The following is a 56,640-nucleotide window of genomic DNA, read 5'->3' on the forward strand; positions in this document are numbered from 1 at the left end:
AGACCGCTGCGACGCTGCCGGCCGCTGCGCCCGATTCGGAAAGCGCCGCACCGATTTCGCCGAGTCCGCCACCGCCGAGTCCATCACCGAGATCGCCACCGCCGAACCCACCCAGATCGCCCACCGGCATGCCGGGGGCTTCACCGAGCCCAGTTCCCCAGTCCCCCGGCGGCACGGCGGCGACCGGCGGCGGTGGCGGACTCGGCGGCGGCGGTCTGCTCGGGCTGGCCGGCCGGATCGTCGACGCGGTAAGCGGGCTGATCGGATCGGCCGGTGACGGCCTGGACGGCGCGGATCCGTTGAACGAGGGCGAGGACCCTGTCGACGAAACACCCTTCCATGCAGACGATCGTGAGAACCTGGTCGCCGAGAAGACCCCCGATGATCCGGACGACCCCGTCGAAACCAACCGGCCCGTCGAAACCGACGAACCTCAGGCCGAGCCCGACGACACGATCCAACCGGACGAGGCCCCACCGCCGGCGACCACACCTGCACCGCCCGCGCCGACCGTAGGGCCCGCGCCGACCGCTGGTCCCGTCGCCGGACCGGCACCCGCGGCCGACCAGGGATCGACGCCGTGCGAGATTGCCGCCGACCAGCTTCCGCAGGCGGGGCAGTGACCGCTCAGGGCTGCAACTTCAGCGCTTCTTCGACAAAGCGCAGGGATTCGGCGCGGTCGGCGGCCAGCGGATTCACCAACAGCGTGGTCACTCCCGCCTCAGCGAAGGCGGCCATGCGTTCGGCGACATATCCGGGCGGGCCGATCAGCGACATGCCGCGCACCAGCTCGTCGGGCACCGCGTCGATGGCCTCCTGCTTTCGTCCGGACAGGTAAAGCTCCTGGATCCGGTCGGCGACCTCCCCAAACCCATACCGCGTCGCCAGATTGTGGTAGAAATTGCGGCCTTTGGCGCCCATCCCGCCGATGTAGAGGCCCAGCTGTGGCTTGACCCACGCCAGGCGATCGTCCACGTTATCCCCGATGGCCAACGACGCGTGCACCATCACATCGAGGGGCCCCAATGCGGGATCACGCTTGGCGGCACCGGCCGCCAGCGACTCGCCCCAGATCGACGCGGCCTTGTCCGGCAGGTAGAAGACCGGCTGCCAGCCCTCCGCGATCTCGGCGGTGAGCTCGACATTCTTTGGGCCCAGCGCGGCGATGCTGACCGGAATGCGTTCGCGCACTGGGTGATTGATGAGCTGCAGAGACTTGCCCAGACCCGTCCCGCGATCCGGGGGCAGCGGCAGCTGGTAATGCTTGCCGTCGTATCGCACGCGTTCGCGGCGCCACACCTTGCGGCAGATCTCCACGATCTCGCGGGTGCGGCCGATCGGGGCGTCGAACGCGACGCCGTGGAATCCCTCGATCACCTGCGGTCCGGAGGTGCCGATGCCGAGGCGGAATCGCCCGTCGGACACGTAGTCCAGCCCCGCGGCGGTCATCGCCAGCAGCGACGGCGTGCGGATGTAGATGGGCAGCACCCCGGAAGCCAGCTCGACGGTGTTGGTCTTGGCGGCCAGATAGCCCAGTTGGCTGATGGCGTCGAAGGCATACGCCTCGGCCACCACCACGACTTCGATACCCGATTTTTCGAGTTCGACCACGCGGTGCACGGCCTCGTGAAAGCCACCCGAATAATTCAGCGCGATCCCGATTCGCATGAATGACACTTACCACGCTGTCGCGCGGGCCGGGGCGCTCAGCCCGCCGAAGTGCCCGTCCAGTATTCGGCGAACCGTTGGCCGTCGGCGGCAAGGCGAAGGATGTCGTTGCCGGTGAACGAGACCGGTCCGTCCGGACCGAGACCGGTGCCCACCCAGCGCCCGGCAACCAGGTCGCCGTCGGACAGTGGACCAATCTCGACGGCAAAACTCAATTCCGAGAACATGTTTCGCGTTTGCTCAATGATCTGCGCAAGCTCCTGGGGTCCGCACACCTCGCGGCCGGGCCAGTGACCTACGAAGTCGTCGGTGACGATCTCTGCCGCGATGGGCTGGCCGTTCCACAGTTCGATGATCCAGCGGTCGTAGAGCGCTTGCACGGTCGACATAGAAGGCGATTACCCCCTCGGCCGTGCCGCCTCACTTCAGCAGCGCGACGATCTTGTCTTCCAGTGGAATCGCTTCGGCCTCGGGGTCGATCACATCGGTGCCGGGCAGGTGCATTTGCGGATCGGCGAAATCGCGATATTCTTCGTCGCCGCCCAGGGTGTAGAGCAGGTAGCCGGTCAACAACGCCCGGACCGACCGTTGGGTGCGCCGGTGCGCACCGGCCAGCCCCAGCACCTTGGTCAGCCGTCGGCCCTCGATCAGCCCACCGGGTTGGGCCTTGCTGACGATGCGCAGCGTCGCCCCGTCCCAGGCATTGGCCAGCGCAAACGCGTTGGAATACAACGTTTTCGGATCGCCGGGCGCGGTGAAGATCACCCCGGGAACATTCAGCGTCGCCGCCGGCTGCTGGGCCGGCGGGCTGGTGACGCTGGGGAAGATCGCCGCCGCTGCGGCGGGCTTGGTGGGCATCCCGGCCGCGGCGAACACCGCCGCCGAGCCGCCGAAGCCGTGACCGGCCACGCCGAGCTTGGCCGGGTGCACGCTGATCTTGCCGGGGCCCAGGCGCACGCCCGACACGATGTCCAGGGCGGTGCCGAGATCGGACGCGAAGTTCAGCACCGAGGGAGCCAGGCCGCGCTGGGTGTCGGGGGCGCCGGCCACGATGCCCCATGACGCCAGATGCTCGAGCAAGTTCGAATAGCGGGCCGCGCTGGTGAGCCAGTCGTGGCCGAACGCCACGCCGGGCAGATTCATCCCCTCCTCGGGGGTGTACACCACCCCCGGCAAACCCGCAAAGGCCAGGTCGCCACGCAAAACCCGATGGGGGCCACGGCGGCTGAGAGCTGCGACGAGCTTGCGGGTACGGGCCACGCGTCGACGTTAGCGCATCGCAATCAGGCGCCGGGGGAGAAGGAACGCCGCCCGGCTTGCGAACGCCGGTGCGCGGAGCCCCGGCTAACTCGTGACCTCGATGACGCCCATTCGCCACAGGGCCGCGTAAAGCTGGCGCAGCGGGACCGACAGCAGTTGGGCGGTCATATCCGTCAAGGGGTTGCCGGAGTTTGCCGACGCCCCAGGACGCGGCCTGGGTTTCTGCGGGGTTGCCGGCGCGATGGGGGCGGGCACCAGATCGTCGTAGCGAACTGCGGTCATTTCTGCCTCCTGATGGCGCCCGGTCGCGGTCGGAGAAAGTTACGCATCTCAATGCGACCCGGTGCACAACTCCCCGTCAACAATTACTGACAATTGAATTCATGGCTCAGCTAAAAGCGCGATCTCAGGTAGCTGATATGTCCGACCCGTAGCCGACAAAAGCCCTGATTGCAGACGGTCCTTCCGAGGTTTGAGGTTTTTACGGTATTTGCTGATATTTGGAAGATTAAAGTGATGCGCGCGGCAGATGTCGTGGCGAATAACAATGTTTCGAATACATCAGGTGAATTACTGTGACGAGGGAGTGAATGAACGTCAGCGTCCTGCTGCGGGATACGCCCCGCCAACCGGCCAGGAAGCTGTGGGTTTGGGCACCGCGATACGCGCGTTCGCATTGCTCGAGCGTTCCGGTGAAGGTGTAGGTGCGCTGCACAAACATGACCACGGCTCCGATGTGCTCGGCGAGCCGGAGGGAGAACTGGCGGTAGGGTCGGTCAAACAAGCCTTTCGTGCAGGTGGGCGGCCTAACCATGACCTCGGAGTGCGGGGCCGGTGCTGCACCTGCACTACCCTGTTCAGAATGTGCGGAATTGTCGGCTATGTCGGGCAGCGGCCCGCCTGTGAGGTCGTCATGTCCGCGCTGCGTCGGATGGAGTACCGGGGCTACGACTCGTCGGGCGTCGCCTTGGTCGATGGCAGTGGCCCCTCGGCAGGCACCCTGACGGTCAGCCGTCGTGCCGGCCGGCTGGCCAACCTGGAAGAGGCGATCGCCGAAATACCGGCGTCGTCGCTGACCGGAACCACCGGCCTGGGCCACACCCGATGGGCCACCCACGGACGCCCAACGGACCGCAACGCCCACCCGCATCGCGACGCCGCCGGCAGGATCGCGGTTGTCCACAACGGCATCATCGAGAACTACGCCAGCCTGCGTCATGAGCTGGAGACTCAGGGCGTGGAGTTCGCCAGCGACACCGACACCGAGGTGGCGGTGCATCTGGTGTCGCAGGCGTACCGGGATGGCCCCACCGCAGGCGATTTCGCCGCATCGGTGCTCGCCGTACTGCGCCGCCTGGACGGCCACTTCACGTTGGTGTTCGCCAACGCCGACGACCCCGGCACCATCGTCGCCGCCCGCCGCTCCACCCCGCTGGTGATCGGCATCGGCGACGGGGAGATGTTCGTCGGCTCCGACGTGGCGGCCTTCATCCCGCACACCCGCAACGCGATCGAACTCGGCCAGGACCAGGCCGTGGTGATCACCGCCGATGGCTACCGGATCACCGATTTCGACGGCAACGACGACCTGGGACCCGCGGCATACCGCGAGTTCCATATCGATTGGGATCTGGCCGCCGCCGAAAAGGGTGGCTACGAGTACTTCATGCTCAAGGAGATCGCCGAGCAGCCCGCGGCGGTGGCCGACACCCTGCTGGGACACTTCGTCGACGGCCGGATCGTCCTGGACGAACAGCGGCTGTCCGATCAGGAACTCCGCGAGATCGACAAGGTGTTCGTGGTGGCCTGCGGGACGGCGTATCACTCCGGCCTGCTGGCGAAGTACGCGATCGAGCACTGGACGAGGCTCCCGGTCGAGGTCGAGCTGGCGAGCGAATTCCGGTACCGGGACCCGGTTCTGGACCGCAGCACCCTGGTGGTCGCCATCTCGCAGTCCGGCGAGACCGCGGACACCCTCGAAGCGGTCCGGCACGCCAAGGAGCAGAAGGCCAAGGTCTTGGCGATCTGCAACACCAACGGCTCGCAGATCCCCCGTGAGTGTGACGCCGTGCTCTACACCCGTGCCGGCCCCGAGATCGGGGTGGCCTCGACCAAGACGTTCCTGGCTCAGATCGCCGCCAACTATCTGGTCGGGCTGGCCCTCGCGCAGGCCCGCGGGACCAAGTACCCCGACGAGGTACAGCGCGAATACCACGAGCTGGAGGCGATGCCGGATCTCGTCGCGCGGGTCATCGCGACGATCAAACCGGTGGCCGCCTTGGCCTATCAATTCGCCCAGTCCCCGACGGTGCTGTTCCTGGGCCGCCACGTCGGATACCCGGTGGCGCTGGAAGGCGCGCTGAAACTCAAGGAATTGGCGTACATGCACGCCGAGGGATTCGCCGCCGGAGAGCTCAAGCACGGCCCCATCGCGCTGATCGAAGACGATCTGCCGGTCATCGTCATCATGCCGTCCCCCAAAGGATCGGCCGTGCTGCACGCCAAGTTGTTGTCCAACATCCGCGAGATCCAGGCCCGCGGTGCGGTAACCATCGTCATCGCCGAAGAAGGCGATGACACCGTGCGCCCGTACGCCGACCACCTGATCGAGATTCCGTCCGTGTCAACGCTTCTGCAGCCGCTGCTGTCGACCATCCCGCTGCAGGTGTTCGCCGCGTCGGTGGCCCAGGCCCGCGGTTACGACGTCGACAAGCCGCGAAACCTGGCCAAGTCCGTCACCGTTGAATAGGCGCGCATAGCTCGCGCCCCTTCGCCCCTATCACCGGCGGACACCCAGCCGATCCATTACATTGCCCTGGGGCAGGATTCGCGGCAGGTGGGATGGCGGGAGCAACTATGCGAGCGGCCGGCACGAAATACGGCGCCGTAGGCCTTGTCGTCCTGATCCTCGCGGCATACGTGGTGGCCGTCGCGATGTACGCGCAAAGCGGTACTGGCCGGCGTCTGGATGTTGCCGCCCCAACGGTCGAAGGCGACAAGCCGTCGGCGACAGTCAACGTCGAAGACATTCAATCCAACAACAGCGTGCTCGCGGTCAATCTGGCGTTCAATCCCGGATCGGCGTTGTTGGACCCCAAAACCCGCCACCTCAAGGAAGATCTGAGTCTGCGCGTCAGGTCCGCCGCGATGCCCTCCCGGCACACCTGGACCAAGGGCATGCTTCCCGGCCTGATGGCCGTCCCGCTGACCATCGCCGGCCAGATCGAGCGCTGGCCCTTCGATCAATACCGGTCGGGGCCGATCGAGGTCGAAATCTTCCATGGGCCTGACACCGACCGGGCGCCCGAGCGTGTGCCGGTCACTTTCGTCGATCACCTTTCGGGATGGCGGCTATCCGCCACCAGATCCCAGGCGGACGGCCCCTACCGACTGAACGTGCGGCGCTCGCTGAGCACCGCGGCGTTCGCCGTCGTGATCCTCGGCGTGCTCATCACGATCGCCAGCCTGGCTCTGGTCGTGGCGATTCAGACGGCGCGGAATCGGCGGCCGTTTCAGCCACCGATGACGACGTGGTACGCGGCGATGTTGTTCGCGGTGGTGCCGCTGCGAAACGCGCTACCCGGCTCGCCGCCCTTCGGCAGCTGGGTCGATATCACCGTCGTCATCTGGGTCCTGCTCGCGCTGGCGATCTCGATGATCCTGTACATCGGCTGCTGGTGGCGGCATTTGCGCCCGGTGCCCGCCGCGGCGGGTCCGACCCCCGCACCGGCGGATCCGGTCGCCTCGCCGCCGGAGGAGTAGCCGATCGTCGGTGGCGTGTTTGCCGCCGAAGTCGTCCGGCGGACTGCCCAGCGTGCGAAGGTTGATGTCGTGGCGCATCCATCGGTTCGCAGTCGAGTGCGCAGCATGACGCTGGTGGTCTGGCATTTCGTCATCACCGCGCCGCTGACCTACGGCTGGCTGTTGGTGCTGATGATCACGACGTTCATCCAGAACCATCTCACCGGCCAGGAACTGCACTCGGTACTGCTGCACCGCTCCACCAACATTCACGAGCTCGGCAGTGACCCGCTCGCCGTCCTGTTCTCCAGCCTGCTGTGGATCGACGGCAAAAAATTCGAGCCCTACCTCCTGCTGTTCACCCTGTTCCTCGCGCCGGCCGAACACTGGCTCGGCCAGCTGCGCTGGCTCACTGTCGGATTGAGCTCGCACATCCTTGCCACCTACATCAGCGAAGGCATCCTCTACTTCGCGATCGAGGAACACGACGCCCCGCAACGGCTGGTGCATGCCCGCGACATCGGGGTCAGCTATTTCCTCGTCGGCGTGATGGCCGTGCTGAGCTACCACATCGCCCGGCCGTGGCGCTGGGGATATCTCGGGGTCCTGTGCATCATCTTCGGTTTCCCGCTGATCACGATGGGCAGCGAATTGAACTTCACCGCCATCGGGCACTTCACCTCGATCCTCATCGGCTTGTGCTTCTACCCGATGACGCGCACGCGCTCCAGGCGCAACAGCCCGTTGAGCCCCGCGCGCCTGCAGGCCATGGCGCGCCGCAACGTGCCGCCAAAGCCCTCGACCTGATGCCGGCACCGGAGGGCACCGAAACACCGTGGGCGCCAAGCCACTCCGCAGCGGTGCCGGTCGCCGTGGACGCAGGCCTGCCGAGCGCGGCTGTCCACCGCCACGTGGACACGTAATCTGACTCTGATGCGCCATTACTACTCCGTAGACGCGATCCGCCAGGCCGAGGCGCCTCTGCTGGCCAGCCTGCCCGACGGTGCGCTGATGCGCCGGGCGGCTTACGGGCTTGCCACCGAAATCCTCGGCGAGTTAGCCGCCCGTACCGGTGGGGTAGCGGGTCGACGCGTGTGCGCGGTCGTCGGCTCTGGAGACAACGGCGGTGACGCGCTGTGGGCGGCCACCTTCCTGCGCCGCCGCGGCGCGGCCGCGGACGCGATCTTGCTCAACCCCGAGCGCACCCATCGCAAAGGCATGGCGGCGTTTTTGCGGGCCGGCGGCCGCATCGTCGAAGGTGTCTCCCCGACAACAGATCTCGTCATCGACGGTGTGGTGGGGATCTCAGGCTCCGGAGCGCTGCGACCCGCCGCGTCCGAGGTGTTCGCCGCCGTCGACAACGCGAGAATCCCGGTGGTCGCCGTCGACATCCCCAGCGGCATCGACGCGGCGACCGGGGCGATCACCGGCCCCGCGGTGCACGCCGTGCTGACCGTCACCTTCGGCGGGCTCAAACCCGTGCACGCACTCGCCGACTGCGGGCGGGTCCGGCTGATCGACATCGGGCTCGCTCTTGCGAACACCGACGTGCGGGGCTTCGAGACCGCCGACGTGGCCGCCCGCTGGCCGGTGCCCGGGCCCCACGACGACAAGTACACCCAGGGCGTCACCGGCGTGATGGCCGGCTCGTCGACGTATCCGGGTGCCGCCGTGCTGTGCACCGGCGCCGCCGTCGCGGCCACCTCCGGCATGGTCCGCTACGCCGGCAGCGCGCACCGCGAGGTGCTCGCGCACTGGCCCGAGGTGATCGCCTCGCCCACCCCCGCATCGGCCGGACGGGTGCAGTCCTGGGTCGTCGGGCCCGGATTGGGCACCGACGACGTCGGGGCCGCGGCGCTGTGGTTCGCGCTGGAGACCGACCTGCCGGTGATCGTGGACGCCGACGGGCTGACGATCCTGGCGGCCCATCCCGAGCTGGTGGTCAACCGCACCGCCCCGACGGTGCTGACTCCCCACGCGGGTGAATTCGCCCGGCTGGCGGGTAACCCGCCCGGTGAGGACCGGGTGGGTGCGTGCCGCAAGCTGGCCGACATGTTCGGCGCCACGGTTCTCCTCAAGGGCAACGTCACCGTCATCGCCGATCCCGGCGGCCCGGTCTACCTCAATCCGGCCGGGCAGTCGTGGGCGTCCACGGCCGGCTCCGGTGACGTGTTGTCCGGCATGATCGGCGCGCTACTGGCGTCGGGTTTGCCGCCGGTCGAGGCGGCGGCCGCCGCCGCCTTCGTGCACGCGCGCGCGGCGGCGCTGTCGGCCGCCGACCCGGGTCCCGGAGAAGCGCCCACCTCGGCATCGCGCATGGTGCCGCACATCCGAGCCGCCCTGGCCGCCCTGTAGGAGTCGTTGAAAGGATTTCGTTGTGCCCCAACACCCGTCTATGCGCGCACACTCAATCGCCCCGGCTTACACCGGCCGCCTGTTCACCGCGCCGGTACCGGCGCTGCGGATGCCCGACGAGTCGATGGACCCGGAGGCCGCGTACCGCTTCATCCACGACGAGCTGATGCTCGACGGCAGCTCACGGCTCAACCTGGCCACTTTCGTCACCACCTGGATGGATCCCGAGGCGGGCCGGCTGATGGCCGAGACGTTCGACAAGAACATGATCGACAAGGACGAATATCCGGCGACGGCGGCCATCGAACAGCGCTGTGTGTCCATGGTGGCCGACCTGTTCCACGCCGAGGGCTTGCGTGACGACGACCCGTCCAGCGCGTGCGGGGTATCCACCATCGGGTCCAGCGAGGCGGTGATGTTGGGCGGTCTGGCGATGAAGTGGCGGTGGCGGGCAAAGGTCGGCTCCGGAAAAGACGGCTGGAAGACGCGCACCCCCAACCTGGTGATGGGGTCCAACGTCCAGGTGGTCTGGGAGAAGTTCTGTCGCTACTTCGACGTCGAACCGCGCTACCTGCCGATGGAGGAGGGGCGTTACGTCATCACGCCCGAGCAGGTCATCGACGCCGTCGACGAGGACACCATCGGGGTGGTGGCGATCCTGGGCACCACCTACACCGGCGAACTGGAGCCCATCGCCGAGATCTGCGCGGCGTTGGACAAGCTGGCCGCCGGTGGTGGGGTGGACGTTCCGGTCCACGTCGACGCCGCCAGCGGGGGATTCGTGGTGCCTTTCCTGCACCCCGAGCTGAAGTGGGACTTTAGGCTGCCCCGGGTGGTCTCGATCAACGTCAGTGGCCACAAGTACGGGCTGACTTATCCGGGCGTCGGGTTCGTGGTGTGGCGCGGCAAGGAGTACCTGCCCGACGATCTGGTGTTCCACGTGAATTATCTGGGCGGCGACATGCCGACGTTCACGCTGAACTTCTCCCGGCCCGGCAACCAGGTGGTGGGCCAGTACTACAACTTCCTGCGGCTGGGCCGCGAGGGCTACACGCAGGTCATGCAGACGCTGTCGTCGACGGCGCGCTGGCTGGGTGAGCAGCTGCGCAGCGGAGAACACGCCGAGTTGATTTCCGACGGTTCGGAGATCCCGGTGGTCAGCTTCCGGCTTTCGAGGGACTGCGGGTACACCGAGTTCGACGTCTCCCACGAATTGCGCGGCTACGGCTGGCAGGTGCCTGCCTACACCATGCCGGACAACGCCACCAACATTTCGGTGTTGCGCATCGTGGTGCGCGAGGGACTGTCCGCCGACTTGGCCCGGGCCCTGCACGACGATGCCCGTGCCGCGCTGGCGTCGTTGGACAAGCTCAAGCCGGGCGGCCACTACAGGGCCGAGCACTTCGCGCACTGAGCCCGTCCTACGGGGTTGTCACACCGGCTGTGTCACATCGGTGGCGCCGCACGGGATGTGTCACACGGATGCGTCCCGCCGAATGAGTCACGGCGGCCACAGCGGTGGCGGCGGAAGTCATGTGCGCGATTGCCCGCCTCACAGCGACAACGAGCCCATGGGCCATTGACGTCGCGATTTGTCGCTGAAAGGCGGGCAATCGTCGGTCAGATTCCCGGCGGGGCGCGTGTGACGCCTGTGATTACTGCGACGAAGCCATCCTGGCCCGTTGCGGTCCGCCCGCCGTCGGCGAACGATGTGTCCGACCCGTTCTGGGACAATGGCTGCTGCGAACTGGCAGACAGCCAACCAACAGACAGACGAGAGCGGGAGCGCGACTTTTTTGGCCGTTACGCCGATATCCCTGACACCGGGCGTCCTCGCCGAGGCCCTGGTCGACCTGGGCGCGATTGAGCACAACGTGCGCCTGCTGGGCGAGCAGGCCGGCGGCGCGCAGGTGATGGCCGTGGTCAAGGCCGACGGCTACGGCCACGGAGCCGTCCAGACGGCGCGCGCCGCGCTGGCCGCGGGGGCCACCGAGTTGGGTGTCGCCACCGTCGCCGAGGGTCTGGCTCTGCGCGCGGCCGGAATCGGAGCGCCGGTGTTGGCCTGGCTGCACCCGCCCGGCATCGACTTCGGGCCCGCGCTGCTGGCCGACATTCAGATCGCCGTGTCGTCGGAGCGCCAGCTCGAGGAGGTGCTGGACGCGGCGCGCCGCACCGGCCGGACCGCGGTGGTGACCGTCAAGGTCGACACCGGGCTGAACCGCAATGGGGTATCGCCGGGGCAATACCCGTCGATGCTGACCGCGCTGCGCCGAGCCGTCGCCGAGGAGGCCATCACGCTGCGGGGGCTGATGTCGCACATGGTCTACGCCGACCAGCCCGCCAACCCAGTGAATGACCTTCAGGCCCAACGATTCGGCGACATGCTGGCGCAGGCGCGTGACCAGGGTGTGCGGTTCGACGTCGCACACCTGTCGAATTCGTCGGCCACGATGTCTCGTCCCGACTTGGCCTTCGACATGGTGCGCCCCGGCATCGCGATATACGGGTTGAGTCCGGTGCCCGAGCGCGGCGATATGGGTCTGGTGCCCGCGATGACGGTGAAATGCACTGTTGCCCTGGTGAAGTCGATTGGCGCAGGGGAGAGCGTATCCTACGGCCACACCTGGACCGCCCAGCGCGACACCAACCTCGCGCTGATCCCGGTCGGCTACGCCGACGGCGTCTTCCGGTCGTTGGGCGGTCGGCTGGAGGTCATGATCAACGGCAGGCGGCGACCGGGCGTCGGGCGGATATGCATGGACCAGTTCGTCGTCGACCTCGGCCCGGGACGCACCGACGTGGCCGAAGGCGACGAGGCGATCCTGTTCGGGCCGGGCGTCAGTGGTGAACCCACGGCACAGGACTGGGCCGATCTGCTCGGCACCATCCACTACGAAGTGGTGACCAGCCCCCGCGGCCGGATCACCAGGACCTACCGCGAGGCGCGAACCGTTGAGTCCTGAGAAATCCCGCAGGCGCCGCAAGGGCAGGGCCTGGCTTGCGGGAGGTGCGGGGGTGACGGCCGTCGCCACCATTATCGGGGCGTCGGCGCGCCGGTCGATCACCCAGCGCTCCGCGGTCGAAGACCTGTATGCCCATGAGGATTTCAACAGGCTCGAAGACGACACCAGCGTGGTGGTGACCACTCCCGACGGGATTCCGCTGGCGGTCCGCGAAGCCGGTCCGGCCGACGCACCGCTGACCATCGTGTTCGTTCACGGATTCTGTTTGCAGATGGGCGCCTTTCATTTTCAGCGCACGCGGCTGCCCGATCAGTTGGGACCCGACGTGCGGATGGTCTTTTACGACCAGCGCGGACACGGCAGATCCGGCGAGGCGGACCCCGAAACCTACACGCTGACCCAACTCGGCAGGGACCTGCAGACCGTGCTGAACGTGGTGGCGCCGCGTGGAATGATCGTGTTGGTGGGCCACTCGATGGGCGGCATGACGGTGTTGTCGCATGCCCGCCAATTCCCCGAGCAGTACGGGCGCCGAATAGTGGGCGGCGCGCTGATTTCCTCCGCGGCCGAGGGTGTTGCGAGGTCACCACTTGGTGAGATACTCAAAAACCCTGCGCTGGAAGCAGTCCGGGTTGCGGCGCGGTCCGCGCCCAAGCTGATGCACCGCGGCCGCAACGTGTCCCGGTCGTTGATCGGCCCGGTGCTGCGGGCCGCCTCCTTCAGCGACCTGCAGGTCAGTCGGAGCCTGGACGCGTTCTCCCAGCGCATGATGAACAGCACCCCCATCCCCACCATGGTGGGTTTCCTGGACGCGTTGGAAAAGCATGACGAGACCGCCGGGCTGTGGACGCTGCTGCGCGTCCCGACCCTCATCGCATGCGGCGACCACGACTTGCTCACCCCGGACGAGTATTCGCGAAAGATGGCCGCCAGCCTGCCGCAGTCCGAGCTGGTCATCGTCGCGGGGGCCAGCCATCTGGCGCTGCTGGACAAGCCCGACGCCATCAACGGCGGGCTGGTCCGATTGGTCAGGCGAGCCACCCCGGGCAAGGTGGCGCTGCGGATGCGACGGCTGCGAGAATGGTTGCGGCGCCGTGGCTAAGTCCGGTGGCGGCGACCCGCCGCGCCCGGCGGTGCCGCGCTCGCGATCGCCGCAGGGCGAGGGCACCGCGACGCTGGAGCACGTCGAAGACACCATGGCGCTGGGGTCGCGACTGGGGCAACAGCTGCGGGCGGGCGACGTGGTGGTGCTCTCCGGTCCGCTCGGCGCGGGAAAGACCGTGCTGGCCAAGGGAATTGCCGTGGCAATGGATGTCGACGGGCCAGTCACCTCACCGTCCTACGTGCTGGCGCGGGTGCATCCGGCGCGGTGCCCGGGCGCCCCGACGCTGATTCACGTCGACATGTACCGGTTGCTCGACCAGACCGGCCACCAGGGAGCAGACCTGCTCGGCGAGCTCGATTCGCTGGACTTGGACAGCGATCTCGACGACGCTGTCGTCGTGGTGGAATGGGGCGAGGGTCTGGTCGAGCGGCTGGCCGAGCATCATTTGGATATCCGGCTGGAGCGCGTCACCGGATCCGATGTGCGGATCGCCACCTGGAGGTGGGCATGAGCATCGTCCTCGCGCTCGACACCTCCACCCCTGCCGTGACGGCCGGACTCGTGCGCCGTGAAGACCTGTGCGTGCTCGCCGAACGGGTCACCGTCGACGCCCGCGCTCACGCCGAACGGCTCACCCCGAATGTCGGTGCGGCCCTGGCTCATGCGGAGTTGACGATGGCCGACCTCGATGCCGTCGTGGTGGGCTGTGGCCCGGGGCCGTTCACCGGCCTGCGAGCCGGGATGGCCACCGCCGCCGCCTACGGGCACGCGCTGGACATTCCGGTGTATGGCGTGTGCAGCCTCGACGCCATCGGCGTGCGAACCCCCGGGGACACGTTGGTGGTCACCGACGCCCGTCGGCGCGAGGTCTACTGGGCCCGCTACCGCGACGGCGTGCGCACCTACGGGCCCGCGGTCAACGCCGCGACCGACGTCGACCCGGATACCGCTGCGGCCGTTGCAGGATCACCCGAGCACGCCAGCCTGTTCGGTTTGCCGGTGTGCGGGCCGCGCTGCCCCACCCCGGCCGGATTGGTTGCAGCGGTAGCTGATTGGTCCGCCAATCCGCCGCCACTGGTGGCCCTGTATCTGCGTCGGCCCGACGCCAAACCGTTGGCGGCACGGCAATGACCGCCCACAGCGAGGCCGTGACGGTCGGCCCACTGACCCGCGCAGACGCGCGCCGCTGCGGCGAGCTCGAGGCGGAGCTCTTCGACGGAGACGATCCCTGGCCCGCCGCAGCTTTCCACCGCGAATTGGCCAGTGTGCACAACCATTACGTGGGCGCGCGGGTCGGCGAGACGCTGGTCGGCTACGCTGGGATCTCGCGGCTCGGCCGCACCCCGCCCTACGAGTACGAGGTGCACACCATCGGCGTGGATCCCGCATACCAGGGGCGGGGGATCGGCCGCCGGCTGCTCGACGAGCTCCTGACCTTCGCTGACGGCGGCGCGGTTTACCTGGAAGTCCGCACCGACAACGAGGCGGCCATCGGGCTGTACACCAGCGTCGGGTTCGCGCGGATCGGCCTGCGCCGCCGCTACTACCGCGTCAGCGGCGCCGACGCGTACACGATGCGCAGGGAGGCCTTGTGACACGCGTGGACGACGATGCCAAGCGAAGCGTGGAGCGCTCATGACAACTGTCCTCGCGATCGAAACCTCTTGCGACGAAACGGGAGTCGGCATCGCGCGGCTGGACGCCGATGGCACCGTGACGCTGCTGGCCGACGAGGTGGCTTCCAGTGTTGACGAACACGTGCGGTTCGGCGGCGTGGTCCCCGAGATCGCCTCACGCGCACACCTGGAGGCGCTGGGGCCCGCCATGCGCCGCGCGCTGTCGACCGCCGGCCTAAAGAGGCCCGACGTCGTCGCGGCCACCATCGGGCCCGGGTTGGCCGGCGCCCTGCTGGTGGGAGTCGCTGCGGCCAAAGCGTATTCGGCCGCCTGGGGGGTGCCCTTCTACGCGGTGAACCATCTGGGCGGACACCTGGCCGCCGATGTCTACGAGCATGGGCCGCTGCCCGAGTGTGTGGCGCTGCTGGTCTCCGGCGGCCACACTCACCTGTTGCATGTCCGTTCACTCGGCGAGCCGATCGTCGAGCTCGGCAGTACGGTCGACGACGCCGCCGGCGAGGCTTACGACAAGGTGGCGCGGCTGCTGGGCCTGGGTTACCCGGGCGGCAGGGTCCTCGATGAGCTTGCCCGTACCGGTGATCGCGACGCCATCGCGTTCCCGCGCGGTATGTCCGGGCCGCGCGACGACCCGTACGCGTTCAGCTTCTCCGGGCTCAAGACGGCCGTCGCGAGATACCTGGAAAGCCACCCGGACGCGGTGAACGCCGATATCGCCGCGGGGTTCCAGGAGGCCGTCGCCGACGTGCTGACCCGAAAGGCGGTGCGCGCGGCGACCGACCTCGGGGTCTCGACGCTGCTGATCGCGGGTGGAGTGGCCGCGAATTCACGGTTGCGCGAGCTGGCGGAGAAGCGCAGCGCGTCGGCCGGGCTGACCCTGCGGATCCCCAAGCCCAGGCTGTGCACCGACAACGGGGCAATGATCGCGTCCTTCGCCGCTCACCTGGTGGCCGCCGGGGCGCCAGAGTCACCGTTGGACGTGCCCAGCGACCCCGGGCTGCCGGTGGTCCGCGGCCAGGTGGTGGCCTAGGCGACGATGAGCAGGTTGTCGCTCGTAGCCCAGGCCTGGGTGAAGGTGGCCAAGGGGATCTGCTCGTTGCGGCCGCTGGGGGTGCCGCTGTCGTTGAGATGAACGATGTTGTTGCGGGTGTCGACGCCGGTGACGACGACGGCGTGGTCGGCGTTGGTCCGCTGTCCTTTGCCTGGCGGGTAGTTCCAGATGGTCTCGGCGTTGATCGCCGCGATCACCTTGCGGCCGCTGGCCAGGTCCCGCTCCATTCCTTGCAACGTGTTGCCCGTCGTCAGCTGGGATTGCACGCCGTACCTGCTCAGGAGCAGCACCATGTCTTGCGGCGAGGTCCCGTCAAAAAGGTAGACGCCGCCGTGGTGCACTTCGCTTTTGGTGAACACGCCGCGTAGCTCGATGCCGACCTGGCTGGGTTCTTTACCGGAAACCTGTCCGACCACGTCGGCGACTGCCATCAGGCCGCAGTCTTCGCCGATCTGATAGCGCCAATAGGGCGCCGCGGCCTGAGGGTTCCCGTACATCTGGCCGTTCGGGTCGGCGTGAGCTGCCCCGGTCAACCCGGTGCAGCCCGCTAAGAGCGCCATGGAGGTTGCCAGAGCCGCGGCCGCGCCATTGGCCCGCCAGATGCCCAAGTGCACAGATTTATTATTCACTTCGGCCGATTTACGCAAAGTGACTCGCCGCGACGACCGCGGCTCACATAGGAAGCAGCAGGGCGCCCTTGAGTGCTAGCACTCTCATGTATAGAGTGCTAGGTGGCAATCGGCCAAGCCCTGTGCCGGCACCCGCGACGACGGCGCTCGGGCAAGGACGGATGCCGAACACCTGATAACTCGACCGGTTCGGGGCCAACCCGTATCGGCCGTCAACTCCGGTCCGGGCGCGTCCCGGACCCGACCCAAACAGTGGAGGGCTCCAATCGTGGCGAAGGTGAATATCAAGCCACTCGAGGACAAGATTCTCGTGCAGGCCAACGAGGCCGAGACCACGACCGCGTCCGGTCTGGTCATTCCTGACACCGCCAAGGAGAAGCCGCAGGAAGGTACCGTCGTCGCAGTCGGCCCCGGCCGGTGGGACGACGATGGCGAGAAGCGCATCCCGCTGGACGTCTCGGAAGGCGACACCGTCATCTACAGCAAGTACGGCGGCACCGAGATCAAGTACGGCGGCGAGGAGTACCTGATCCTGTCGGCACGCGACGTGCTGGCTGTCGTCTCCAAGTAAGAACCGTGTTCCGCCCCGGCGATCCCCGCGTCCTGCGCGGGCGATTTCCGGGGCGGCATGCGTTTGGGTGAAGGAGCCTGATGAGCAAGATCATTGAATATGACGAGACAGCGCGCCGTGCCATCGAGGCGGGCGTGAACACGCTCGCCGACGCGGTGCGGGTGACGCTCGGGCCGCGCGGCCGGCATGTGGTGCTGGCCAAGGCATTCGGCGGCCCGGCTGTCACCAACGATGGTGTGACCGTCGCGCGTGAGATCGAGCTGGAAGACCCGTTCGAGAATCTGGGCGCCCAGCTGGTGAAGTCGGTGGCGACCAAGACCAACGACGTCGCGGGCGACGGCACCACGACCGCGACCGTGCTGGCACAGGCGCTGGTCAAGGGCGGCCTGCGGCTGGTTGCCGCGGGCGCCAATCCCATCGAACTGGGCGCGGGGATCAGCAAGGCCGCCGACGCCGTGTCCGAGGCGCTGCTGGCGTCGGCCACCCCGGTCTCGGGCAAGGACGCGATCGCGCAGGTGGCGACCGTGTCCTCGCGCGACCAGCTGTTGGGTGAGCTGGTCGGCGAGGCGATGACCAAGGTCGGCACCGACGGTGTGGTGACCGTCGAAGAATCCTCGACGCTGAGCACCGAGCTCGAGTTCACCGAGGGCGTCGGTTTCGACAAGGGTTTCTTGTCGGCCTATTTCGTCACCGACTTCGACTCCCAGCAGGCCGTACTGGACGACCCGGTGATCCTGCTGCACCAGGAGAAGATCAGCTCACTGCCCGACCTGCTGCCCATGCTGGAGAAGGTCGCCGAATCGGGCAAGCCGCTGCTGATCATCGCCGAAGACATCGAGGGCGAGCCGCTGGCGACCCTGGTGGTGAACTCCATCCGCAAGACGCTCAAGGCCGTCGCGGTCAAGGCGCCGTTCTTCGGTGACCGCCGCAAGGCGTTCCTGGAGGATCTGGCGGTGGTGACCGGTGGCCAGGTGATCAACCCCGACGCGGGCCTACTGCTGCGGGAGGTCGGCACGGACGTGCTGGGCTCGGCCCGCCGTGTGGTGGTCAGCAAGGACGACACCGTCATCGTCGACGGCGGCGGCTCCAAGGAGGCGGTGGCCAACCGCGTCAAGCAGCTGCGCGCCGAGATCGAGGCAAGCGACTCTGACTGGGACCGCGAGAAGCTGCAGGAGCGCCTGGCCAAGCTGGCCGGCGGCGTGGCCGTGATCCAGGTGGGAGCGGCCACCGAGACCGCGCTCAAGGAACGCAAGGAAAGCGTCGAGGATGCCGTCGCAGCCGCGAAAGCGGCTGTTGAGGAAGGCATCGTCGCGGGCGGCGGCTCGGCACTGCTGCAGACGCGCAAGGCGCTGGACGAGCTCCGCAAGTCCCTGACTGCCGATCAGGCATTGGGCGTCGACGTCTTCTCCGAGGCGTTGGCGGCGCCGCTGTACTGGATCGCCACCAACGCCGGGCTCGACGGCGCGGTCGCGGTGCACAAGGTGACCGAGCTGCCCAACGGGCACGGGCTGAACGCGGACAAGCTGACATATGGCGACCTGATCGCCGACGGCGTCATCGACCCGGTCAAGGTCACCCGCTCGGCGGTGCTCAACGCGGCGTCGGTGGCCCGGATGGTTCTCACCACCGAAACCGCGGTGGTCGAGAAGCCGGCCGAGGCCGACGATGACCACGGCCATGGCCACGGGCACCACCACCACTGAGTAGTTCCAGCGAGATGCCCCCGGATCATGATTGGTCCGGGGGTGTTTCAACTCTGCTGCAAGGCAGCGTGGCGTGACCGACGCCTTAAGATTTTGCGGCAGCTGCGATCTGGTCGGTCGCCGATTTCAGATCGTAAGCTTCCCGCCACTGCTGAATTCGCCCGCTTTCACCCAACTCGAAGACTGCCATGACAACGCTGCTAATGAGGCTGCCGCGAACAATCGAGTTCGAGACCTGTTCGACCATGACGGTCCGCCCACGGCCGACGAGCGTCTTGATATCAACCTTCACGCCTCCCACTGCAGTGAGCTGGGCCGCCAATTCGACCTTGATGGCCTCCGCGCCGTCGCGGATTCCTTGCGGACCGTCGACCCATTGGGCATCTTCGTTGAAGAAGCTGCCCAATTCATCTGCTTTCGGGTCAGACCAGGCGGCAAAAAACCTTCGGACAACCGATTCTGGTGAGTCGCTCATTGGATCATCCCGGTGCACGTCGGAAACTCCGACGATGATTGGCAAGTGGTTTCAGCGAATTTATCAAGATGCTGCCGTTTGCGAAGCTGAAGTGAAACGGAAGCACCCCTGAGGAGGGCTGGGATGTTTCGTGCAGCGTGCTCCCAGTGGTCGTGATGGTGACCGTGGTTGTCGGGGCCTGTGGTATTTCCTGCACCACCGAGACGGCGGTCGTGGACAAGCCCGCCGAGCCGGGCGAACGACGGCCACGGCCACGGCCACGGTCATCACCACTATCACTAGCGGTAGGTAACGAGACACCCCCGGCTTATCGGCCGGGGGTTTTCGTTTTACCTCACTGCCATCAATGGCACCATTTAGGTCGTGGGTCGTGATCGTCCGCACCTGGCCGGACTGCATCACCTCGGGATTTCTGTGACGAACCTCGAGCGCAGCATGGGCTTCTATCGCGACGTGCTGGGAGCGGATCTCTTGGTTGGACCGCACGGCGGCACGAGCGCGTCGTTTATCGGTCGCATGGCCATCCTTTCCCTGGGCGGATGCATCTTTGATCTCTATGAACATTCAGGTAACGGGGGAGAGCGGTTCCACCCAACACGTACCGGCCTCGATCACTTCGCATTGACGGCGACGTCTTTGGATGAGTTGCACGCGTGGGCGACTTGGCTCGACGTCCGCGGCGTGGCGCGGTCAGCCGTTCGGGAAGCGGCGGACGGTCGCGCGCACATCTTTGACTTCGTCGATCCTGATGGAATCCAGATCGAGTTCATACACCTAGATCTCGCTTAGACGAAACACCGCTGCGCGTTGAACGGAAATGTTGGGCGGTGGTACATCTCGCACCACGGAGACGGCGGTTGTCGACAAGCCTGCTGAGGAGGAGGACGAGCACGGCCACGGTCATCACCACGGCCACGCGCACTGATTTCTGCCGAGTAGATGCAAAAGCCCCCGAAAAGCGTTGTGTTCGGGGGCTTTTGCGTCGTGTCGTAATCGATTGCCGCACGCCCATCATCGGCGGGGCAATGAGCCATCGCCGAGGTCCGGCATCAGTGGCATCGTTGATGCCGACAGTGCCCGTTCAAGGTCCCGCCTGACACGGAAGAACGGGTCGTTGACTTCGCAGCAGATCGGGATAAAGCTCCCAGCGAGGCGTTTCCCGAGACGAAGGCTGACGATGACCCAAACTGACGACCGGCCCAATTCCTATGCGATGAACGCAGAAGACCAGTACCGAATCGAACGGCTCTACGAAGAGACCAGGAGTCGGCTGGAGGAGATTGCGCTGATCGGCGCGCGTGTGACCGGGACCGCACTTACCGGTGACATCGTGCGGAAGTTCGCTCCCGTCGCCAAAACCCACAGTGCACCGGACGTTGACGTAGAAATCATCTGCGGGCCTAGCGGAACGTGCGGCTGCATCTACCGGGACGACAACGGCCAGTGGAGGTGGCAGTATCCCTGCGCCTAGGACGGCCGCAATCGCCATCTGAAGTCACAGTGGCTCGCGTCACTTACGTGTGCGACACGCTCATACCAGCAGTTGTCCCCTAGGAGGCGCCATGAGCAGAACATATAAAGTCCAGGCCGGCGACACACTGTCAGGGATCGCGCAGCGGTACTACGGCGACTCCACGTTGTTCGGTCTCATCGCGACCGCCAACCAGCTGGCCGACCCCAACAAGATCACCGTCGGGCAGGTGCTGGCCATCCCAGACATCCCGAAACACTGGGACGTCGTGCAGGTCACCTGGAACAGCACGATCAGCAAGACCGGTTTCCTAGTGATCAAGATTCCGTGCAAAGTACCCGCGGGAATGCGGTTGGTGATCGAAACCGTGTCGGCGCGATCTGTAAATCAGAAAGGCATGCTTTCCCCGATGGCACTCGGCGAGGTCAATGAACCGCTGGGATGCATCAATACGCCGTTGGCATTTTTCCCCTGGATCCAAAGCTTTCTCAGCGAGGATTTCGAGGACAAGGGAAGGGACCGCTGGTTCGGCTTCCACACCCCTACGCGGCTTTATGTGAACGGGCCCGTCGACCACATCACCTTCAGCTCCGGGTTCATCGGGCTGGAGAACAACACAGGATATGCCAAGGCCGAGGTATGTGTGACCGGCTATCTGGAGGCGGCCCCGCCCGGCTGATCGGCACCCTCCCGGGCTTGCCGGCCGAGGAGGAAGACGGCCGCGCCCACGGTCATCATCACCGCCACCAGGTAGTCCCGAAGAAACACCCCCGGCTCACCGCCGGGGGTGTTTCGTTATCGGCATGGATCGCATCTGGCAATCGGTGTGGGATCGGTACAAATCCAGGTATTCGTGGGCATGCTGGGCTCTGACTCTCCCCCTGGCCCTCCCGGTTTATCTCGCCTGGTCGTTGGGCATCGTCGCTTTCGAGAAGTCCGATCGCTACACCGAGGCGGCCGCGGTGACCGTGGTCGCCGTGCTCGCCTACCTGTACGTGGTGGTATTTCCTGGCGGCAAGGATCCTCGCCTCATTGAGCGGTGGGCCGCGGGTGACGGCGTTGATCGAGAGTGCGCACTGCGCGCCACCTACAGCTATGGCCGCAAAGTGATTGCGAGGGGGGTGTTCGTCACCTTTGTCTCGATCGCGGCGCTGTTCGTCGGTGTCGGGATGATCGCCGGAGCGAGTGGGCCGCGGCTCGTCCAGTACGCGATACTGGGCGCCATTGCCGGAACTGCCGGCCAGTTGATCACTGTGCACAGCTACGTCGAATCGACCCTGCGGCCGGCCAGGGCCGCGATCGCCGCCGATACCGATATCGGCGATTCCCTGCCCCGCTCTCGCCCGGCGTTCGGCACGTGGACCAACGTGGCCATGCTTGGGGTGGGGTTCGCGTTCGCCGTCGCGGGCGCGATTCTGGGAGCCGTGTTAGACGTGGCCAGGCACGGCCCGGTCCTCGCCATGGTGATCGGTGGTGTACTGGTGCTCCTTATCGGGCCGTCGCTCTTTGCCGCGTATTCGCCGCTCCTGCAACCGATTCGCGATCTCGCAGCCGGAACTGAGCGCGTCGCGGCTGGTGATTTCAGCCGACGCCTGCCGGTTGTGCAAGATGACGATCTCGGCGCGCTGGCGGCGTCTTTCAACCGGATGCAGGCGGGTCTTGCTGAGCGGCAGCGGCTTCAGGCCGCGTTCGGAACTTACGTCGACCCGGCCCTGGCGGCGCGGCTGCTCGAGCAGGGTGACGACGTCTTCACCGGCGAGCGCCGTGAGGTGACGGTGATGTTTGTCGACGTTCGCGATTTCACCCCGTTCGCCGAGGCGAACACCGCCGAGGACACGGTCGCCCGGCTTAATGCCCTCTTCGAAATCGTGGTGCCCGCCGTGGTCGACGCAGGGGGCCACGTCAACAAGTTCCTTGGCGACGGCGCGCTGGCCGTGTTCGGTGCACCCAACGATCTCGCCGATCATGCCGGAGCGGCGGTGACCGCAGCGGTTCTGATTCATCGCCTCGTCGCTGAGCGTTTCGAGGGTGCGCTTCGGATCGGCATCGGCGTCAACACCGGTCTGGTGATCGCAGGCACCATCGGGGGCGGAGGCAAGCTCGAATTCACCCTGATCGGCGACACCGTCAACGTCGCCGCCCGCGTCGAGCAGCTCACCAAGACCACCGGGGACGCAATCCTTCTCACCCAGCAGACCATCGACGCCTTGGTTGCTCGACCGCACGGGCTCGTCGATAAGGGGTTGCATGACCTGAAGGGCAAGTCGGCCGCCGTGAACGTCTTTGGGCTCGACCCAGCAGTGGCTCTGGCCGAGGACAGATGACAGGCTTACTGCCCGGTTTAGCGCGGGCGATGTTTCATTTGCTGGCCGAGGTTGGCGAAGGCTCCCCGGGCATCGGTGACCGCGTTTAATCTCGCGCCATGGACCGTATCTGGCAATGGGTGTGGGATCGGTACGGCCCGCACTACTCGTGGGCGATCGGCGCGGTGCTCTTGCCCCTGATGCTGCCGATCTTCCTTCTCCCGTCGTTCTGTGTAGTCGCGATCGAGGGGTCTGATCGATATGTTGAGACCGTCGTTGTGAACGTCGTCGCCGGGCCGGTGCTGGTATACATGCTCGTGCTTCCCGGCGCGGGCCTGAGCCGGCTCGCAGATCGTTGGGCGGCGGGTCAGAATATCGATCCGGCCCGGGCGTTGGACTCCACCTACAGGTGGGCTCGTCGCACCATCGCCCGAGCGGTGGCGGGCACCGCTGTCTGGGCCGCCGTGTTGTTGGTCGTCGTGGGCGGCATCGCCGGGGCGACGGGCTGGCGGCTTGTCCATTACGGAATCGTGGGCGCCGCCCTCGGCACTGGCGTGCAACTGATCGGCGTGCACAGTTTCGTAGAAGGCGCGCTACGGCCGGTCAGGTCCGCTATCGCCGGCGGCACCGGGATCGGTGACTCGCTGCCTCGCTCTCGTCCGAGCTTTGCGACATGGGCAAAAGCCTCGATGCTCGGGGTCGCGTTCGTATTCGCCCTCTCGGGTGCGTTGCTGATGGCGGTTTTCGCGCGGTCTGGACACTTTGCGCTGCTCTCCCTCGCGATCGCGACCGGGATGATCCTCTGCTTCGGCATACCGATCACCGTCGGCGCAGTGTTCGCCCCGTCCCTGCGGCCGATTCGCGACCTCGCCGAGGGAACGGAACGTGTTGCGGCGGGCCGCTACAGTCAGCGCTTGCCGGTGGTTCAGGACGACGACCTTGGCGCGTTGGCCGCGTCGTTCAATCGCATGCAGGCGGGATTGGCTGAGCGGCAACGACTTCAGAGCGCGTTCGGGACGTATGTCGATCCGGCGTTGGCGGCGCGGCTATTGCGGCAGGGCGATGATGTGTTCACCGGGGAGCGCCGCGAGGTGACGGTGATGTTCGTCGACATCCGTGACTTCACGCCATTCGCCGAGACGAATACCGCTGAGGACACCGTCGCGCGGCTCAATGCCTTGTTCGAGATCGTCGTGCCGGCCGTCGTCGAGGCCGGTGGGCATGTGAACAAATTCCTCGGGGACGGCGCCTTGGCGGTGTTCGGCGCCCCCAACGACCTCGCCAATCACGCCGACGCCGCGGCGGCCGCCGCAGCGCTGATTCATCGTCTGGTCGCGGAGCGATTCGACGGTGAGCTTCGCATCGGCATCGGTATCAACACCGGTAAGGTGATCGCCGGAACCATTGGCGGTGGGAGCAAGCTGGAGTTCACCCTGATCGGGGACACCGTCAACGTCGCCGCCCGCGTCGAGCAGCTCACCAAGACCATCGGTGACGCGATCCTCCTCACCCGGCAGTCCGTCGATGCGCTGCATTCCCGGCCAATCGGACTGACAGACAGGGGATTTCACGCTCTGAAAGGAAAGTCGGCTGAGATACAGCTCTTCGGGTTCGACTCGGCGGTGACTCCGGTCGACGGCCGATGACATGGCTGAGTGCTCACCACCGAGACGGTGGTCGTCGACACGCCGGCCGAGCAGGAAGACCACGGCCACGCTCACCATCACCATTACGGAGTTGGCAATTGCTGACCCGAAGTCATAGCCCGACAGCTCGCTCCAGATCTTTGAGTGACGTCTCCAGGTGGGTCAGTAGGTGCTGCAGGTGTGGCACGGCGCGGCGGCATCCGACAAGGCCGAAGTCAAGGGTGTCGCCGTTGCCCACCAGCGTGATGTTGAGAGCCTGGCCGTTGGCCGCGATGGACATCGGATAGGTGCCCTGGAGTCGAGCGCCGTTAGCGTACAACGGGGTTCTGGCGCCAGGGACGTTGGAGATGGTGATATTGAACGGCGGCGGCGAGACTGACATTCCCGTCACTCCGCCCAGGACGACCGGCGAGAGCAACGACATCCCCAATGCTATCGCCTGCGGTCTGGGCAGTTGCGCGAGGACCGCCTTATTGTTCCGCATGCACGTGCTGATCGTCGCGAGACGACGGCCGGGGTCGTCGATATGCGTCGCCAGGTCGGCCAGCACAGCTGAGACCGCATTACCGCCGGCGGCGTTGTCGGAGGTGCGTAGGCTAACCGGAACCATTGCTACCAACGGCTTTTCGGGCAGCGCATTCTGATCGGTGAGATACGCACGCAGAGCGCCGGCGCACATTGCCAGTATCACGTCGTTGACGGTGGTGCCGGCGGCGTTCTTGACGTCCTTGATGCGCTGCAGCGACCAAGACTGCGCTGCGCAGCGCCGGGCACCGCTGATCGGGACATTCAGCATGGTGCGCGGTGCTCGAAACGGCAATGCCAGCCGCTGTTCGAGCAGAGCCGAGCGCGCCAAGCCCATCGTCGCGACGCCAACGCGTGGAATCGATTTGATGGACCCGGCCAGACTCTGCAGCGGCGACGAAGCGGCGTGACCGTCGGCGCGGTTCGGCACCGCCCATGGGGCGCGGATCTCCGCGTCGAGTGCATCGGCGCTGAGCGAACCCTGAAGTAAGTTGATCGCCGCTATCCCATCGACGAGGCCGTGGTGAATCTTGGTGTACACCGCGAAGCGTCCGTCGGTCAGCCCTTCGATTACATGCGTCTCCCACAGCGGACGTTGCCGATCAAGCATGCTTGAATGCAGCCGCGAAGTCAGTTCGAGCAATTCCTTTACCCGACCCGGACCCGGCAGTGCCGAATGCCGCACGTGGTAATCGAGATCGATATCGCTCGCCGAGGACCAGCCGACGCTCAGGCCTCCAGGGATTGTCGCCGGATGTCTGCGGAAGAGGGTCTGCACTTGGTCGGAGGCGCGAAGCGCCTCGTAGTACTGGCCGGCAAAATCCGGCCCGGCATCCTGCGGCGTCTCGAATAGCTGCAACCCGGCGACATGCATGGGGTGGCGGGGCGACTCGGCGAGCAACATCATCGACTCGACCGGTGAGATCAGGTTCATGGCTTGTCCTTGCGTGGCTGGTGGCGTTGCTGGTCTGAGCAAAGTAGGCGCCCACCGCTGGGGGTGGCTCGTGCCGGCGGCCCAATATCGCCGATGTCCGTTGTGACGGCGTCACAACGGAGTATGTTCACCGGCCATGGAGCTCGCGTGGGAACCATTGCGTGAGCCAGACGCCCTGAAGGTCTGGGAGAAGCTGCTGCGTCCGATCGCCGCCGAACTACGGTCGGGTGCATCCGAACTCGCCGAACGGGCCGTCGCCCGCCTGCAAGTCGAGATGCCAGTGCTGTTTCCCGATCCGCAGTCCGTCAAGGAAAACCTCGTCAGCACCGAGGCGGGGATCCGCCAACTCGCCGACATCATCGACGTGGCCGGCGATCCCCGTGATGCCGAATTGCCGGCGCCGACGCTGGCCATCGCTCGCACCGGAGTACAGCGTCAGATTCCCCTGGCCAGCCTTATGCGGTTTTACCGGGTGGCTCAAGAGCTGCTGTGGCAGTGGATGTGGGAACGAATCACGGCGGCCGCGGCGGATCAGACGCAGCAAGCGGCGGCGCTTCGCCTTGCCACCGGCTTTATGTTCGGCTACGTCGATGCGGCCTTGAACCGCGCCGAGCTGGCCTATGAGTCCGAACGTGAAATCTGGCTGCGGAATACGGCCGCGGCCCGGACCGATGCTATCGATGACATTGTGGCGCAACGAGAATGCGATCAGCAGCGCGCCTCCAGACGGTTGCGCTATGAGGTCAACCGCCACCATGTCGGTGCTGTCGCGTGGGTTGATTCGGTCCCGGGAGACCGCGACGCCCAGAGATCGCTGACTGAGGCGCTCACCATCCTCGCCCGCGAGATCGGCGGCGAGTCAATCCTCATTCACCCCGCCGGCTCTCTGGCGGCGTTCGGCTGGTTGAGTCGCACAAGCGATTTTGCCGCAATCGATTTCGGTGCTGACACCGCGGCGCGTCGGCCGAAACTCCCGGATGGCGTTCAGGTCAGTACCGGCGAGCCCGGACACGGCCTGAAGGGCTTCCGCTGCAGCCATATCCAAGCTGAGAGCGCTCGCCGGGTGGCGTCGTTGGCTGGAAAGCACGCCACGCCTTTGACGCGCTACCGCGATGTGGCAGTCGCCGCATTGGCCAGTTGCGACGCCGAGAACGCGGCGTCGTTCGTTCAACGGGTCCTTGGCCCGCTCGCCGCGGACGATGAGGCGACCTACCGGGTCGCGACGACGCTGGCGGTGTACCTACAAGAGAACCGTAGCCGCGCGCGCGCCGCGCGGCGGCTCAGCGTGCATCCCAACACCGTCAGCTACCGCGTTGATCAAGCCCAGACGATCCTCGGTCGCAGCATCGACACCGACAGCCTGGACCTCGCGGTGGCGTTGGTACTGCTGCCCACGCTGCCGGGGCTCGTCCGACAGCGCCGTATCCCCGAAGGGTGACCGGATTTGTGGCCCTACCCGTTCGCACTGTGACGCCAGTACAAACCTGACCACCAACGTTGGCGCCGCGCGCCAAGGAATCAGCAGTCGTCCGCCCTACCGTTTGAAGCAGTTGGCCGACCGGCCACCAGCCATCAAAAGCAAGGAGACTCCGATGCAGACCATGCAAGAGCTCGACGTCAACTACATGAGCGGCGCCGACAATCCCTGGATTCCGTTCACCCCGCTCAGCGACCAGGTGTTTCTCAAGTACTGGAAGGTCGACCCCGTTCGCGGCGAGATCGTCGTCTCGATGAAGTTTCCGGCCGGACTGGAACTGGCTCCCCACTACCACACGGGCATCGTGGTCGGACACACCGTCGCCGGCGCATGGCGCTACCAGGAAAACAACTGGATCTCCCGCGCAGGTGACACGGTCTACGAGGTCGCCGGCTCCAGGCACACGCCAGAGAGTCTGCAAGACACCGAGGTGTTTTTCTTCATCGTCGGCGAGCTGCTGTTCATCGATGAGAACAACACGATCTTGTGGCAGGAAAACCACAAAACCTCCGTCGAGCGCTACACCAGTTACTGTGCCAGCCAAGGCATCCCGGCCCGCGACCTGACAAGCTGGGACGCCTAGGCCTCAGTCCAGGACCACCCAAACCGTAATTGCCGCTGTCACCACCGCTGAGTCAATCACGAGGAGCGGCCCCGGCTTCCAAAGCCCGGGGCCGTTCTGGTCCGCGTTTACCGCCCTGCGTCAGCTAATGGCGAGCGACATGGTTCGCCCGGGCATGCATTGGTGTCGCCGAACATGCGGGTCCGCCGACGCGCGTGTCCAGATTCAAGTCACCGCGGTCGTGCGGGTGAAGTCTCGGCGACGGCGCGCACGAACGCGTCGGCGAAGACGTCACACACCGTGTCGATGTCGGGCAGCGGGGCCGCGAGCACCTCCGGTAAGACCGGTCGCGTCAGCAAGTGGACCATTATGGGACCCAACAGTTGTTGCGCCAGCACTGGCATGGGCAGGTCGCGAACTCGTCCGGCGCTGATCTCCGTATCGAACCAGCGGCCGAGCACACCAAGCATGCGCGGCATGCCGTAGGCCGCGAGGGATTGCACGGCGGGACTGGTTGGGCGTGCGAAGGCTTCGGCGAATATCGCGGGGGCAATGCGGGGTTCGCGACTCAGCGCGTTGGCCACGGTTCGGTAGAAACCCCGGACGGTTTCGGGAAAGTCGCCGCTGGGGCGCGAGAGGTATTCCTCAATGTCGCCGACGGGGCTGTGCTGCTCGAAGACGGCGCGCATCAACTCGTCGCGCCCGCCGAAGACGGCGTGGAGACTGTACACCGAACAACTTGCGCGGTCGGCGACGGCCTCCAGCGTCGTTGCGGCGAGGCCGGATTCGCCGATCAACGATGCAGCGGCGGCTACCGCCCGAATGCGGACGGGGGGCAGCCCGCCGGGGTCAACTCCGGCGGCACGAACGGCGTCATTCAACGCGGTGCGTGAGCCGCCGAAGCGGCGCAGCAGGGTGCTGCGCGAGATCCCGGCCTCGGTGGCGATCGATGCGACGGGAACGTCGGCCACATCCTTGCCCAGCTTTTCCGCGGCGCGCAGCGCGGCCTCCACCACTTGTGGCGTCGACACCTGGCGAGCCATTCCGCCTCCTCCATCATCGTGATACATTACTTGAGGTATCCTGTAATTGTATTCCATACTCCACGAGGGGTTCAGAACCATGACGCAAGTGATGGAGACCCAGGTGTGCGTCGCCGGCGGTGGTCCCGCCGGCATGGTTCACGCGCTGCTGCTGGCGCGGGCCGGAATCCGCGTCATCGTCCTGGAGAAGCACAACGATTTCCTGCGCGACTTCCGCGGCGACACCGTGCACCCGACCACCCTGCGAATCATGGACGAGCTGGGGTTCATCGACGAGTTCCTGCGGCTACCGCACACCAAGATCGACCGCGTCGCCTTCGATACCGATGGCTCGATTCGCACCTTCGGCAACTTCAAAGTGCTCAAGCGGCTCGGGTTCAGACAGCCCTATATCGCCATGATGCCGCAGTGGGACTTTCTCGACTTCATCGCCGAAAAGGCCTCCGCCTACCCGGAATTCACGCTCGTCCGCAACGCGGAGGTCACCGGCCTGACATTCGACGGCGATCGGGTGACCGGGGTGCGCACGCCGGATCTGGAGGTGCGCTCCGAGCTCGTCATCGCCGCCGACGGGCGCAAGTCCGCGGTGCGCGCTGCCGCCGGGCTACAGACCGCTGCCGCGCACTCCCCGATGGACGTCCTGTGGTTTCGGCTGAAGTGGCGGCCCGGCGACCCTCAGGAACTCTTCGGCGTGGCCCGTAAAGGCCTGATGATGGTCATGATCTACCGGGGCGACTATTGGCAAGTCGCCTATCTGATGCCGAAGGGCTCAAATCCCCGGGGCGGATCATTGGAGGAGTTCAAGGAGCGGATGGTCATCGCGCAGCCGCGGCTGCGTGAGCATGTCAATGACCTGAGTTCCTGGGACGACACCAGCGAGCTCGACGTGCGGGTGGACCGGCTCGAGACGTGGTGGCGCACCGGGGTGCTGTGCATCGGCGATGCCGCGCACGCCATGTCGCCGGCCGGCGGCGTCGGCATCAACCTTGCTGTCGCCGATGCGGTGGCCGCGGCCAACATCTTGTGCGCCCCGCTGCGCCAAGGCCGGGTGACCGACCACGATCTCGCAAAGGTGCAGCGGCGCCGCGAGCTGCCCACTCGGATCATCCAGGCTTTTCAGGTGCTCGTGCAGGACAACGTGGTCGCGCCCAATTTGAGCGGTGACCTGTCCACCATTCGCGTTCCGAAGATTGTGGGATTCGGCCCGCTGCAGGCGATTCCGCCGCTTTTCGTCGGGCGCGGTTTTCGTCCCGAGCATGTCCGCACGCCGGACGTACACGCGCTATAGCACGCCGTCAGAGGCCGACGACGACGAAGGCGATGCCCCGCCGAGAGTGTCTGCACAGTAGGGCCGTGCGGTCGGGCGCATCATGGATTCCAGTCAAGCGCATGCCCGCGATGCCGTCGGCGACGAAGATGGCCCACATGGGTAGGCCGATATTTTCCGTCACTCCTGGTTATGGCGACCACCAACTGCGGAAGTTCCACTATTCACAAGCTGTTCGATACGGCGACCGGATAGAGACCGCCGGTCAAGGAGGTTGGGACGAGCGCTGGCGCTATCCCGAGTCAGTTCGCGACGAAGTCGTTCAGGCCTTCGACAATGTCGACCGAACATTGGCAACAGCCGGAGCCTCCTGGCGCGACGTAGTGCACGTGCACTCGTATCACCTGCCAGACCCTGACGGCCAGATCGGATCCGAGCACCTGGACACCATGGTCGACCAGTTCCGCCGGCGCATGGGCGACCGCGCGCCCCTGTGGACATGCATCGGGGTCGCCGCATTGGCGAGTCCGCAGATGCGCGTCGAGATTCGAGTCATTGCCATCAATGAAGCGTGACTGGCGCGTTGCGGTGAGCACCGCCGGCACGGAAGCGCCGAGCTTGCGAAACACCCCCGTTCCCTTGCGGGTGGGGGCGTTCCCCTCCATGGTGGCTTGAGCGTCAGCGCCCGGGCGGATAGTAAGACGGAGTCGTCATGGTCGTGGTCGGTGTGGACGTCGTGGTCGGGGTGCCGGTGACCGTCACGGTGCTGGTGCTGGTGCTGGTAGTGGCCGGTGGCACGACGGTGGTGGTGGTGCTCGTCGTGACGCTGGTTGTCGACGACGTCGTCGTCGCGGACGGCGCCGCAATCACACCGCAGGCCAGCCGCTTGCCCGATTCACCCGCTGGGGCGGTGGTGCCCAGATTGTCCGCAGTCTGGTGGATGATGAGCGCGGTGCCCGAGGTGTTCCTCAGGTCGGCCGAGGTGAAGGCGTTACTGGTGGTCACCAGTTTCGCCGAGCCATCGGAGCGCACCTGCAGCGCGGTCAGGTCGCCGCTGGCTGGGTAACTCGTGTGATCGGCCGCCTGGTAGACACTCCCGGCGGAGTCGAAGTCGCCCGTCGAGCCGCCGTTCGGAGCAGCCGAACTGGCCTCGCACTTGCCGACCGCGTGAATTTGCAGCCCGTGGAATCCGGGGCTGAGCACCTGGTTGGGGCCCGCCTCCACGGTCACCGTCGCGTACCCGTTGGCGAATTCGAAGGTGGCATTGGCGACCGGGGTGCCGTCGGCGGTCTTCAACTGGGTGGTCAGCCTCTCCGCCCCGGAGGTCGGACTGGTCAGCGGCGAGGTGTTGGGCTGACTGCCTTGCTGATTCGCGCAGGCGGCTAGCGGAGCGACGGCCGCGGTGAGCGCCGCGACCGCAAAACATGCGGCCTTATTCATTTGCGGTAGCTACCCACATTGGCCCGTGCCGAAACGGCGAACCACCGGGCGGGCTTGCGCACCTCATCGGCCAGGTCGCGGTAGTCCAGACCAAATCCACCATTTCCCGCGCGGCGCGGCGCGGCGCGCCAGCGACCAGGCCCATGATGCGCCCGAGGTGCGTCGCCGTCGTGTTCACCGCCTCAAAGGCGTTGTTGATGGCGCGTTCTGACGCTTTTAGATAATCCTTCGGCGGGCGAGCCCGGCGGTGGGCGACGGAGCCTAGCCCCGCAGGGAGCTCAGCAGGGTTTTGCGGCTGCGGACGCGGAACTTGTTGATGGGGGATAGGTGTAACCGCGCGATGCGCTCGCTCATTCGGCATCCCAGCGCCTCGATCATGTCCTCACTCAAATCTACTGGGGGCGGGCATAAGTCGCGCTCCTCTTCGCTGGCGTGGGCGTCGAGAACCGTGACGAACGAATGCCATTCGTCGGCGTACTCGGGCGCCGTAGGCGGCGTGCGCAGCAGCACCGCCAGCTGATCCCACACCTGCCTATGCTCGGCATGGGCGATGGCGACCAGTGCGCTGGCCTCCGCTACCGCCGGGTAGAACAGGTCGTCCTCGATGCGCATGTGGATGTCCAGCTCGATCAACAGCTCATCGAGCGCCTCTTGCCGCTCGTCACTGTCCACCGGCGTACCGGTGATCTTGGTGCAGAGCTCGCGTAAGAGCGTGTGGTGTTCGAAAAGCACCTCGTAGGCGTTCATTTCGGCACACCGTGCACTTCGATTAGCCCGTCGCGAATCCGCACCGGGTAATTCGGCAGCGCCGCTGTCGCCGGTCCGCGCAGCACGTCACCCGATTCGCACGCGAATCGGGAACCATGCCACGGGCATACGATTCGGCCGCGGTCGATCCACCCGTCACTCATCGGCGCGCCCAGGTGCGGGCAGCGCTCACCCACCGCGGTCACCTGGTCGTCGGTGCGATACAGAACCACGCCGACGCCGTCGACCGCCACCCGCTGCGGCCGGCCGTCCAGCGCGGCCGCGGGCAGCACCGGCATCCAGCGGTTGCCTCTGAGCAGGGCGCCGGACCGGTCCACCCCGGTGCCCGCACCGAACACCAAATCCCCGCCGAGGTAGCCGCCGGCGAGGGTGAGGCCATAGCCCAGTGCGCTGCTCGCCATCCCGCGCCGGTGGTGGCCGCGGCGCCGATCCCACCACGACGCCGCGTACAACCCCGTCGCGATCGCGTTCAGCGCGCCATGCACAAGGCCAATCCGACGCGACTGCTCGTGGGTGTGCTGCCAGTCCGTCACGCCGGTCGCGGCGGCGCCGACGCTTCCTGCGAGTGCGACGCCCAACGCGTACCTCGACCCGTCACACAGTCGGGTGGTGCTGCCGGGCAGCATGCTGGCCGCATCCATGACGAGCGTCGTCGCCACCGCGCCGGTCGGCACCGACGTCAAAGCCGGATGCAGCGGATGGCCGAGCCAGGTGCCGTGCAATGCGTCGCTGACCCGATCGCGGTTGCGGCCCAGGGTCGCGAACAAAAGGGTCAAGGCGTGCTCGAGCCGGTAGCTGGGACGATCCAGCCAAGCTTGTCGCCCCAGGATTGTCCGCACCGCAGGCCCGGTACTGCGGATCCGATTGAAATGCCCCCGATTCGCCATGGCCCCTCCGGTGTATGCGAGAGCCGGCGTGACGCAACGGGTTCGACGCCGCGTCGACTAGGACCGCGGCCTGGCCGGCCTAGTCCATGACTAAGACACGGATTGGCACCGAGGATCGTTCATCGGCGACCGGGGCGGACGGGTCGAATGAGGGGCTAGGCGGAGCGGCGGATGGCGCGCCCGATGTCGCCCTTGAGCAACAGGTCGCGCTCCGATTCCGACAGACCGCCCCAAACCCCATAGGGCTCACCGACTTCGAGGGCGTGCGAGCGGCATTCCTGGATCACCGGGCACTGCCGGCACATTTCCTTCGCGCGCTGCTCGCGTTGCATGCGGGCCCGCCCCCGCTCTCCGTCGGGGTGAAAGAACATCGATGAGTCAACGCCGCGGCACAAGCCCTGCAGTTGCCAATTCCAGATGTCGGCGTTGGGTCCAGGTAGCTGTTCCGGCTGTGGCATTGGCTTGCTCCCTCTCTGCACCGTCCGCTCGAGATCAGGTTCATGAAAGCGACTGGGTGCAACTTAAATTAAGTGGAGTGGGGTCACCGATGACTACCCGTCATGCGTAGACGTTAGGGGCGACGGCGAATTTCCGTCAATAGCCACTTAGCCCGGCAAAGTATGTGCCTGTTGGAGCAGAATTAACGTTGCGTTCATCTCGATTGAAAATGTGAATCCCGAACCGTGCTACCAGGCAGTTGGCCGAAACGCGATTTCCCAGCTCAGTGCCCACCAGAGCGTTAAGGCGAATTTATCCATGGGCTATAGTGATTAACGGCTCGGTAACATGAAGACCACAAACTGTTTACTACATCATTGTGATTGAAACTCGTCACACTTGCCTGATTGGGCGGCAGTTGGCCGACGCCGCCTTCGGGGACCGGCCCGGTAGCTGGCCGCTGCCCACGGCGACGACGCCGGCCGAACTGTGGCTGCGCGCCGTGGCGGCCGGGGCACAGGGGCGCTACGGCGCTGCCTTCCGCGACCTCGCGGTGCTGCGCCGCAGCGCGTCGGCCGGACGGCTGGTGTCGCTGGGCATGAGCACGCAGGGGTCGTTTTTGCGCCAACTCGGTTGGCACACTTTGGCTCGGGGCTGGGACGGGCGCGCCCTCGCGCTGGCCGCCGGCGATCCCGAGGCGCGCGCCGACGCCCTCATCGGGCTGGCGGCCGACGCGCTGGGTGTCGGCCGCTTCGCGGCGGCGGAGACGCTGCTGGCGCGCGCTGAGTCATTGCTGGCATCGCCCAACCCCCCAGTGCCCGACCGGCTCCCGGTGCGTCGACGGTGGGTGGCCGCCGAGCTGGCGATGGCCCGCGGCGAGGGCGACGCCGCCGTCCGTCTTGCCGGCGAAGGGGTGGAGCTGGCCGCAACCATGGCCGTCGCATCGCCGCGGCACCGGGCCAAAAGCGAAGTGGTGCTGGCCGCCGCGCTGTGCTGCGCCGGTGATCTCGAGCGCGCCCGCACTGTCGCGGACGCCACACTGCAGACCACCGGCCGGCTAGGGCTGCTGCCCCTTCGCTGGGCGCTGGCTTGCTTGCTGATCGATATCGAAAGTGTCACGTTTACAGCACATCAGCTGCACGAAATCCGAGATGTCTGCGCAGGCCAGGTGCGGCGCGCCGGTGGGACGTGGCGTTCCGCTTGAAACGGCCCTCTGCCCGTTATTGTCATTCCGTAAGTTAGCCCGGTTGGGCCGCGATGTGTCCGCTTCGTAACGTTGGAGATATCACAGTCGATGACAATTCCAGCAGGGGAACGTCTCGACGCTGTGGTCGCCAAGGCCGTCACCGGAGACCACGACGCATTGAGGGAGGTGCTGGAGACCATCCGTCCGATCGTCGTGCGATATTGCCGAGCGCGTGTCGGCACGGTCGATCGGGGTGGCCTGTCAGCGGATGACGTGGCACAGGAGGTGTGTTTGGCGACTATCACGGCACTGCCGCGTTATCGCGATCGCGGACGTCCATTCCTGGCCTTCCTGTATGGCATCGCGGCCCACAAGGTCGCCGATGCGCACCGGGCCGCCGGGCGCGATCTCGCCTATCCCACCGACACGATCCCCGAGCGGTGGTCCAACGACGCGGGACCGGAACAGGTTGCGATCGAAGCCGATTCGGTCAGCCGGATGAGCGAAATGCTCGAGATCCTGCCCGCCAAGCAGCGCGAGATCCTGATCCTGCGTGTCGTCGTCGGGCTGTCCGCCGAGGAGACGGCCGCCGCGGTCGGCAGTACCACCGGGGCGGTCCGAGTCGCCCAGCACCGCGCATTGTCGCGGTTGAAGTCCGAAATGATCGCGGCAGGTGACTGTGCCTGAATCCCTAGATGAATTTGCCCGCACCGACCTGCTGCTCGATGCGCTCTCCCAGCGCAGGCCGGTGGACGTCGAGGATTCCGACGTCGACGTGCTGACCACCCTGCTCGAGGACTGGCGCGACAACCTGAGGTGGCCGCCGGCCAGCGCGCTGGTGACACCCGAAGAGGCGGTCAATGCGTTGCGCGCCGGACTGGCCGAGCGCCGGCGGGGCCATCGTGGCCTGGCTGTCGTCGGATCGGTCGCTGCGGCGCTGATAGCGCTCAGCGGCTTCGGCGCCATGGTGGTCGAGGCCCAGCCCGGCGGCACCCTGTACGGGTTGCACGCGATGTTCTTCGATGAGCCCCAGCTACACGGAAGTCAGGAGATGCTGGCCGCCAAGGCCGACCTGGCGAAGGTCCAGGAATCGATCGACCGCGGTCAGTGGGAGCAGGCCAAGCAACAGCTGACCGAGGTGAGCAGCCTGGTGCAGTCGATCAACGACCCGGCCAGCAAACAAGATCTGACGAACCAGCTGAGGCTGTTGAACGCCAAGGTCGACGCGCGCGATCCGAACGCCACGCTGCCGGTCGCTCCGCCCCCGGCGGCGCCACCCGCGCCGGCCACTGCGATTCCGGCGCCGCCGCCCGCCGCGTCGGTCGCACCGACCAAGGCGGCAACGCCTGCGCCGCTCAGCCCGCCGAGCGTGCCACCAAGTCCATCAGTGGGCAAGCATCACCATCACGGAAAGACGCCACCCCCGGTGGCGCCGTTGAGTCCGAATCAGTGAGCGATCAGTGCCGGCGGTTCAAACCGTCGGCGTCCGACGTCGCCTCGTTGAGCGACGCGTCGGCGTAGCCCCGGCAGTAATCCCACGTGACGTAGGCATCCGGTTCGGGGTCGTATGCGGGCTCGTGCGGACGCACGGTGCCGTCGATCAGCAGCTGCAGCAGATTGGCGCGCAGCATGTCCCAGTCGTGGTAGTGATCTTGCTGACATTCGTCGCAGCAGACCACAAGTCCGCGAATACCCCTGTGCGCCAGCAGCGCTTCGTACACGGCCAGATCGGCGAGGTCGGCCTCGACGGCCATCCGCTCTTGGGAGTCCAGGGGCTGGCCCGGCTCGACGGCTTCCAGCGCAGCCGACGGATCACAGGGGTCGTCGGCGAAAGGGTCGGGCGGCAAACCCGGTGGGAGGTGGTCGCGCACGCCCCTAGCCTACGCAGCCCGCCCGGGATAACGCCAGCAGGGAACCCACCCTTCATTCCCTGCCCTTTCGCGCGCGCGGCGCGCCCGAGCAAGCGAACTGCGGCGGGAACAAGCCGATAGGATGGATCTCTCACCACGCACCGTATGGAGGGCCCCACTGATGACCCGTGGCACGTCCCACCTGGAAGACAGTTCTGACCTCGTCGGCAGTGCGTATGTGCGGGTAGGTGGCCTGATCGATGACCCGGTGCCCACCGGAGGCGACGACCCGCACAAGATCGCCATGCTCGGCCTGACATTCGACGATGTGCTACTGCTGCCCGCGGCCTCTGACGTCGTGCCCGCGACCGCGGACACTTCCAGCCAGCTGACCAAGAAGATCAGGCTCAAAGTGCCGATGGTGAGTTCGGCGATGGACACGGTCACCGAGTCGCGGATGGCCATCGCGATGGCCCGTGCCGGCGGCATGGGTGTGCTGCACCGCAACCTGCCGGTCGCCGAACAGGCCGGCCAGGTGGAGATGGTCAAACGCTCGGAGGCCGGCATGGTCACCGATCCCGTCACCTGCCGTCCGGACAACACCTTGGCTCAGGTCGACGCAATGTGCGCGCGGTTCCGGATCTCGGGGCTGCCGGTGGTCGACGAGTCGGGCGCGCTGGTCGGCATCATCACCAACCGCGACATGCGCTTTGAGGTCGACCAGACCAAGAAGGTCGCCGAGGTGATGACGAAGGCCCCGCTGATCACCGCGCAGGAGGGCGTGTCCGCCGACGCGGCGCTGGGCCTGTTGCGGCGCCACAAGATCGAGAAGCTGCCCATCGTCGACGGCCACGGCCGACTGACCGGTCTTATCACCGTCAAGGATTTCGTCAAGACCGAACAACATCCGCTGGCCACCAAGGACAGTGACGGCAGGCTGCTGGTGGGCGCCGCCGTCGGCGTCGGCGGCGACGCGTGGGTGCGCGCGATGATGCTGGTCGACGCCGGGGTTGACGTGCTGATCGTGGACACTGCGCACGCGCACAACCGGCTGGTGCTCGACATGGTCGGCAAGCTCAAGGCCGAGGTGGGCGAGAAGGTCGAAGTGATCGGCGGCAACGTCGCCACCCGCTCGGCGGCCGCGGCCCTGGTCGCCGCCGGCGCCGACGCGGTGAAGGTGGGCGTGGGTCCGGGTTCGATCTGCACTACGCGGGTGGTGGCCGGGGTCGGCGCACCGCAGATCACGGCGATTCTGGAGGCCGTGGCGGCCTGCGGTCCGGCGGGTGTGCCGGTGATCGCCGACGGCGGACTGCAGTACTCCGGCGACATCGCCAAGGCGCTGGCCGCAGGCGCGTCGACGGCCATGCTGGGCTCGCTGCTGGCGGGCACCGCCGAAGCCCCTGGCGAGCTGATCTTCGTAAACGGCAAGCAATTCAAGAGCTACCGCGGGATGGGGTCGCTGGGCGCCATGGCCGGCCGCGGTTCGGGCAGCGGAAAGTCGTACTCCAAGGACCGCTACTTCGCCGACGACGCGCTCTCGGAAGACAAGTTGGTGCCGGAGGGCATCGAGGGACGGGTGCCGTTCCGCGGCCCGCTGTCGTCGGTGATCCACCAGCTGACCGGCGGCCTGCGCGCGGCGATGGGCTACACCGGCTCGCCCAGCATCGAGGCGCTGCAGCAGGCGCAGTTCGTCCGGATCACGGCGGCCGGCTTGAGGGAAAGCCACCCGCACGACGTCGCCATGACGGTCGAAGCCCCCAACTACTACGCACGCTGAGGCCGGAGATGGTCGAGATCGGGATGGGCCGCGTCGCCCGTCGCAGCTATGAACTGAGCGAAGTCAGCATCGTGGCCTCGCGGCGCACCCGCTCGTCGCAGGACGTGTCGACCGCGTGGCAGCTGGACGCCTACCGCTTCGAGATTCCGGTGCTGGCCCATCCGACCGATGCGCTGGTGTCGCCGGAGTTCGCGATCGAACTCGGCAGACTCGGCGGTCTGGGCGTGCTCAACGGCGAGGGACTGATCGGGCGGCACGCCGATGTCGAGGCCAAGATCGCGCAGCTGGTCGAGGCCGCCAGCAAGGAGCCGGAACCGTCGGCGGCGATCCGGCTGCTGCAGGAATTTCATGCGGCGCCGCTCAATCCGGACCTGCTGGGCTCCGCGGTTGCGCGAATCCGAGAGGCCGGGGTCACCACAGCGGTGCGGGTCAGCCCGCAGAACGCCCAGGCGCTGACGCCGGTGCTGGTGCAGGCCGGCATCGACCTGTTGGTCATCCAGGGCACCATAATCTCGGCGGAACGCGTCGCCAGCGACGGCGAACCGCTGAACCTCAAGACCTTCATCTCTGAACTCGACGTCCCGGTGGTAGCCGGCGGTGTGCAAGACCACCGCACCGCGCTGCACCTGATGCGCACCGGCGCCGCCGGCGTCATCGTCGGCTACGGCGCGACGAGGGGGGTGACCACCAGCGACGAGGTGCTGGGCATCAGCGTGCCGATGGCCACCGCGATCGCCGACGCCGCCGCCGCGCGGCGCGAGTACCTCGACGAGACCGGCGGCCGCTACGTGCACGTGCTGGCCGATGGCGACATCCACACCTCGGGCGAGCTCGCGAAAGCCATCGCCTGCGGGGCCGACGCGGTAGTGCTGGGCACGCCGCTGGCCGAGTCCGCCGAGGCGCTGGGTGAGGGATGGTTCTGGCCGGCCGCCGCGGCGCACCCGTCGCTGCCGCGCGGGGCGTTGCTGCAGATCGCCGTCGGCGAGCGCCCACCGCTGCACCAGGTGCTCAATGGACCGAGCGACGACCCGTTCGGCAGCCTCAATCTGGTCGGCGGGCTGCGCCGGTCGATGGCCAAGGCCGGCTATTGCGACCTCAAGGAGTTTCAGAAGGTCGGCCTGAGCGTCGGTAGCTAGCGCGACGAGGGCCGCTGGCTCCTTACCCGCCGGTAAGGCCATACTGGTGCGATGGAGCCGGATTACGACGTACTGATCATCGGTTCGGGTTTCGGGGGCAGCGTCAGCGCGTTGCGGCTGACCGAAAAGGGCTACCGCGTCGGCGTGTTGGAGGCCGGGCGCTGGTTCGCCGACGAGGATTTTGCCGAGACGTCCTGGGATCTGCGTAAGTTCTTGTGGGCGCCGAAGCTGGGTTGCTACGGGATTCAGCGCATCCACCCGCTGAAGAACGTGTTGATCCTGGCCGGGGCCGGGGTGGGCGGCGGGTCGCTGAACTACGCCAACACGCTGTACGTGCCGCCCGACCCGTTCTTCAACGACCCGCAGTGGAAGCACATCAGCGACTGGCGCGACGAGCTGATGCCGCACTACGAGCAGGCCAAGCGGATGCTCGGCGTGGTGGAGAATCCGACCTTCACCGACGCCGACCGGATCGTTAAAGAGGTCGCGGACGAGATGGGTTGTGGCGACACGTTCGTTCCGACACCGGTCGGCGTGTTCTTCGGCCCCGACGGCACCAAGGCCCCGGGCAAGACCGTGCCGGATCCGTACTTCGGTGGCGCGGGGCCGGAACGCACCGGATGTCTCGAGTGTGGTTGCTGCATGACCGGCTGCCGTTACGGCGCCAAGAACACCCTGCTGAAGAACTACCTCGCCCTCGCGGAATCTGCTGGCGCGCAGGTGATCCCGATGACCACGGTGAAGCGCTTCCAGCAGCGTCCCGATGGGCTGTGGGAGGTCCGCACCGTGCGCACCGGAAGTTGGCTGCGCCGCGACCGGCGCACCTACACCGCGAAGCACGTGGTCCTGGCCGCCGGAACTTGGGGCACCCAGCATCTGCTGTTCAACATGCGCGATCAGGGTCTGCTGCCCCGGCTCTCGAATCGGCTTGGCGTGCTAACCCGCACGAACAGCGAGTCCATCGTCGGCGCCGGGAAGCTCGAGGTCGACCCGAACCTGGACCTGACGCACGGGGTGGCGATCACGTCGTCGATCCACCCGACGTCGGACACCCACATCGAACCGGTCCGCTATGGCAAGGGCTCGAACGCGATGGGGTTGCTGCAGACGCTGATGACCGACGGCCATGGCCCCGAGGGCACCGACGTGCCGCGCTGGAAGCAGCTGTTCGACCAGGCTCGCGAGGACCCGAAGCGGATGCTCCGGCTGCTCAACACCCGCCGGTGGAGCGAACGCACGCTGATCGCCCTGGTGATGCAGCACCTCGACAACTCCATCACCACCTACACCAAGCGCGGCAGGCTGGGCATCCGCTGGTACACCAGCAAGCAGGGACACGGCGAGCCGAACCCGAGCTGGATCCCGGTCGGCAACCAGGTGACCCGGCGCATCGCCGACAAGATTGACGCCGTGGCCGGTGGCACCTGGGGAGAGTTGTTCAACATCCCGCTGACCGCGCATTTCCTCGGCGGCGCCGTGATCGGCGACAATCCCGACCATGGCGTGATCGACCCGTATCACCGGGTCTACGGCTACCCGACGCTGTTCGTGGTAGACGGCGCGGCCATTTCGGCGAACCTGGGCGTCAACCCCTCGTTGTCAATTACCGCCCAGGCCGAGCGTGCCGCGTCGTTGTGGCCGAACAACGGCGAGGCCGACCAGCGCCCAGCGCAGGGCGAGCCGTATCGCCGGCTGGAGCCGATCGCGCCCAAGGCGCCCGTCGTCCCGGCCGATGCGCCCGGCGCGCTGCGCTGGTTGCCGAGCAATCACATCAACTCCGCCGCCGACGCCAGTTAGCTCGTGACGATCGCGAGCGCGGCGAAGCCCGGCGCTGCGGGTCGTCACCATCAACTCGCGAGCACCTCGAGCGGTGCGCCGCTGATAACCCGGCTGCGCTCCCCGCGCACGTTCACCGGTACATCGCCCATCAGGGTGATGCGGTGCATCAGCCGGGGCTGGTCGTCATAGTCGTCGACCGCCCGGTGCTGGGTCGCGCGGTTGTCCCACATGGCGACATCGCCCGGCGCCCAGTTCCAGCGAACTGTATTCTCCGGCAAGGTGATTCGTCGCTGCAGCAGTTCCAGCAGCACGGTGGACTCGTGACTGTCCAGGCCGACGAACCCGCGCACGAAATCACCGGCCAGCAGGGTGCGCTCGCCGGTCTCCGGGTGCACCCGCACCACCGGATGCTCGGTGCGGAAGTCCGGCTTTTCGAACGCCTGCCGGAACGCCCGCTGGGTGTCGCTCATCGACAAGGCCGCCTCTGTGGTCACGTAGTCGTAGCGGTTGGTGTGTAGCGCCCAGAGATTTTCCACCAGACATTTGAGCGGCTCGGGCAGGTGTTGATAGGCGGCCGCGGTCGATGCCCACAGTGTGGAACCGCCGTACGTCGGCAGCTTGACCGCACGCAGGATCGACGCCGCCGGATAGTTGGCGGCGAACGTCACGTCGGTGTGCCAGCGGTTCGCCTTGCCGTACTCGGAGTCGATCGGGGTGATCACCGGGACGGTAGGCGCGGCCAGCGCCCCGGCGGCCGGGTGGCCGATGGGCGTACCCAGGAGCCCGGCGAACGCGAGCTGCTGCTCGTCGTCGAGGTGGTGCTGGTGACGGAAGAAGATCACCTTGTGGGCCAACAGCGCCCGGCGAATCTCCTCGACCGCGTCCCGGTCGAGCTCGCCGCCGAGACGGACCCCGTCCACCCGGGCGCCGATGCGGCTGCCCAGCTTGGTGACGGTTATCTGACCTGTCATTTTCGTTCCTTGGATCAAAGTGCTGTAGTCACGTGACTACATTTGGTAGTGTAGTCAGATGACTACAGCTTCCGCAACGGGTCGCGGGAAAACGCCCACCGGCCGCACGGAAGTCGCCGCGGCGATCCTGGAGGCCGCCACCGACCTGTTTGCCGAGCGCGGTCCCGCCGCGACGTCCATCCGCGACATCGCCGCGCGATCCAACGTCAACCACGGATTGGTGTTCCGCCACTTCGGCACCAAGGAGCAACTGGTCGGTGCCGTGCTCGATCATCTCGGCGCGAACCTGAGCGCCCTGCTGGGCACCGATGCGCCCGCGGCCGTGCTGGAGAGTTCTCTGGACCGGCAGATGCGGGTGATGGCCCGGACCGTGCTGGACGGCTATCCGGCGGGCCAGCTACAGAAACGCTTTCCCAACATCGCGACGCTGCTCGACGGCGTGCGGCCACATTACGACGATGAGGTCAAGGCCCGGGTCGCGGTCGCCAATGCCCTTGCCCTGCAATTCGGTTGGCGGTTGTTCGCGCCAATCCTGCGCGCGGCCACCGGGATCGACAGCCTGACGGACGCCGAACTCCGCCAGGCTGTCGGCGCCGAGGTGCAACGGATTCTCGAGCCCTCCGACCCTTAGTGACGACGCGAGAGCGCCCGTCGGTGCATGGGCGCGCGGCCGGGCGGCTGGTGCGGCGGCGGCAGCAGTGGTTTGCGGGGATGTATTGCGACTGTCGTCGCGGAGTCGGTGCTCAGCTCGAGCTCTTCGCCGGCGTGCCGAATTGTCAGTTCGCCGCCCGGGCCGTCGCGCAGCGTGTAGGTGACCTCGGCGTGGTTGACGTCCACGGTGACCCGGAAGTCGCGCCACCGCAGCCGGAACCGTAGCCGCGAAATACCGTCGGGCAGTTGGGGATCCAGCGCCAGAATGCCCTCGTCGTCGCGCAGGCCGCCGAAGCCGGCCACCAGCGCGGTCCAGGCACCCGCGAGCGAGGCCATGTGTAGGCCGTCACGGGTGTTGTGGTGCAGGTCCCGCAGATCGATCAGGGCGGCCTCATACGCATAGTCGTGCGCGAGGTCCAAGTGCCCGACCTCGGCGCACATCACCGCCTGCGTGCAGGCCGACAGTGACGAGTCACGCACCATGCGTGACTCGTAATAGTCCACGTTGCGGGCCTTCTGCTCGGGCGTGAACGCGTGGCTCTGCCAATGCATCGCCAGCACCAGGTCGGCCTGCTTGATCACCTGCGCGGGGTACAGCCGCACGTAGGCCTCGTGCAACAGCAGCGGGTAGGTCGTGTTGCGATCGAAGTCCCATTCGGCGTAGGTGGTGAATCCCTCGCACTGCTGATGCACCCCAAGCCCGGAGTCGTACGGAATGTTGGCGGCCTCGGCGGCATCGCGCCAGCACGCCGTCTCCTCGGTGGTGACTCCCAGCGCCTTGGCCACATCGGGGTGGCGGTTGCAGGCTTCGGCCGCGACGCGCAGATTGTGCGCGGCCATCAGGTTGGTGAACGCGTTGTCGCGCACTATCGCCGTGTACTCGTCGGGGCCGGTGACGCCGTCGAGGTGCCAGACGCCGTGCCGGTCGTGATGCCCAAGCGAGAGCCAGAGCCGGGCGGTCTCGACCAGCACCTGCAGCCCGCACTCGGCTTCCAGGTCCTGGTCCCCGGTGACGATGCGGTAGCGCTCGAAGGCCATCGCGATGTCGGCGTTGATGTGCCATGCCGCCGTGCCGGCCGGCCAGTAGGCCGAGCACTCCTGCCCGCGGATGGTCCGCCACGGAAAGGCGGCGCCTTCCAAGCCCAACTCGGCCGCCCGCTCCTGGGCCAAATCCAGGGTGGAGGCGCGCCAGCGCAGCGCATCGGCAACGGTGTGCGGTGCGGTGTAGGTGAGCACCGGCAGCACGTAACCCTCGGTGTCCCAGAAGGCGTGGCCGTCATACCCGGTTCCGGTGAGCCCCTTGGCGGCGATCGCGCGACGTTCGGCGCGGGCGCTGGCCTGCAGCAGGTGGAACAGCCCGAAACGTACGGCCTGCTGGGATTCGGAGTCGCCTTCGACCTCGACGTCGGCGCAATCCCAGAAATCGTCCAGATACCTGCGTTGGGAATCCAACAGCCCCTGCCAGCCGCTGTAACGACCGCTGTGCAGCGCGGCGGCGACCTGGTCACGCAGTGCCGGGCGCGAACGCATGCTCGACCAGCCGTAGGCGATGTATTTGACGATGCGCAGCCGCTGTCCCTCGCGCAGGCCGCAGATGACGGTGGTCCGCGCCAGATCGGCGCGCGCATCGGTGCCGACCTCGACGCGTCCGGGCACGTCGACCTCGTGATCCATACCGGCGGCCATCATCAGCGCACTGCTGCGCGTCCGGTGCATGAGAACCGCTCCGGTGTCCGTTTTTTCGTGAGCGACCTCTTCGAGGGGGTTTTCCAGGATGGCCGCCACCCGCGGGTCGCCGGAGGTCTGTGGCTGGTCCTCGTTGGTGACCAGCTCGGATTGCACCGTCACCCGAACGAATTCGTCGATCGCTTCCACGCAGTATTCGATGGCGGCCAGGCCACGCTGGACCAGGGAGACCAGCCGGGTGGAGACCACCTTGACCTCTTTACCCGCGGGCGAGCGCCAGTGCGCCGTGCGGGTCAGCGTTCCGGCGCGCAGGTCCAGATTCCGCTCGTGGGAGAGCAATTCGCCGTAGCGGACGTCGAACGGCTCGTCCTCGACCAGCAGCCGGATGATCTTGCCGTTGGTGACGTCTACCAGCGTCTGCCCGGCTTCGGGGTAGCCATAACCGGCCTCGGCGTAGGGCAGCGGCCGGATCTCGTAGAAGGAGTTCAGGTAGGTGCCCGGCAGGCCGTACGGCTCGCCCTCGTCGAGGTTGCCGCGCAGCCCGATGTGCCCGTTGGACAGGGTGAACAGGGATTCGGACTGCGCCAGCAGGTTGAGGTCGAGCTGGGTTTCGCGCACGTGCCAGGGATCAACGGGGAACGCTTCGTCGGTGATCATGACTGCAGCAACTCGGCGAGGTCCTTGACGACCACGTCGGCGCCGTTGCGGCGTAAGTCCTCGGCTTGGCCCACCCGGTCGACACCTACCACGAACCCAAAGTTACCGGCCCGGCCGGCTTCCACCCCGGACAGGGCGTCCTCGAACACGGCCGCGGCGTCGGCGGGGACGTCGAGCAGCTGGGCCCCGCGCAGGTAGGAGTCGGGGGCCGGCTTGCCGGCGATGTGTTCGTCGCGCAAAGTGATGCCGTCCACCCGCTGCTGCACGAACCGGTCCAGACCGGTGATCTCGAGGACGTCGCGGGTGTTGGCGCTCGATGACACCACCGCGATCGCCAGCCCCGCGGCCGACACCGCCTCGAGGTAGCGCCGCGACCCGTCGAACACCTTGACCCCGTCCTCCTTCAAGACCTTCTGGAACATTTCGTTCTTGCGGTTGCCCAGGCCGTAGATCGTCTCGGCGTCGTCGGGATCGTCGGGGCTGCCGTCGGGCAGGTGGATGCCGCGACTTTCCAGGAACGAGCGGACGCCGTCCTCGCGTTTTTTGCCGTCGACGTATTCGCGGTAGTCGGCCGCCTCGTCGAAGGGAACGAACTCATCTCCGGTGCGCCTTGCCCGGTCCGACAAATAGGCGTCGAACATGGCCTTCCAGGCTTTGGTGTGCACGCTGGCGGTGTCGGTGAGCACACCGTCGAGATCGAACAGGCAGGCACGGACTTTCTCGGGCAGACCCAGCGCTGAGCTCACCGGCGGTCCTCGCTTCCTGGTCTCGGGGCTGGTTAACCGATACCCACTTCACCACGCCCGCTATGCGTGTCGCCAGGTTCACGCGCCGATTGCCGTCGCAACCCCCTGAATCGCGCGAAGTCTCCCATCGGCCAGCGCTCGGGTGAGGTTCTGGGCCTTGCGCCGAAAGTCGGAGACAAACGCGTGCAGGCCGAGTGGTTGGGGTGGCTGGCTCAGCAATGCCTGCATGAATGCGCTGGCCTGCTCGGTGAGGTCGTTCCACTCCTTGACCGCGAACCCGGCGGTGGTTACCAGGGCGCGCAGCTCGCCAGGGCTGACGAGGTGGCTGTTGGCGGGTGCGTCGGACCAGGGCAGCGGAAAATCGAGCCTGCGGTGATCGCCAATCGTCAGATCCCACAAGGCCAGCCGGCCTCCCCGCGCGAGCACGCGGCGGGCCTCGTTGTACAGGCGCGCCTTGTCGGCCACGTTCATCTGCACGTGCTGGCTGACAACGACGTCGAAGGAGCCGTCGGGGAAGGGCAAGGCGGTGACGTCGCCCTGCGCAACGGTGATCGAATCATCAAGCCCGACAAGTCGATTGAGCCAGCGTTGCGTGTTGCAATACTCGGCGGTGAGATCCACCGCGCTGACCGCGCAGCCGTAGGTGGAGGCGAGGTAGCGCGCGCTGCCGCCGATCCCGCTGCCCGCGTCGAGGACCCTGTCGTCATCGGTGACCCGGCAAACCTCCACCAACTGTGCGGTGGCGAAGCGGCCCATGGTGTGAAAGTCCTCCAGCGGCGCCAGGTCCGCGGGCGCAAGGCGCTCGAGATCCTTACCGGCGTCGATCAGGGCCCGCTCGATGTTGGGCCGCGAAAGCCCGGTCGAGTACTGGTTTTCGATGCTCCTCATTTCCGCACCTGCACCCATGCGGTGATTATCGGGGGCATCGCGATGAGGGCGTTGGCCTCGAGCGCTTCTCGACGGAATTGTCCGATGAAAGTGTCGATGTCGATTTCGATGCGAAACCGTGTTGTTCAGCGACCGGGGACACCAGTCGCCAGACTTCCGCGGCACAGGCCAACAGCTCGGTGTCGGCGGCGGTACCGATCGGCGTCCCCCGGGTGAGGCGCGGGGTGCCCAGGCCCGCATCCACCGGCTCGTCCAGCGAGATCTCGTCGACCGCGTCCTGGATGAAATACACTGTGGACAAGCCCTTTTCGTGGGCGCGGGCGCGGGCCAACTCGACCATTGCGGGCGCGGCGTCGACACCCAGAACGGTCCCCGTCGGACCGACCAGCCGCGCGGCGACGAACGACACGTCGCCGGGCCCTGACCCGATATCGAGCACCAGCATGCCCGGCCGCAGCCCGGCCAGTCGCAGCGCGTGCTCGGTGTAGTGGTCGTACAGCCGACCTTGCAGGAGAAGCCGCTGCACCTGCGCGTCGGCGTGGCCCAAGACGTAGGTGCTGCCTTGTGGTGCGTTGCTCATCGTGCTGCAACCCTTTCTCGTTGACGCGCCTGTTCCCTGGCTGGGAGCAGCCAGCCGACGACGACCGCAGCGCCCAGCGCGATGCCCGCGCACACCAGCGAACTGACCCGCAGGCCGTCCAGGAACGCGCGGTCGACGGCGGCGCGCACCTGGCCGGCTTGCTGGGTGGGCAGGCGCTGAATCACTGTGTGCGCGAAAGCCATCGAGTGGCGCATCGCGTCGGCGGGCAATCCCGGCAGCGCGGACGGGCCGAGGTGCCCGGAGTACACCGATGCGAAGATGCTGCCCGCGATGGCGACGCCGAGGGTGCCGCCCAACTCGCGAGTCGTGTCGTTGACGGCCGAACCCACGCCGGCCTTGTCGACCGGCAGCGATCCCATGATGGCCTCCGTGGCCGGCGAGAAGGTCAGCCCTAGTCCGCCACCGAGCAGCAGCATCTGTGTGGCGATCTGGCTGTACGGCGTGGCTCCGTCGGCGGTGGACGCCCAGGCCAGGCCGGCGGCAAACACGGTAAGTCCGGCGGCGACGACGGCGGTGGTGCCGACGCGTTCGACCAGTCGGGGCCCCAGCACGCTGGCCAGGGCGATCGATGCGGCGACGGGTAGCAGGCGCACGCCGGCCTGAAACGCGGTGTAGTCCTTGATGAACTGGAAGTACTGGGTGATGACGAAGATGAAGCCGAACAGGGTGAGAAATCCGGCGGTCACCGCCAGACTGCCGCCGGAGAACCGGCGGTTGAAGAACACAGAGACGTCGAGCATCGGATGGGTGCAGCGCCGTTCCCAGCGCGCAAAAGCGCCGAGAAAGATTGCGGCGAAGGCGAATCCGGCTGCGGTCCGACCGTCGGTCCAGCCCCACGTGGGCGCCTCGATGACCGTGTAGACGAGTGTGGTGATTCCGGTGGCGGACAGGATGAGGCCGGGGACGTCGACGCGGGGCGCCGCAGGGTCGCGCGAGGTGGGTACGAACAGCGCGGCGCCGATGATGGCGAGCGCCGCGATCGGAATGTTGACCATGAATATCGAGCCCCACCAGAAGTGTTCGAGCAGCCATCCGCCGCTGATCGGCCCGACGGCGACGCCGACGCCGACCATGGCCGCCCACAGCCCGATCGCCTTGGCTCGCGGTATCGGGTCGGTGAAGATGTTGGTGATGAGCCCCAGCGTGGTCGGGAAGATGACCGCGGCGCCCACGCCCATGGCCGCGCGCGCCGCGATCAATGCGTCCGCCGAATGCATCTGTGCGGCAACCGCAGATGTGCCGGCGAACAGTGCGAGCCCGGAGTTCAGCCAGCCTCGCCTGCCGTAGCGGTCGGAAAGGCTGCCCGCCGAGAGAAGCAGTCCCGACATCACCAGGGTGTAGGCGTCGACGATCCATTGCAGTTGTGCGGTGTCGGCGCCGAGTTCACGCGACAGGGTGGGCAGCGCGACGTTGACGATGGTGGCGTCGACGCTGATGACGAAGACGCCGAGGCAGATGACGCTCAGGGCAGCGATGGGGTGGGTCCGGAGGGTCGGGTCGGTGCGCATGGACAAAACAGTAAATTTGATAGACAAATAAATCAAGTACTAGGTTGAAAAATATGTCTGGCAGCGGTTAAAGTGACGGGGTGGCGTCCCGCAGGAACTACAACCAGAACTGCCCGATCGCGCGCGGCCTCGATGTCCTGGGCGAGCGCTGGACATTGCTGATCCTGCGCGAGCTCGTCGGCGGAGCCCGTCGCTACGGCGACCTGCGGGCCGAACTGCCCGGTATCGCAACAAATCTGCTCGCCGAGCGGCTCAAGGAGCTGCAGGATGCCAGGCTCGTCGAGCGGGCCGACCTACCGGCGCCGATCGGTCGCACCGTCTACACGCTCAGTGATCTGGGCTGGCAGCGGGTGCTGCCCATCCTGCAGGGTCTCGCGTGGTTCGGGGTGGACCACCTGGACCCGATCGGCGACGCGCCGGTTTCACCGCTCAACGGGTTTCTGGCCGGGATACTGCTCGGCTTCAACTCCGGTGCGGCGGCGGGGCTGGAGGCGACGTACCGCGTCGAGATCGACGGTCGCCGTTTCGAATTCGCCGTCACGCAGGGCCGCCTGGGTCCGGCTCGCGGTGAGCCCGCGGTCACCTGCACGGCCGTGGCCGCGGATCTCGTCACCGCCCGGCTCGGGGCCGAAGAAGGCGACCGCAACGCCGCCCTGCGGCGAATCAAGTTCGACGGCGACGCCGCGGCCGTCGGCGCGCTGCGCACCGCGTTTGGGCTATAGCCGTCCGGGGCGGAGACGACGCAGGTAGCCACTAGACTCGCGTGCGTGGCCGACCCCACCGAAACCCCTGAAATCGAGGTGTCCGATGCGTCCGGAGCGCCGGCCCGACCCGTGCTCGTCGTGGACTTCGGCGCGCAGTATGCGCAGCTGATCGCCCGCCGTGTCCGTGAGGCGCGGGTGTTCTCCGAGGTCATACCGCACACCACGACGGTCGAGGAGATCAAGGCCCGTGATCCGCTGGCGCTGGTGCTCTCCGGCGGGCCGTCCAGCGTCTACGCCGACGGCGCGCCCCAGATCGATCCGGCCCTGTTCGATCTCGGGGTTCCGGTATTCGGCATCTGTTACGGGTTTCAGGCCATGGCTCAGGCCCTGGGTGGGACCGTCGCGCACACCGGCACCAGCGAATACGGCCGTACCGAGCTGAAAGTTCTTGGTGGCGAGCTGCATTCGGGATTGCCGAGTTCGCAACCGGTGTGGATGAGCCATGGCGACGCGGTCACGGCCGCACCGGACGGGTTCGAGGTGGTGGCCCGCAGCTCCGGCGCTTCGGTGGCCGGCTTCGAGAACCGGCAGCGGCGCCTGGCGGGCGTGCAGTATCACCCCGAGGTCATGCACACCCCGCACGGGCAGCAGGTGCTCAGCCGCTTTCTGCACGACTTCGCCGGGCTGGGCGCGGACTGGACCGCCGCGAACATCGCCGGTGTGCTGATCGAGCAGGTGCGCGCCCAGATCGGCGATGGTCGGGCGATCTGCGGGCTGTCCGGCGGCGTGGATTCCGCGGTGGCCGCCGCGCTGGTGCAGCGGGCCATCGGTGACCGGTTGACCTGTGTCTTCGTCGACCACGGGCTGCTACGCGCCGGAGAGCGCGCACAGGTGCAACGCGACTTCGTGGCCGCCACCGGCGCCAACCTGGTCACCGTCGATGCCGCCGACACCTTCCTGGATGCGCTCGCGGGAGTGACCAATCCGGAAGGCAAGCGCAAAATCATCGGCCGCCAGTTCATCCGGGCCTTCGAGGGCGCGGTGCGAGACATCGTGGGCGACAGTGATTCTGACGTTGAGTTCCTGGTGCAGGGCACGCTGTATCCGGACGTGGTGGAGTCCGGTGGCGGCAGCGGCACCGCGAACATCAAGAGTCACCACAACGTTGGCGGCTTGCCCGGCGACCTGAAGTTCAAGCTCGTCGAGCCGTTGCGGCTGCTGTTCAAGGATGAAGTTCGCGCCGTCGGTCGCGAGCTGGGTCTGCCCGAGGAAATCGTTGCGCGCCAACCCTTCCCGGGCCCCGGCCTGGGAATTCGTATCGTCGGGGAGGTCACCGCGCCGCGGTTGGACACCCTGCGGCGTGCGGATTCGATCGCGCGCGAGGAACTCACCGCGGCGGGCCTGGACACCCTGATCTGGCAGTGCCCGGTGGTGCTGCTGGGCGAGGTCCGCTCGGTCGGTGTGCAGGGCGACAATCGCACCTATGGGCACCCGATCGTGCTGCGGCCGGTGACCAGTGAGGACGCTATGACCGCCGACTGGACCCGGGTTCCCTACGAGGTGCTCGAGCGCATCTCGACCCGCATCACCAACGAGGTGGCCGAGGTCAACCGCGTGGTGCTGGACATCACCAGCAAACCGCCCGGCACCATCGAGTGGGAGTAGCCGGCCGTCGCGAAAATGCGGCCACATTGCACCCATCTGCCACACCAGTACCGATCGCATAACACTGTCCCTCACGTCGCTTGACGGTTGTCAGAGGGCGGGTGTTTACTTCGAAATGTATCGAACATACATTCGAATACACTCGCTGAAAGCTGGTGATAGGAGGCTGGGTCATGACTGCGGCCTTTGCCTCCAGTCGCCGCCGGGAAACCCGTGCTGAGCAGCTGGAATCGCTTCGCCGGCGGATGGCGAGCATCTCCGGGAAGAAGGCCGCCCCGGCCGCCGCCGCGCCCGCCGAGGACCTGCTACCGAACTCCGAATCCCAGCTGGCCCTCCCGCCGTGGCTGGCCGAACTGCTGCCCGTGCCGGTACCGCGGGGATCGGTCGCGGTGCTCTCGGGTGCCCGGTCGCTGCTGTTGAGCATGGTCGCCGCCGTCACGGCGGCCGGCGGCAACGCCGCAATCGTCGGCCAGCCGGACATCGGGCTGCTGGCCGCCGCGGAGATGGGGGCGGATCTGAGCCGCCTCGCGGTGATACCAGATCCCGGCACCGATCCGGTGGAGGTGGCCGCGGTGCTCGTCGACGGCATGGATCTGGTGGTCCTGGGGCTGGGCGGGCGCCACGTGCCGCACACCCGGGCGCGGGCGGTGGTGGCCCGCGCCCGGAACAAGGGCTGCACCCTGTTGGTCACCGGCGGCGATTGGCAGGGGGCCCCGACGCGCCTTGCCGCCCGGGTCTGTGGTTATGAGATCACCGCAGACGGCCGTCCCGGATTCGGCCGGATCGGCGAGGTGCGGCTGCAGGTCAGCGGTACGTGCGCGGGACGACGGGTGATGACCCAATCGCGGGCCGGGTAGCACCGTGGTATCCCCTTCTGGCTCAAGGGTTCTGGCGATCTGGTGCATGGATTGGCCCGCGGTCGCGGCGGCCACGGCCGCGGGTCTGTCCGCGACCGCCCCGATCGCGGTCACCCTGGCCAACCGGGTGATCGCCTGCTCGTCGGCCGCCCGCGCGGCGGGGGTGCGGCGGGGGCTGCGACGCCGCGAGGCGGCCGCCCGATGCCCGCAGTTGCACGTCACCGCCGCCGACGCGGACCGCGATGCCCGCTTTTTCGAGGCGGTGATCGCCGCGGTGGACGACCTGGTGCCCCGCGCCGAAGTGCTGCGGCCCGGGCTCCTGGTGTTGCCGGTGCGCGGGGCGGCCCGCTATTTCGGCTCCGAGGCCACCGCCGCCGAGCGGCTGATCGACGCGGTGGCCGCCGCCGGCGCCGAGTGTCAGGCCGGGGTCGCCGACCGGCTGTCCACCGCGGTCTTCGCGGCGCGGGCGGGCCGTGTCGTCGAGCCAGGAGGTGACGCGAAGTTTTTGTCGGTGCTGTCCATCCGCCAACTTGCCACCGAGCCGAGCCTGTCCGGCGCCGGTCGCGAAGAGCTGACGGACCTGTTGTGGCGGATGGGGATTCGCACCATAGGGCAGTTCGCCGCGTTATCGCGCAGTGATGTGGCTTCCCGGTTCGGCGCCGACGGGGTGACCGCGCACCGGTTGGCCCGCGGCGAACCCGAACGGCCGCCGTCGGGCCGGGAGCCGCCGACCGAACTCGAGGCCGTGCTGGACTGCGATCCGCCGATCGACCGGGTCGATGCCGCGGCGTTCGCCGGGCGTTCGCTGGCCGGCAGGTTGCATCAGACGCTGATGGCAGCCGGGGTGGGATGCACCCGGCTGGCCATCCACGCCGTCACCGCCAACGGCGAAGAACTGCACCGGGTGTGGCGGTGCGCCGAGCCGTTGACCGAGGACGCCACCGCCGACCGGGTGCGCTGGCAGCTCGACGGATGGTTGACCAGCCGCACCGCGCACAATCCCCGTCCCACCGCTGCGGTGACGCTGTTGCGGGTCAAGGCGGTGGAAGTGGTATCCGCCGAAGCGCTGCAGTTGCCGCTCTGGGGTGGCCTGGGCGAGGAGGACAGGCTGCGGGCTCGCCGGGCGCTGGTGCGGGTGCAGGGCCTGCTCGGCCCGGAGGCGGTGCGAGTGCCGGTGCTGTCCGGCGGACGTGGCCCGGCCGAGCGGATCACGCTGATCCCGCTCGGCGACGAGCCGGTGCCGCGGGCCGATCCCGATCCGCCGTGGCCAGGGCGGCTGCCCGAGCCGTCACCGGCGGTCCTGCTTGACGACCCGGTGGAACTGCTTGACGCCCAAGGGAACCCGATACGGGTGACCATCCGGGGGCTGTTCTCCGCCGACCCCGCGCGCATTATCGCCCACGGCCGCGACGATCGGCTGTGCTGGTGGTCGGGGCCCTGGCCGGTCGACGAGCGATGGTGGGATCCCGAATTGAGCAAGGGGCGCACCGCCCGCGCCCAGGTCTTGCTAAAGGACGAGCGGGCCTTTCTGCTGTGCTACCGCCGGCGGCGCTGGTACCTCGAGGGAAGCTACGAGTAACTTTGCGCTTCAGCGTATTCGACGCGCTGCAACGCGTCGGGGGTCAGATCTTTGAGCGAGGGATATCCGTCGACGGCCATGATCAGATCCGCTTCGGCCAGCAGCGAGCGCAGCACATGCACGATGCCGTCCACGCCACCGACGGCCAGACCATAGGCGTAGGGCCGACCGATCCCCACGGCGGTCGCGCCCAGCGCCAGGGCTTTGATGATGTCGGCGCCGCCGCGCACGCCCGAGTCAAACAGCACCGGCATCCCGTCGGCGGCCTCGATCACCGCGGGCAAGCAATCCAAGCAGGGCAGTCCGCCGTTGGCTTGCCGACCGCCGTGGTTGGAGCAGTAAATGCCATCCACGCCAATATCTTTGGCGCGCCGAACGTCGTCGGGATGGCAGATGCCCTTGACCATCAGCGGCAGGCTGGTCTCGGACCGTAGCCATTCCAGGTCCGACCACCGGAACGGCCCACCGAAGATCGGCAGCTTGCGCACCGCCGCCTCGGTGGCGTCTTCACCCGGTTTCAGATTGGCGCGGAAAACCGGATCGCTGGTGTAGTTGGCCAGGCAGCCACTGGGCACCTGCGGGTAGTTCCCGCCCTTCAGGTCGCGGGGGCGCCAGCCGGTGACCCACGTGTCCAGGGTGACGGCGATGCCTTTGAAGCCGGCCGCCTCGGCCCGGTGCACCAGGCTGGTGGCCATCTCGCGGTCCGGCGGCGTGTACAGCTGGAAAAACGCCGGGGTATCGCCGAGCTCGGCGGCGAGGTCTTCCATCGGGTCGGCCGACAGTGTCCCCACGAAGAACGGCACACCCGTGCGGACCGAGGCCCGCGCGCACAGCATGTCCCCGTGGCCGTTCGGGTCGCACACCCCGATGACGCCGATTGGCGCCATGAATATCGGAGAACCGAACTCGATGCCGAACAGCTCGACCGACATATCGCGCTGCTCGGGGGCGATCCCCATGCGCGGATACAACCCCCACCGCTTGAAAGCCTCGCAGTTGATGCGCTGAGTGTGCTCATCACCCGCGCCGCCGGCCACATATCCCAGCACTTTCGGCGTCATCGCCGCCGACGCCTTCTTCTCCAGCTCCTCGAACCTGATCGGGTACTGCGGCTGATTGCCATGCAGCGACTGGTCGTACAACTCGTTTTGATACTCGGCGAAAGCCATAGTCGCTGACTTCCCCGTGCTTGCATCACCAAACGAGCGCTCGAGGATCAGACCCCGCGGTCTATCAGTAACGCCCGAAGGCGATGGCCACGTTGTGTCCGCCGAACCCGAACGAGTTGTTGATCGCGTACTCGTAGGTGCCCGGCCGTGGTTTGCCCGCGACGACGTCGAGGTCGATTTCGGGGTCGAGGTTTTCCAGGTTGAGCGTGGGGGGGACCACCTGGTCGCGCAGGGCGAGCACGGTCAGGATGGATTCCACGGCACCCACGGCGCCCACCGAGTGGCCGAGTGCGGCTTTGGGGGCATAGACGGCGGGTTTGTTGCTGCCCAGCGCGTTGTTGATGGCCCTGGCCTCGGCGACGTCACCGACCGAGGTGCCGGTGGCGTGGGCGTTGACGTGGCCGATGTCGGACGGCATGAGCCCGGCGAGCTGGATGGCGCGGCTCATCGCGTGGCCGGCGCGTTCGCCGTTGGGGTCCGGGGCCACCATGTGATACCCGTCGGAAGTGATGCTGGCGCCCATGATGCGGGCCAAGATGTTGGCGCCGCGTGCTTTGGCGTGTTCCTCGGTTTCGATGACCATGAGCGCGCCGGCCTCGCCGAACACGAAGCCGGTCCGGTCGCGGTCGAACGGGCGACACGCCCCGGCCGGGTCGTCGTTTTTGGTCGACATCACGATGCGCATCTGGGCGAACGCCGCGATCGCGACCGCCTCGATCCTGACCTCGACGCCACCACAGATGGCGATGTCGGCCTCGCCGAACACGATGTTGCGCCACGCCTGCGCGACGCCCTCGGAACCCGACGCGCACGCCGACACCGGGGTGATCACGCCGGCTTTGGCATGCCGCTCGAGCCCCACCGCGACGGCCGCGCCGTCGGGCATGTACTTCGACACCGCGAGCGGTGAGACCCCCCTGATACCGCGAGCCCGCAAATCGTCATAACTGAACACGATCTGCTCGGCAGACCCCAGGCCGGTGCCGATGGACACCATCAGCCGGTTGCTGTCGACCTCGGGCGAGCCGGCGTTCTCCCAGACCCGCCGGCTCAACACTGTCGACATCCGCTGCAGATAACCCATCCGGTGGCGTTCGGCGCGCGTCAGTCCGGCGTCGAATTCCTCCTGCAGGTGCCCGCCGATGCGCACCGGCAGGTCGAACTCCTCGACGAACGAATCCTCGAGCTTGCGGATACCACTTTGGCTGTCCAGCAACAACTTCCAGGTGGTTTCGGCATCAGTAGCTAACGCGGTCGTCATGGCGACGCCAGTGACCACCACATTGGGCAACGTTTTCCCGGTAACCAACTCCG

Annotated in this window: 55 protein-coding genes and 1 pseudogene (1 of these 56 only partly in view); 35 read left to right on the plus strand and 21 right to left on the minus strand. The window is 66.9% G+C overall.

Annotation, left to right across the window (positions count from 1 at the left end; genetic code table 11):
* Positions 1-128 precede the first annotated feature (128 nt).
* The gene (locus A5686_RS07445; RefSeq protein WP_067932638.1) at positions 129-623 is read left to right on the plus strand and encodes a hypothetical protein; all 495 of its coding nucleotides are present in this window, start codon (positions 129-131) and stop codon (positions 621-623) included.
* Positions 624-627: 4 nt separating this feature from the next.
* On the opposite strand, the gene A5686_RS07450 is transcribed toward A5686_RS07445, so the two are convergent.
* The 4 genes from A5686_RS07450 to A5686_RS07465 form a co-directional block, all read right to left on the minus strand.
* Positions 628-1,668, minus strand: coding sequence for an LLM class F420-dependent oxidoreductase (locus A5686_RS07450; protein ID WP_067932640.1), 1,041 nt, complete (start codon positions 1,666-1,668; stop codon positions 628-630).
* A 38-nt stretch (positions 1,669-1,706) separates the two neighbouring features.
* Positions 1,707-2,057: an ester cyclase gene (locus A5686_RS07455; protein WP_067932642.1), complete on the minus strand. Its 351-nt coding sequence runs from the start codon at positions 2,055-2,057 to the stop codon at positions 1,707-1,709.
* 31 nt (positions 2,058-2,088) lie between these two features.
* Positions 2,089-2,928 carry a dienelactone hydrolase family protein gene (locus tag A5686_RS07460; protein WP_067932644.1) on the minus strand — a complete coding sequence of 280 codons (840 nt, stop codon included), beginning with the start codon at positions 2,926-2,928 and terminating at the stop codon, positions 2,089-2,091.
* Between the two features lie 84 nt (positions 2,929-3,012).
* Positions 3,013-3,210, minus strand: a complete 198-nt coding sequence (locus tag A5686_RS07465; RefSeq protein WP_067932646.1) for an Rv1535 family protein — start codon at positions 3,208-3,210, stop codon at positions 3,013-3,015.
* Between the two features lie 580 nt (positions 3,211-3,790).
* Here A5686_RS07465 and glmS point away from each other — a divergent pair.
* The 11 genes from glmS to tsaD all read left to right on the plus strand — a co-directional run bounded on the left by glmS (position 3,791) and on the right by tsaD (position 15,756).
* Entirely contained in the window at positions 3,791-5,677 is a 1,887-nt protein-coding gene (gene glmS / locus A5686_RS07470) for a glutamine--fructose-6-phosphate transaminase (isomerizing) (protein ID WP_067932767.1), read from the plus strand.
* Positions 5,678-5,784: 107 nt separating this feature from the next.
* On the plus strand, positions 5,785-6,690 hold the full coding sequence (locus A5686_RS07475) for a DUF4436 domain-containing protein (RefSeq protein WP_067932648.1): 906 nt from the start codon (positions 5,785-5,787) through the stop codon (positions 6,688-6,690).
* A gap of 105 nt (positions 6,691-6,795) precedes the next feature.
* A complete protein-coding gene (locus A5686_RS07480) occupies positions 6,796-7,476 on the plus strand; it encodes a rhomboid-like protein (protein ID WP_067932769.1) in 681 nt (226 codons plus the stop codon).
* A 126-nt stretch (positions 7,477-7,602) separates the two neighbouring features.
* The gene (locus A5686_RS07485) at positions 7,603-9,024 is read left to right on the plus strand and encodes a bifunctional ADP-dependent NAD(P)H-hydrate dehydratase/NAD(P)H-hydrate epimerase (RefSeq protein WP_067932651.1); all 1,422 of its coding nucleotides are present in this window, start codon (positions 7,603-7,605) and stop codon (positions 9,022-9,024) included.
* Between the two features lie 40 nt (positions 9,025-9,064).
* Entirely contained in the window at positions 9,065-10,438 is a 1,374-nt protein-coding gene (locus A5686_RS07490; RefSeq protein ID WP_156749993.1) for a glutamate decarboxylase, read from the plus strand.
* A gap of 382 nt (positions 10,439-10,820) precedes the next feature.
* On the plus strand, positions 10,821-11,987 hold the full coding sequence (alr, locus tag A5686_RS07495) for an alanine racemase (RefSeq protein WP_067932771.1): 1,167 nt from the start codon (positions 10,821-10,823) through the stop codon (positions 11,985-11,987).
* A gap of 52 nt (positions 11,988-12,039) precedes the next feature.
* Complete coding sequence (locus tag A5686_RS07500; RefSeq protein ID WP_197520510.1) at positions 12,040-13,089, plus strand: alpha/beta fold hydrolase; 1,050 nt, start codon at positions 12,040-12,042, stop codon at positions 13,087-13,089.
* A gap of 31 nt (positions 13,090-13,120) precedes the next feature.
* On the plus strand, positions 13,121-13,603 hold the full coding sequence (gene tsaE, locus A5686_RS07505; RefSeq protein ID WP_255405003.1) for a tRNA (adenosine(37)-N6)-threonylcarbamoyltransferase complex ATPase subunit type 1 TsaE: 483 nt from the start codon (positions 13,121-13,123) through the stop codon (positions 13,601-13,603).
* On the plus strand, positions 13,600-14,223 hold the full coding sequence (gene tsaB / locus A5686_RS07510) for a tRNA (adenosine(37)-N6)-threonylcarbamoyltransferase complex dimerization subunit type 1 TsaB (RefSeq protein WP_067932656.1): 624 nt from the start codon (positions 13,600-13,602) through the stop codon (positions 14,221-14,223). The genes tsaE and tsaB overlap by 4 nt, the downstream gene beginning before the upstream one ends.
* On the plus strand, positions 14,220-14,687 hold the full coding sequence (gene rimI / locus A5686_RS07515) for a ribosomal protein S18-alanine N-acetyltransferase (protein WP_067932659.1): 468 nt from the start codon (positions 14,220-14,222) through the stop codon (positions 14,685-14,687). The genes tsaB and rimI overlap by 4 nt, the downstream gene beginning before the upstream one ends.
* 40 nt (positions 14,688-14,727) lie before the next feature.
* Entirely contained in the window at positions 14,728-15,756 is a 1,029-nt protein-coding gene (tsaD, locus tag A5686_RS07520; protein ID WP_067932662.1) for a tRNA (adenosine(37)-N6)-threonylcarbamoyltransferase complex transferase subunit TsaD, read from the plus strand.
* On the opposite strand, the gene A5686_RS07525 is transcribed toward tsaD, so the two are convergent.
* Positions 15,753-16,406: a C39 family peptidase gene (locus A5686_RS07525; protein ID WP_231986315.1), complete on the minus strand. Its 654-nt coding sequence runs from the start codon at positions 16,404-16,406 to the stop codon at positions 15,753-15,755. The genes tsaD and A5686_RS07525 overlap by 4 nt on opposite strands.
* A 268-nt stretch (positions 16,407-16,674) precedes the next feature.
* Between A5686_RS07525 and groES the strand changes: the two genes are divergently transcribed.
* Positions 16,675-16,977, plus strand: a complete 303-nt coding sequence (gene groES, locus A5686_RS07530; RefSeq protein WP_067932663.1) for a co-chaperone GroES — start codon at positions 16,675-16,677, stop codon at positions 16,975-16,977.
* Positions 16,978-17,057: 80 nt separating this feature from the next.
* Complete coding sequence (gene groL / locus A5686_RS07535) at positions 17,058-18,680, plus strand: chaperonin GroEL (RefSeq protein WP_067932665.1); 1,623 nt, start codon at positions 17,058-17,060, stop codon at positions 18,678-18,680.
* 85 nt (positions 18,681-18,765) lie between these two features.
* Here the strand turns inward: groL and A5686_RS07540 are convergent, their stop codons facing one another.
* Complete coding sequence (locus tag A5686_RS07540) at positions 18,766-19,155, minus strand: nuclear transport factor 2 family protein (protein WP_067932668.1); 390 nt, start codon at positions 19,153-19,155, stop codon at positions 18,766-18,768.
* 363 nt (positions 19,156-19,518) lie between these two features.
* Here A5686_RS07540 and A5686_RS07545 point away from each other — a divergent pair, with 363 nt between their 5' ends.
* From A5686_RS07545 to A5686_RS07565, 6 genes and pseudogenes are all read left to right on the plus strand, one after another.
* Positions 19,519-19,944, plus strand: coding sequence for a VOC family protein (locus tag A5686_RS07545; RefSeq protein ID WP_067932670.1), 426 nt, complete (start codon positions 19,519-19,521; stop codon positions 19,942-19,944).
* Positions 19,945-19,996: 52 nt separating this feature from the next.
* Positions 19,997-20,080, plus strand: a pseudogene (locus A5686_RS28385) (hypothetical protein); the annotation flags it as partial.
* Positions 20,081-20,332: 252 nt separating this feature from the next.
* Positions 20,333-20,626 carry a hypothetical protein gene (locus tag A5686_RS07550; RefSeq protein WP_156749994.1) on the plus strand — a complete coding sequence of 98 codons (294 nt, stop codon included), beginning with the start codon at positions 20,333-20,335 and terminating at the stop codon, positions 20,624-20,626.
* 91 nt (positions 20,627-20,717) lie between these two features.
* Positions 20,718-21,305, plus strand: coding sequence for a LysM peptidoglycan-binding domain-containing protein (locus A5686_RS07555; RefSeq protein WP_067932674.1), 588 nt, complete (start codon positions 20,718-20,720; stop codon positions 21,303-21,305).
* 124 nt (positions 21,306-21,429) lie between these two features.
* Positions 21,430-22,950 carry an adenylate/guanylate cyclase domain-containing protein gene (locus tag A5686_RS07560; protein WP_067932676.1) on the plus strand — a complete coding sequence of 507 codons (1,521 nt, stop codon included), beginning with the start codon at positions 21,430-21,432 and terminating at the stop codon, positions 22,948-22,950.
* 98 nt (positions 22,951-23,048) lie between these two features.
* Positions 23,049-24,575, plus strand: coding sequence for an adenylate/guanylate cyclase domain-containing protein (locus A5686_RS07565; RefSeq protein ID WP_067932678.1), 1,527 nt, complete (start codon positions 23,049-23,051; stop codon positions 24,573-24,575).
* A 112-nt stretch (positions 24,576-24,687) separates the two neighbouring features.
* On the opposite strand, the gene A5686_RS07570 is transcribed toward A5686_RS07565, so the two are convergent.
* Positions 24,688-26,034, minus strand: a complete 1,347-nt coding sequence (locus A5686_RS07570; protein WP_067932680.1) for a wax ester/triacylglycerol synthase family O-acyltransferase — start codon at positions 26,032-26,034, stop codon at positions 24,688-24,690.
* A gap of 136 nt (positions 26,035-26,170) precedes the next feature.
* Between A5686_RS07570 and A5686_RS07575 the strand changes: the two genes are divergently transcribed.
* On the plus strand, positions 26,171-27,472 hold the full coding sequence (locus A5686_RS07575) for a CdaR family transcriptional regulator (RefSeq protein ID WP_067932682.1): 1,302 nt from the start codon (positions 26,171-26,173) through the stop codon (positions 27,470-27,472).
* 154 nt (positions 27,473-27,626) lie between these two features.
* Entirely contained in the window at positions 27,627-28,094 is a 468-nt protein-coding gene (locus A5686_RS07580) for a 2,4'-dihydroxyacetophenone dioxygenase family protein (RefSeq protein WP_067932776.1), read from the plus strand.
* A gap of 209 nt (positions 28,095-28,303) precedes the next feature.
* Here the strand turns inward: A5686_RS07580 and A5686_RS07585 are convergent, their stop codons facing one another.
* Positions 28,304-29,116, minus strand: a complete 813-nt coding sequence (locus A5686_RS07585) for a TetR/AcrR family transcriptional regulator (RefSeq protein WP_067932684.1) — start codon at positions 29,114-29,116, stop codon at positions 28,304-28,306.
* 79 nt (positions 29,117-29,195) lie between these two features.
* Between A5686_RS07585 and A5686_RS07590 the strand changes: the two genes are divergently transcribed.
* Together A5686_RS07590 and A5686_RS07595 are read left to right on the plus strand one after the other, a co-directional pair.
* Positions 29,196-30,404, plus strand: coding sequence for an FAD-dependent oxidoreductase (locus A5686_RS07590; protein ID WP_082947528.1), 1,209 nt, complete (start codon positions 29,196-29,198; stop codon positions 30,402-30,404).
* A 137-nt stretch (positions 30,405-30,541) separates the two neighbouring features.
* Positions 30,542-30,958, plus strand: a complete 417-nt coding sequence (locus tag A5686_RS07595; protein ID WP_067932685.1) for a Rid family hydrolase — start codon at positions 30,542-30,544, stop codon at positions 30,956-30,958.
* Positions 30,959-31,061: 103 nt separating this feature from the next.
* Here the strand turns inward: A5686_RS07595 and A5686_RS07600 are convergent, their stop codons facing one another.
* The 4 genes from A5686_RS07600 to A5686_RS07615 all read right to left on the minus strand — a co-directional run bounded on the left by A5686_RS07600 (position 31,062) and on the right by A5686_RS07615 (position 33,936).
* On the minus strand, positions 31,062-31,823 hold the full coding sequence (locus A5686_RS07600) for a superoxide dismutase family protein (protein WP_067932687.1): 762 nt from the start codon (positions 31,821-31,823) through the stop codon (positions 31,062-31,064).
* A gap of 261 nt (positions 31,824-32,084) precedes the next feature.
* The gene (locus tag A5686_RS07605) at positions 32,085-32,570 is read right to left on the minus strand and encodes a hemerythrin domain-containing protein (protein WP_067932690.1); all 486 of its coding nucleotides are present in this window, start codon (positions 32,568-32,570) and stop codon (positions 32,085-32,087) included.
* Positions 32,567-33,478, minus strand: a complete 912-nt coding sequence (locus A5686_RS07610) for a Rieske 2Fe-2S domain-containing protein (RefSeq protein ID WP_067932692.1) — start codon at positions 33,476-33,478, stop codon at positions 32,567-32,569. The genes A5686_RS07605 and A5686_RS07610 overlap by 4 nt, the downstream gene beginning before the upstream one ends.
* Positions 33,479-33,633: 155 nt before the next feature.
* Positions 33,634-33,936 (minus strand): WhiB family transcriptional regulator, encoded by a 303-nt coding sequence (locus A5686_RS07615; RefSeq protein WP_067932695.1) that lies wholly within the window; start codon positions 33,934-33,936, stop codon positions 33,634-33,636.
* Between the two features lie 359 nt (positions 33,937-34,295).
* Here A5686_RS07615 and A5686_RS07620 point away from each other — a divergent pair, with 359 nt between their 5' ends.
* The 3 genes from A5686_RS07620 (at position 34,296) to A5686_RS07630 (ending at position 36,555) form a co-directional block, all read left to right on the plus strand.
* On the plus strand, positions 34,296-35,120 hold the full coding sequence (locus A5686_RS07620; RefSeq protein WP_067932696.1) for a hypothetical protein: 825 nt from the start codon (positions 34,296-34,298) through the stop codon (positions 35,118-35,120).
* A 90-nt stretch (positions 35,121-35,210) separates the two neighbouring features.
* Positions 35,211-35,789 (plus strand): sigma-70 family RNA polymerase sigma factor, encoded by a 579-nt coding sequence (locus tag A5686_RS07625; RefSeq protein WP_067932698.1) that lies wholly within the window; start codon positions 35,211-35,213, stop codon positions 35,787-35,789.
* Positions 35,776-36,555: an anti-sigma-D factor RsdA gene (locus A5686_RS07630; protein WP_197520511.1), complete on the plus strand. Its 780-nt coding sequence runs from the start codon at positions 35,776-35,778 to the stop codon at positions 36,553-36,555. Before A5686_RS07625 ends, A5686_RS07630 begins: the two co-directional genes overlap by 14 nt.
* A 4-nt stretch (positions 36,556-36,559) precedes the next feature.
* Here the strand turns inward: A5686_RS07630 and A5686_RS07635 are convergent, their stop codons facing one another.
* The gene (locus A5686_RS07635; RefSeq protein WP_067932702.1) at positions 36,560-36,973 is read right to left on the minus strand and encodes a DUF5319 domain-containing protein; all 414 of its coding nucleotides are present in this window, start codon (positions 36,971-36,973) and stop codon (positions 36,560-36,562) included.
* Between the two features lie 160 nt (positions 36,974-37,133).
* On the opposite strand from A5686_RS07635, the gene guaB reads away from it, so the two are divergent.
* From guaB to A5686_RS07650, 3 genes are read left to right on the plus strand one after another with little or no spacing between them, the layout of a single operon-like run.
* Positions 37,134-38,729 carry an IMP dehydrogenase gene (guaB, locus tag A5686_RS07640; RefSeq protein ID WP_067932705.1) on the plus strand — a complete coding sequence of 532 codons (1,596 nt, stop codon included), beginning with the start codon at positions 37,134-37,136 and terminating at the stop codon, positions 38,727-38,729.
* An 8-nt stretch (positions 38,730-38,737) separates the two neighbouring features.
* Positions 38,738-39,865, plus strand: a complete 1,128-nt coding sequence (locus A5686_RS07645; RefSeq protein ID WP_067932707.1) for a GuaB3 family IMP dehydrogenase-related protein — start codon at positions 38,738-38,740, stop codon at positions 39,863-39,865.
* 51 nt (positions 39,866-39,916) lie between these two features.
* Positions 39,917-41,662 carry a GMC oxidoreductase gene (locus tag A5686_RS07650; protein WP_067932709.1) on the plus strand — a complete coding sequence of 582 codons (1,746 nt, stop codon included), beginning with the start codon at positions 39,917-39,919 and terminating at the stop codon, positions 41,660-41,662.
* Positions 41,663-41,712: 50 nt separating this feature from the next.
* Here A5686_RS07650 and A5686_RS07655 read toward each other — a convergent pair whose 3' ends face one another.
* Positions 41,713-42,615 (minus strand): TauD/TfdA family dioxygenase, encoded by a 903-nt coding sequence (locus tag A5686_RS07655; protein WP_067932712.1) that lies wholly within the window; start codon positions 42,613-42,615, stop codon positions 41,713-41,715.
* A 58-nt stretch (positions 42,616-42,673) separates the two neighbouring features.
* Between A5686_RS07655 and A5686_RS07660 the strand changes: the two genes are divergently transcribed.
* Positions 42,674-43,246, plus strand: coding sequence for a TetR/AcrR family transcriptional regulator (locus tag A5686_RS07660; protein WP_067932714.1), 573 nt, complete (start codon positions 42,674-42,676; stop codon positions 43,244-43,246).
* On the opposite strand, the gene A5686_RS07665 is transcribed toward A5686_RS07660, so the two are convergent.
* The 5 genes from A5686_RS07665 to A5686_RS07685 all read right to left on the minus strand — a co-directional run bounded on the left by A5686_RS07665 (position 43,243) and on the right by A5686_RS07685 (position 49,352).
* A complete protein-coding gene (locus A5686_RS07665) occupies positions 43,243-45,609 on the minus strand; it encodes a glycoside hydrolase family 65 protein (RefSeq protein ID WP_067932716.1) in 2,367 nt (788 codons plus the stop codon). The genes A5686_RS07660 and A5686_RS07665 overlap by 4 nt on opposite strands.
* Complete coding sequence (locus A5686_RS07670; protein WP_067932719.1) at positions 45,606-46,355, minus strand: beta-phosphoglucomutase family hydrolase; 750 nt, start codon at positions 46,353-46,355, stop codon at positions 45,606-45,608. Before A5686_RS07670 ends, A5686_RS07665 begins: the two co-directional genes overlap by 4 nt.
* 78 nt (positions 46,356-46,433) lie before the next feature.
* Complete coding sequence (locus tag A5686_RS07675; protein ID WP_067932780.1) at positions 46,434-47,243, minus strand: class I SAM-dependent methyltransferase; 810 nt, start codon at positions 47,241-47,243, stop codon at positions 46,434-46,436.
* Positions 47,244-47,268: 25 nt separating this feature from the next.
* Entirely contained in the window at positions 47,269-47,823 is a 555-nt protein-coding gene (locus A5686_RS07680; protein ID WP_067932722.1) for a methyltransferase domain-containing protein, read from the minus strand.
* Entirely contained in the window at positions 47,820-49,352 is a 1,533-nt protein-coding gene (locus tag A5686_RS07685; protein ID WP_067932724.1) for an MFS transporter, read from the minus strand. The genes A5686_RS07680 and A5686_RS07685 overlap by 4 nt, the downstream gene beginning before the upstream one ends.
* 80 nt (positions 49,353-49,432) lie before the next feature.
* Here A5686_RS07685 and A5686_RS07690 point away from each other — a divergent pair, with 80 nt between their 5' ends.
* From A5686_RS07690 to A5686_RS07705, 4 genes are all read left to right on the plus strand, one after another.
* Positions 49,433-50,074, plus strand: a complete 642-nt coding sequence (locus tag A5686_RS07690; RefSeq protein ID WP_067932726.1) for a helix-turn-helix domain-containing protein — start codon at positions 49,433-49,435, stop codon at positions 50,072-50,074.
* Between the two features lie 72 nt (positions 50,075-50,146).
* Positions 50,147-51,721, plus strand: coding sequence for a glutamine-hydrolyzing GMP synthase (guaA, locus tag A5686_RS07695; protein WP_369829686.1), 1,575 nt, complete (start codon positions 50,147-50,149; stop codon positions 51,719-51,721).
* A 173-nt stretch (positions 51,722-51,894) separates the two neighbouring features.
* Positions 51,895-52,578: a hypothetical protein gene (locus A5686_RS07700; protein WP_067932784.1), complete on the plus strand. Its 684-nt coding sequence runs from the start codon at positions 51,895-51,897 to the stop codon at positions 52,576-52,578.
* 46 nt (positions 52,579-52,624) lie between these two features.
* Positions 52,625-54,157, plus strand: coding sequence for a DNA polymerase Y family protein (locus A5686_RS07705; RefSeq protein ID WP_067932727.1), 1,533 nt, complete (start codon positions 52,625-52,627; stop codon positions 54,155-54,157).
* Here the strand turns inward: A5686_RS07705 and A5686_RS07710 are convergent.
* Together A5686_RS07710 and kasB are read right to left on the minus strand one after the other, a co-directional pair.
* Entirely contained in the window at positions 54,148-55,326 is a 1,179-nt protein-coding gene (locus A5686_RS07710) for an alpha-hydroxy-acid oxidizing protein (RefSeq protein WP_067932729.1), read from the minus strand. The two genes, A5686_RS07705 and A5686_RS07710, sit on opposite strands and share 10 nt — an antisense overlap.
* Before the next feature lie 64 nt (positions 55,327-55,390).
* Positions 55,391-56,640 carry the 3' portion of a 3-oxoacyl-ACP synthase KasB gene (gene kasB, locus A5686_RS07715; protein ID WP_067932731.1) on the minus strand. Its footprint extends 4 nt past the window's final position, so 1,250 of the gene's 1,254 nt are visible here — the last part of the coding sequence; the start codon falls outside the window, past its right edge — the gene reads right to left on this strand; it ends in the stop codon at positions 55,391-55,393.

This window comes from Mycobacterium sp. E2479, from assembly GCF_001667925.1.
GTDB lineage: Bacteria > Actinomycetota > Actinomycetes > Mycobacteriales > Mycobacteriaceae > Mycobacterium.

Bases quoted from the DNA above. Each gene is read 5' to 3' on its own strand.
- A5686_RS07445 (WP_067932638.1), top strand. From the start codon at position 129: ATGCCGGGGGCTTCACCGAGCCCAGTTCCCCAGTCCCCCGGCGGCACG.
- A5686_RS07450 (WP_067932640.1), bottom strand. From the start codon at position 1,668: ATGCGAATCGGGATCGCGCTGAATTATTCGGGTGGCTTTCACGAGGCC.
- A5686_RS07455 (WP_067932642.1), bottom strand. From the start codon at position 2,057: ATGTCGACCGTGCAAGCGCTCTACGACCGCTGGATCATCGAACTGTGG.
- A5686_RS07465 (WP_067932646.1), bottom strand. From the start codon at position 3,210: ATGACCGCAGTTCGCTACGACGATCTGGTGCCCGCCCCCATCGCGCCG.
- glmS (WP_067932767.1), top strand. From the start codon at position 3,791: ATGTGCGGAATTGTCGGCTATGTCGGGCAGCGGCCCGCCTGTGAGGTC.
- A5686_RS07475 (WP_067932648.1), top strand. From the start codon at position 5,785: ATGCGAGCGGCCGGCACGAAATACGGCGCCGTAGGCCTTGTCGTCCTG.
- A5686_RS07480 (WP_067932769.1), top strand. From the start codon at position 6,796: ATGACGCTGGTGGTCTGGCATTTCGTCATCACCGCGCCGCTGACCTAC.
- A5686_RS07485 (WP_067932651.1), top strand. From the start codon at position 7,603: ATGCGCCATTACTACTCCGTAGACGCGATCCGCCAGGCCGAGGCGCCT.
- A5686_RS07490 (WP_156749993.1), top strand. From the start codon at position 9,065: ATGCGCGCACACTCAATCGCCCCGGCTTACACCGGCCGCCTGTTCACC.
- tsaB (WP_067932656.1), top strand. From the start codon at position 13,600: ATGAGCATCGTCCTCGCGCTCGACACCTCCACCCCTGCCGTGACGGCC.
- rimI (WP_067932659.1), top strand. From the start codon at position 14,220: ATGACCGCCCACAGCGAGGCCGTGACGGTCGGCCCACTGACCCGCGCA.
- tsaD (WP_067932662.1), top strand. From the start codon at position 14,728: ATGACAACTGTCCTCGCGATCGAAACCTCTTGCGACGAAACGGGAGTC.
- groL (WP_067932665.1), top strand. From the start codon at position 17,058: ATGAGCAAGATCATTGAATATGACGAGACAGCGCGCCGTGCCATCGAG.
- A5686_RS07540 (WP_067932668.1), bottom strand. From the start codon at position 19,155: ATGAGCGACTCACCAGAATCGGTTGTCCGAAGGTTTTTTGCCGCCTGG.
- A5686_RS07550 (WP_156749994.1), top strand. From the start codon at position 20,333: ATGACCCAAACTGACGACCGGCCCAATTCCTATGCGATGAACGCAGAA.
- A5686_RS07555 (WP_067932674.1), top strand. From the start codon at position 20,718: ATGAGCAGAACATATAAAGTCCAGGCCGGCGACACACTGTCAGGGATC.
- A5686_RS07560 (WP_067932676.1), top strand. From the start codon at position 21,430: ATGGATCGCATCTGGCAATCGGTGTGGGATCGGTACAAATCCAGGTAT.
- A5686_RS07565 (WP_067932678.1), top strand. From the start codon at position 23,049: ATGGACCGTATCTGGCAATGGGTGTGGGATCGGTACGGCCCGCACTAC.
- A5686_RS07570 (WP_067932680.1), bottom strand. From the start codon at position 26,034: ATGAACCTGATCTCACCGGTCGAGTCGATGATGTTGCTCGCCGAGTCG.
- A5686_RS07575 (WP_067932682.1), top strand. From the start codon at position 26,171: ATGGAGCTCGCGTGGGAACCATTGCGTGAGCCAGACGCCCTGAAGGTC.
- A5686_RS07580 (WP_067932776.1), top strand. From the start codon at position 27,627: ATGCAGACCATGCAAGAGCTCGACGTCAACTACATGAGCGGCGCCGAC.
- A5686_RS07585 (WP_067932684.1), bottom strand. From the start codon at position 29,116: ATGGCTCGCCAGGTGTCGACGCCACAAGTGGTGGAGGCCGCGCTGCGC.
- A5686_RS07590 (WP_082947528.1), top strand. From the start codon at position 29,196: ATGACGCAAGTGATGGAGACCCAGGTGTGCGTCGCCGGCGGTGGTCCC.
- A5686_RS07595 (WP_067932685.1), top strand. From the start codon at position 30,542: ATGGGTAGGCCGATATTTTCCGTCACTCCTGGTTATGGCGACCACCAA.
- A5686_RS07600 (WP_067932687.1), bottom strand. From the start codon at position 31,823: ATGAATAAGGCCGCATGTTTTGCGGTCGCGGCGCTCACCGCGGCCGTC.
- A5686_RS07605 (WP_067932690.1), bottom strand. From the start codon at position 32,570: ATGAACGCCTACGAGGTGCTTTTCGAACACCACACGCTCTTACGCGAG.
- A5686_RS07610 (WP_067932692.1), bottom strand. From the start codon at position 33,478: ATGGCGAATCGGGGGCATTTCAATCGGATCCGCAGTACCGGGCCTGCG.
- A5686_RS07615 (WP_067932695.1), bottom strand. From the start codon at position 33,936: ATGCCACAGCCGGAACAGCTACCTGGACCCAACGCCGACATCTGGAAT.
- A5686_RS07625 (WP_067932698.1), top strand. From the start codon at position 35,211: ATGACAATTCCAGCAGGGGAACGTCTCGACGCTGTGGTCGCCAAGGCC.
- guaB (WP_067932705.1), top strand. From the start codon at position 37,134: ATGACCCGTGGCACGTCCCACCTGGAAGACAGTTCTGACCTCGTCGGC.
- A5686_RS07645 (WP_067932707.1), top strand. From the start codon at position 38,738: ATGGTCGAGATCGGGATGGGCCGCGTCGCCCGTCGCAGCTATGAACTG.
- A5686_RS07650 (WP_067932709.1), top strand. From the start codon at position 39,917: ATGGAGCCGGATTACGACGTACTGATCATCGGTTCGGGTTTCGGGGGC.
- A5686_RS07655 (WP_067932712.1), bottom strand. From the start codon at position 42,615: ATGACAGGTCAGATAACCGTCACCAAGCTGGGCAGCCGCATCGGCGCC.
- A5686_RS07660 (WP_067932714.1), top strand. From the start codon at position 42,674: ATGACTACAGCTTCCGCAACGGGTCGCGGGAAAACGCCCACCGGCCGC.
- A5686_RS07665 (WP_067932716.1), bottom strand. From the start codon at position 45,609: ATGATCACCGACGAAGCGTTCCCCGTTGATCCCTGGCACGTGCGCGAA.
- A5686_RS07675 (WP_067932780.1), bottom strand. From the start codon at position 47,243: ATGAGGAGCATCGAAAACCAGTACTCGACCGGGCTTTCGCGGCCCAAC.
- A5686_RS07680 (WP_067932722.1), bottom strand. From the start codon at position 47,823: ATGAGCAACGCACCACAAGGCAGCACCTACGTCTTGGGCCACGCCGAC.
- A5686_RS07685 (WP_067932724.1), bottom strand. From the start codon at position 49,352: ATGCGCACCGACCCGACCCTCCGGACCCACCCCATCGCTGCCCTGAGC.
- A5686_RS07700 (WP_067932784.1), top strand. From the start codon at position 51,895: ATGACTGCGGCCTTTGCCTCCAGTCGCCGCCGGGAAACCCGTGCTGAG.
- A5686_RS07705 (WP_067932727.1), top strand. From the start codon at position 52,625: ATGGATTGGCCCGCGGTCGCGGCGGCCACGGCCGCGGGTCTGTCCGCG.
- A5686_RS07710 (WP_067932729.1), bottom strand. From the start codon at position 55,326: ATGGCTTTCGCCGAGTATCAAAACGAGTTGTACGACCAGTCGCTGCAT.